We start from the raw sequence: 57545 nt of genomic DNA, 5'->3' as shown, positions 1-57545 counted from the left end.
TCCACGATCGTGTCGACCGGCGCGTCGATGTCGACGACGAAACCCGGTTCGTCGGCGTCCAGCTCTTCGAGCAGGGCGAGCTGGGAGTCGAGCAGCGACGCCGGCATGAAGTGCCCGCTCCGCCCCTCCATCCGTCGGGAGAGCACCTCGTGGGTGCCGTGCAGGTGCACGAATTCGACACCGGGAGCCTCCGCCAGGATCGCCTCGCGGTAGACGCGCTTGAGTGCGGAGCAGGCGATGACGAGGCCGGTCTCCGTCGCCTCGGCGAAGGTGCGGCCGACGGTCTGCAACCACGGCCAGCGGTCGTCGTCGTCGAGGGGCGTGCCAGCCGCCATCTTGGTGACGTTCTCGATCGGGTGCAACGAGTCGGCATCGACGAACGGGATGCCGAGCCGGTCCGCGATGAGCACGCCGATCGTGCTCTTGCCCGAACCGGACACTCCCATCACGACCACGAGCGGTGCGCTCATGTTGACACCTCCATTGGTGAGTGTTCCGGCCTCGTGCCTCATTCGAACGACAACAGGACTTTACCCGATGCGCTCGAGTCGGCGGCCGTCTCGAACGCGCGCACGGCATCGTCGGCCGGGAATTCGTGCGTCACGACGGCGTCTGCGACGAGTGTGCCGTCGGCGAGCGCCGCGATGACCTCGTCGATCTCCTCGACGAAGCGGAACGACCCGCGCAACTCCAGTTCGCGGGTGATCGCGAGCGAGACGAGCGCCGGCTGCTCCCCGGACGGCAGGAGTCCGACCATCACCACGATCCCGCCGCGGGTCGCCCCGCGGACGGCGGAGGCGAGGCCACGATGGCTGCCGGAGGACTCGAAGACGACGTCGGCGTCCACCGCTGCGATCCCATCGGCGTCGGTTGCGTGGATCGTGTGCGTCGCTCCGACGGCGGTGGCGATGCCGAGGGGCGCGTCGAACATGTCGACGGCCGTGATCGATGCTGCTCCGGCCCGCTTCGCGACCGCGACGATGAGCGAGCCGATGGGACCGGCGCCGATCACGAGCACGCGCTTGCCCGAGAGGTCCCCCGCCCGCGCGACGGCATGCCAGGCGACCGAGGCCGGCTCTGCGAGGGCCGCAGTCCGGAACGACAGTCCGTCCGGGAGTTCGCGGAGCATCGTGGCCCGGAGCACGGCGCGGTCCGCGAAGGCGCCGTCGGTGTGCGGGAAGCGTGCCGCGCTGCCGAGGTAGGTGCAGCCGGGTGAGAGGTTCGGCCGGTCGGCCGGATAGCGGGAGCCGTCGCCGGGCCCTGGCGTCGCCGGGTGGACGGCGACGCGAGCACCGACCGTCGGGCCGGAGCCGTCGGCAGCTGCCCGTTCGACGGTGCCGACGACCTCGTGGCCGAGCACCATCGGCGCACGGAGGACCGACTCCCCCGCCGCGCCGTGCTTCCAGTAGTGCAGGTCGGAGCCGCACACCCCGCCGTAGGCGATGCGCACGACCGCCTCGTCGGCTGCGGGTTCTGCGAGCACGATCGGGTCGACCCGGAGGTCGCCGGCCGCATGCGCGACGACGGCCCGCGACCCGATGGGCGCGGACGCGGCCTGCACGGTCGGCACGGTCTGCGCGGCCTGCACGGCCTCCACGGCCTCTCGCTCAGACGACAACGGTCATCCCTCCGTCGACGAAGATCGTCTGCCCGTTGACGTAGTCGGAACCGTCGGACGCGAGCCACACGGCGGGCCCGGCGAGATCCTCGACCGTGCCCCATCTGGCCGCCGGCGTCCGTCCGAGGATCCAGGTGTTGAAGGTCTCGTCGTCGACGAGGTTCTGCGTCATCTCCGTGTGGATGTACCCGGGCGCGATGGCGTTCGCCTGGATCCCCGAGGCCGCCCACTCCGCCGTCATGGCGCGGGTGAGGTTCCGGATGCCGCCCTTCGCAGCCGTGTACGCGGCGATCGTCGGGCGTGCGAGATCGGCCTGCACCGATGCGACGTTGATGATCTTGCCCGCACCGCGCGGGATCATGTGCGCCGCAGCCGCCCGACCGACGAGGAACGCGCTCGTGAGGTCGGTGCGGATGACCCGCTCCCAGTCCTCGACGGCGAGGTCGAGCATCGGCACCCGGTGCTGCACGCCGGCGTTGTTGACCAGGATGCGCAGCGGCCCGACGGTCTCCTCGATCCACGCGATGCCGGCCGTCACCGCGGCGTCGTCCGTCACGTCGAATGCGCGGGCTGCGATGCGGTCCGCACCGTACCTGCCGGCGAATTCCTCGGTGGCAGCGGCCAGCCTGGCCTCGTCGAGGCCGTTGAGGACGATCGTTGCGCCCGCATCGGCGAGCGCGGTCGCGATGGACCTCCCGATGCCACGGCTGGAGCCGGTGACGAGGGCGACGCGCCCCGTGAGATCGAAGACGCCGCTCATACGGTGACCACCTGTTCCTGGTGTGCGGAGGTCGGCCGTACGGCTGCGACGGCCGGGTTCTCGAGTGTGCCGATGCCCGGGATCGTGATCGAGGCGATGTCGCCGGGCACCGCGGGGGCGAACGTCGCCGGTGCGCCGGTGAGCACGACGTCGCCCGGCCCGAGGGTCAGGTGGGACGTCAGGTACACGAGCTGCTCCGTCACGTCGTAGGCGAGGGAGGCGGTGGTCGCATCGGCCACCGTCCGTCTGACGCCGTCTGGTCCCGTGATCTCGACGAGCAGTCGCGCATCGGAGGCGTCGAAATCCGTCTCGATCCACGGCCCGATGGGCGTGTACCCGTCGCCGTTCTTCACCTGGGTGAGCTTGTCGTCGAGCGGGATCTGGTCGGCGGCCGTCACGTCGTTCCCGATCGTGAAGCCGAGGATCGCGTCGGCGACGTCCTCGGCACGGAGATGCCGGCTGGTCCGCCTGATGACAACGGCGAGCTCCCCCTCGATGTTGATCGTCCCGAGCGAGGCGTCGAGTTCGATCCGGTCGCCCGGGCCGACGATCGTGCGGGCCGACTTCTGGAACGCCTGCGGCGGGAGGTCGCGGTCGCCGGGGGCGCCGTTGTGCGCCATCCCGAGGACCACCGTCGGCACGACCGGCGCGAGGAGCGCGGCGCCGGAGATCGGCCAACTCTCCCCCGTGCGGACGGGCTCTGGGGCGAACGGGTCCACAACGCCGTGCCAGTGCTCGCCGTCCGCGACGACGCTGCGGGGCCCTGCCTCGGTTGCGATTCGTGCGATGCGCATCGGCTCAGCCCACCTGCGAGGCGCGCTGACGGCGCGACAGGGTCGGGGTCGGACGCGTGGTGACGTCGATGTGGGAGTCGTCGATGGCGTCGTGCAGCTTGTTGAGGTCGCGGCCGCGCGTCTCAGGCGTGGTGAACGTCGCCCAGAGCGTGATGCCGCCGAGGACGAGCACATAGCAGGCGAGCGGGACCCACGAGTCGGAGAACCAGCCGAGCAGCAGTGCGCCGATGAACGGGGCGATGCCGCCGGCGAGGACCGCGGAGAACTCACGTGAGATGGCGACGCCCGTGTAGCGGTGGCGGTTGCCGAAGAGCTCCGGCAGCGTCGCGCACTGGGCGCCGAGCATGATGTTGACACTCAGCGAGTAGGTGACGGCGAGCACCACGACGACAAGTGCCGGGTTGCCGTTGGCAAGCATCCACCAGGCCGGGACGGCGAGGACGAGCTGCACGATGGCGCCGATCCGGTAGATCTTCATCCGACCGAAGCGGTCGGACAGCGCACCGGCCCACGGGATGACGAGAATGCCGATGAGCGCACCGAGCGCGATGGCGAGCGGCCCTTCCCACGGCTCTGCTCCGGCGAAGTTCGTGATGAACGCGACGGCGAGCGTCTGGTAGATCGCCGAGCCGCCGTTCTCCGCCATCCGCAGTCCGATGCCGCGGAGGATCGTCGGGAAGGACTCTCTGAAAATCTCCTTGAACGGGTTCTTCGAGACCTCCTCCTGCGCTTCGAGCGTGATGAAAGTGGGGCTCTCCTGCATCCGGAGACGGATGAAGAGGGCGACGCCGATGAGGATCACGGAGGCGAGGAACGGGATGCGCCACAGCCAGTCGTGGACGATCTGCTGATCCACGAGGCCGAGCAGGAAGAAGACGACCGACGCGATGACCGTGCCGACCATGATCCCGACGAACGGGAGGGCGGCGAAGAAGCCGCGGCTGCGGACCGGTGCGTACTCGGCCATGAGCGTGGTCGCTCCGGCCTGCTCCGCGCCGGCTCCGAAGCCCTGCAGGACACGCAGGAGGATGAGGAGGATGGGGGCCCAGACGCCGATCTGCTCGCCCGTCGGCAGGACGCCGATGAGGGTCGAGGCGCCGCCCATCAGTCCGATCGTGAGCGTCAGGACGAGCTTGCGGCCGAGGCGGTCGCCGAGGGCTCCGAAGAACAGGCCGCCGAACGGGCGGGCGAAGAAGCCGACCGCGTAGGTGGCGAATCCGGCCGCGATGCCGGCGCCCGGGCCGAGCGCCGGGAAGAACAGCGGCCCGAAGATGAGGGCCGATGCGAGGCCGTAGAGCGCGAAGTCGTAGTACTCGAGGGCACTGCCGACGGAGCTTGCGAGGGTGGCCCTGCGGAGGTTCCGGACGTACTCCGGGTCGTCCGACCCGCGGAGGTCGGTGGGGGCTGCTGAACCCGTTGACATGGTCATCTCCTTTGATAACGGCGCTTGGACGGCGCGAACGCCTGCGATGAAGATAACACTCTGCTGAACAGAGTTCAACACATTGAACAAATGTTGTTGGGTGGGGGCCGTGCGGGAACGAATCTGCGCCTGCCCGGCACCTGCCAGGCGCCCGGCCGGCGCCCGGCGATCAGTCGCCCGACAGGTCCATCGGATTCGACAGCAGCACAACGGCCTCGCCCAGTTCCGCGATGATGCCCTCTCGGACGGCATCCGTCATCGCTGCCCCCATAAGCGACGCGCCGATCGCGAGCGGCTGCGCACCACTGGCCCGCGGCGGGATCCACCTCGCGATCCCGTAGACGCCGGGGTGGACCTCGCCGTCGTCCACCGCGTAACCGCGCTCGCGCACGAGGTCGAGCTTCTCCTGCAGGTGTTCGAGCGACGTCGTGCTGCGCTCCGTGCGCACCGGGAAGTGGTCGCTGTCGGCGAACCGGCGCGCGACCTCCGCGGGATCCAGGTGGGCGAGCAGCGCGTTCCCGACGGCCGTCGGCGCGGCCGGGAACCGATCCCCGATGCCGGCGCTCAGCCGCAGCGGAGCCCGGCCCTCGTGCCTAGCGAGGTAGAGGACGTCCGTGCCGTCGAGCATCGCGATCTGCACGACCTCGTGACTGAGGAACTCCGAGGAGGCGATGAACCGGTAGAACTCGCGCACCTGGTCGAAGGATCGCAGGTACGAGCCGCCCAACTCCACCGTGCGATGACCGAGCGTGAACCCGGAGTCGACGCGCTGGATGAGACCGGAGTCCTCCAGGACGGCGCACAGGTTGGACGTCGACGACTTCGCGGCGCCGATCGCCCGCGCGAGCTCACTGAGCGGCATCGGTCGACCCTGCGCATCGGCCAGGATGCCGAGGATCCTGATCGAGCGCGTGACGGCCGGGGCCGGGTCGCGGTCGGTCTGCGCGGCATCGGTCGTGTCACCGAGGTGTTCGGAGAGGGTCATCGTGGCTCCATTCAGGCGCATGACGGCTGGTCGGCGGAAGGCTGGCCTCCCGCATCGCTCAGGGGAACGCTCAGTAGAACTCGATCGTATCGACGCGGTTCCGGAGTTCGCGGCCATCGAGGAAGCGGGTCGCGTTGTCTGCGAACAGTTCCGCGATGAGTCGCTCCTCTGCACTGTTGAGCGCGGCCGTGTGCGGACTGACGAGGACGTTGGGGAGATCCCAGAGCGGGCTGGCCGCGTCGAGCGGTTCCGTGGCGAAGACGTCGAGGGCCGCGAAGCCGACGCGGCCGTCCTGCAGGGCCGCGATGAGCGCATCCTCGTCGATGACCGTGCCACGGCCGACGTTCACCACCGTGACGCCCGGCTTGACGGCCCGGAAGACCTCCTCGCCGAAGAGCCGCTCGGTCGCGGCAGTGCCGGGGAGGGTCGTGACGATCGCGTCGACCTCGCCCACCACATCGACGATCGTGTCGGGGTGGATGACCCGGTCGACCCCAGGGACGGTGACGTCGTGACGGCTCGTGCCGATCACCGTGGCGCCGAGCGCGGAGAGCTTCGCCGCGACCTCACGACCGATACCGCCGAGCCCGGCCACGAGGACCGTCTGCTCACTCACCTGCGACATCGTCCAACGGCCGGTCCACTCGTGCGCCCGCTGCTGCGCGAGGAGCCTCGGCAGGGTCTTGGCACCGGCGAAGACGCCGAACACCGCGAACTCGGCGAGTGGCCCGCCGTGCACTCCGGCGGAGGTCGTGAACGCGATGCGCTCCAGCTGGCCGTCGTCGAGGCCGGCCGCCTTCACCTGGCCACCGCCACCGGCAGCCATGATCTGCACCCACTGCAGCCCGCCGTTCGCCGCAGCCGTGCGGGCGAGCGCCTTCGGGTCGACGTCTGGGATGCCGTACAGGACGTCGGCGGAGTCGACGAGCGCCTCGAACGCGGCCTGCTGCTCCGGCGTGCGAATGAAGGACGGGTCTCCGGCGAAGTCCGCCGGGTGTCGCATCGGCGGCAGCAGCTCCTGCTCGCGGACGAGGTCGATGCGCGGCTCGAGACGCTCGATGAGGGCGCACAGCTCCTCGGGGAGGGGAGTCGCGACGACGACGCGGAGGCGCTTGGCTGCGTGATTCACGGGATGTCCTGTTCTTCCTGCTGTCGGCCCGTCGTTGGGCCGGTCGGCTTCCGGCAGTCTACCCGGGTATTCATTCCAGTGAACAGTGTTCCACCTGCTGTCCAGTGGGTACACTGTTCCCATGTCGAGCCAGCGCGGGCCACACACGGCCCTTCCCCCGATCGTCGGATTCATCGGACTCGGTGCCATGGGCGCACCGATGGCGAGGAACCTCCTGACCGCTGCGGGCGGGTCGCCCACCCGCGTCATCGTGAACCACCGCTCCAGGGACCGAGCCTCGGCGATCCTCGACGCCGGCGCCGAATGGGCCGGAACGCCACGCGCACTCGGCGCGGCCGACGTCATCGTCCTGATGCTCCCGGACCTTCCCCAGGTGGACGAGGTGCTCGACGGCCCAGACGGCATCCTCGCCGGCATCGACTCCCCCACGGTCCTCGTCATCGGCTCCACCTCCTCAGCCCAGGGCGTCCGCGATCTCGACGAGCGGGTGCGCGCCGCGACCGGCGGACTGGCCGGCGTCATCGACGCGCCCGTGTCCGGCGGAGAGGACGGGGCGATCGCCGGCACCCTCTCGATCATGGTCGGCGGGGCGGACGAACCCGTCGACACCGCCTGGTCCACCCTCGAAACGTTCGGGACCCCCGTCCACCTCGGCCCCCTCGGATCAGGCGAGATCGCCAAGTACTGCAACCAGATCATCGTCGCGTCCACCATCATGGCGCTCGGCGAAGCAGCCGTCCTCGCCGACCGCAGCGGCATCGACCTCGGTGCGATGTTCGACCTGCTGGAGGGCGGATACGCCGGCAGCCGAGTCCTCGCGACCCGAAAGCAGCGCATCGTCGACGAGGACTACAGCCCCTCCGGCCCCGCGAAGTTTATGGTGAAAGACCTCACCTATGCCACGATCGAAGCAGAGCGCACCGGCACCACCGCCCCGCAGCTCCACTCGCTCCTCGACCAGTTCACAAGACTCACCGAGGAAGGCTACGGCGACCAGGACATCTCGGTCACCCGTGCCTACATCGACTCGCTCACACCGCCGCGCACGAGAATCGATTGACACACGCCGCAGCGCATGAGCGCTGCAACGCGTGCACCACCCGCAGGACCAGCACGACCAGCACCTGCATCACCGTCGACCGCCCGACGAACGCTTCCGCTGAACGCGAACATCAGCTGAACAACACTCGGGTGGCACAGCTACGACCACCTTCCAGGGGACCCGCCGAGCCTCCGTCTTGCTACGGTTGCAACATACCCGCTTCCGGGTCGTCTGGAGCCTGCCGCCGCGCTCACGCGGGGCATGGCCCACCACACATCGAAGGAGAACCACATGGCGGACAACGCCCAGGCAACAGCCAACATCGGCGTCGTCGGACTCGCCGTTATGGGAAGCAACCTCGCGCGGAACCTGGCAAGCCGCGAAGGCAACACGGTCGCCGTGTACAACCGCTCCCCAGAACGCACCGAGCTCCTCACCACCGAACACCCAGAAGCCGGCTTCATCGCCTCCCACACGATCGAGGAGTTCGCCGCTTCGCTGCAGAAGCCGCGCACCGCGATCATCATGGTGCAGGCGGGCAAGGGCACCGACGCCGTCATCCAGCAGCTCACCGAGGTCTTCGAGCCGGGCGACATCATCGTCGACGGCGGCAACGCGCTCTTCACCGACACCATCCGTCGCGAGAAGGCCGTCCGCGAGACGGGCATCAACTTCGTCGGCGCCGGCATCTCCGGTGGCGAAGAGGGCGCGCTCAAGGGACCGTCGATCATGCCGGGCGGGTCCGCTGAAGCATGGGAGACCCTCGGCCCGATCCTCAAGTCGATCGCTGCGATCGCCGAGGGAGAGCCCTGCGTCACCCACGTCGGCACCGACGGCGCCGGTCACTTCGTCAAGATGATCCACAACGGCATCGAGTACGCGGATATGCAGCTCATCGCCGAGGCGTACGACCTCATCCGTCGTGGCACGGGCAAGACGCCGGCCGAGATCGCCGACATCTTCGCCGAGTGGAACCGCGGCGAGCTCGAGAGCTACCTCATCGAGATCACCGCTGAGGTCCTCAAGCAGGTCGACGCGAAGACGGGCAAGCCGCTCGTCGACGTCATCCTCGACCAGGCGGGGGCCAAGGGCACCGGCGCATGGACCGTGCAGACGGCCCTCGACCTCGGCATCCCGGTCTCCGGCATCGCCGAAGCCGTGTTCGCCCGCTCGCTGTCCTCGAAGCCCGCGCAGCGCGCTGCAGCCTCCGACCTCCCCGGGCCGTCGGAGGACTGGACCGTCGATGACGCGGACACCTTCATCGAGGACGTCCGCAAGGCGCTCTACGCCTCGAAGATCATCGCGTACTCGCAGGGCTTCGACGAGATCGTCGCCGGCGCAGAGGAGTACGACTGGAACATCAAGAAGGGCGAGATCGCGAAGATCTGGCGCGGCGGCTGCATCATCCGCGCCCAGTTCCTCAACCGCATCACCGAGGCGTACGAGGAGAACCCGGAGCTCGTCGCCCTCGTGACGGCTCCGTACTTCCGCGACGCCGTCGGCGTGGCCCAGGACAGCTGGCGTCGGGTCGTCGCGACGGCCGCGCAGGCCGGCATCCCGTCGCCCGCGTTCTCCTCGTCGCTGTCGTACTACGACGGCCTCCGCGCCGAGCGCCTCCCGGCAGCGCTCGTGCAGGGTCAGCGTGACTTCTTCGGTGCGCACACGTACAAGCGTGTCGACATCGAGGGCACGTTCCACACGCTGTGGTCCGGCGACCGCAGCGAGGTCGAGCAGGAGGGCTCCAGCCACTAGGCACGCCTTCCGCGCTGCCTGGCAGTCGCACCCCTGAGCGGGCGGGATCGACCACGTCGATCCCGCCCGTTCTGCGTCTCCGCGCCCCTGCGCCCCTCCCTCCCGCCTCCTCTCCCTCGCCCGCTCCCCCGAGCTGGGCTTGTTCGCAATTCCGGAATTCATGTGACAGGAGTGACGAAGCAAGCGCTTTCCAGTTGCACCATGCGCATTCCCACCCCGGAGTTCCGGAATTGTGCACACCCGAGGGGTGGGCGGACAGGGCAGAATGGGGCAGCAACGGAAGGGCGATGATGACCTCGGCGACGACGACACCGGTGCAACGCGACCGACCGCGACTCAAACTCGGCGTCGGTGTGCTCATCGCGGCGTCCGGGATCCTGCTCTTCGGGTTCGCGATGCCGTTGGCCGGCTACCCGATGCTCGCCGCAGCGCTCCTCGCGGCCTGGTTCGTCGATCGGGCGATGTTCCGCGACCTGGCACTCATCGCCACGGGGCTCATCGCGCTGAGTCTCGTGCCCATCAACACGAGCATCGACTGGCCGCACATGCTGCAGATGGGTGCTGCGCTCGCGATCGCCGTCCTCACCCCATACCTGCTGTCGCGGTTCGTGTTCCGCGATCACGCCATCCGCTTCCCCGTCGCGACCGGGCATCGCTGGACGAGGCTCGAGTGGGGCTACCTCATCGTGGTCGTCGGCCTCGGGTACGCGATCCTGCCCGTTTATCTGATCCGGTCTGGCGTGTACCAGAACTGGCCGGCGGCGACCACGGGCGACGAGGTGTTCCGGCTGTTCCTCGGCACGAACGCACTCGGGATCTGGGACGAGCTGTTCTTCATCTGCACGTGCTTCGCCCTCCTGCGCCGACACTTGCCGGATTGGCAGGCGAACCTCGTCCAGGCCGCCCTGTTCACCTCATTCCTCTGGGAACTCGGCTTCCGCTCGTACGGGCCGTTCATCATCTTCCCGTTCGCGCTCGTGCAGGGCTGGACGTTCAAGCTCACGAAGTCGCTCAGCTACATCGTGACGGTCCATCTGCTCTTCGACTTCGTGCTGTTCCTCGTCCTCCTCCACTCGCACAACCCGTCGATCCTGCAGATCTTCATCTACTGACCCCCGCGATGCGCTTCCACAATTCAGGAACTTTTGCGCGATTCAGGACGATCGGGGCTGCCAGAGCGTGAAATCGTCCTGAATTCAGTGAATGTTCCTGAATTGTGGAAAGCGAAGAGAGCGACTGCGGGCTGGAGAGGGCGGGGAGGCGGGCGGACGGACGACGAACGCCCCGGCTGGCGAGCCGGGGCGTTCGGGTGACGCGGGTGGGACGGAAGCGGATCAGGCCGCGCCGTCGAACATGGAGGTGACGGAACCGTCATCGAAGACCTCGTGGATGGCCCGGGCGATGAGCGGAGCGATGGACAGCACCGTGAGGCTGTCGAACCGCTGCTCGTCCGTGAGCGGCAGCGTATCCGTGACCACAACGGAGTCGATGGCCTCGTTCTGCAGGAGCTCCGGCGCCGGGTCGGAGAACACCGCGTGGGTGGCCGCGACGACGACACCGATGGCGCCGGCCTTCTTGAGGGCTTCGGCGGCTTTCACGATGGTGCGGCCCGTGTCGATCAGGTCGTCGACGAGGAGGCAGACGCGCCCCTCGACCTGGCCGACGATCTCGTGGACGCTCACCTGGTTGGGGACGAGCGGGTCGCGGCGCTTGTGGATGATGGCGAGCGGCGCACCGAGCTTGTCGCTCCAGATGTCGGCGACGCGCACGCGGCCCATGTCCGGGGAGACGACCGTGAGCGTCGACGGGTCGAGCTTGGCCTTGAAGTGTTCGAGGAGCACCGGCATGGCGAACAGGTGATCGACCGGGCCGTCGAAGAAGCCCTGGATCTGCGCGGCGTGGAGGTCGACCGACATGATGCGGTCGGCTCCGGCCGCCTTGAAGAGGTCGGCGACGAGCCGGGCGGAGATGGGCTCGCGTCCGCGGCCCTTCTTGTCCTGGCGTGCGTAGGGGTAGAACGGTGCGACGACGGTGATGCGCTTGGCGCTGGCCCGCTTGGCCGCGTCCACCATGATGAGCTGCTCCATGAGCCACTCGTTGATGGGAGCCGAGTGCGACTGGATGACGAAGACATCGCTTCCGCGGATGCTGTCGTCGTAGCGGGCGTAGATCTCGCCGTTCGCGAAGGTGCGTGCGTCCGTGGGCACGAGCTCGGAATCGAGCTCCTCCGCGATGGCCTCCGCGAGTCCCGGGTGCGAACGCCCCGTCACCAATACCAGTCGTTTTTTGTTCTCGGTGGTGATGCCTGACACAGCCCCTGCCTTACTGCCGGGATGCCCGGCTTCGCCCACATCGACGTTACCAGTAGCGGCGTGCTCGCCCGACCGGGTGCGTCGTGTGGATGTTACTCCGACGCGTTGGGAAGCGCCGATGATTCTGAACCGGCAGCAGCGGCAGTGGCGGCAGCAGCAGCCTCGGCCGCCGCCGTCCCCGCACGCTTGTCAGCGACCCACCCGGCGACGTTGCGCTGCGGCGCGACGCTCAACGCGAGCGACCCGGCCGGAACGTCCTTGCGGATGACCGCGCCTGCGCCAGAGTACACGCCGTCGCCGATGTTCACGGGCGCGACGAAGGTGTTGTGGGCGCCGGTGCGCACGTGCGACCCGACCGTGGTGCGGTGCTTGTTCACACCGTCGTAGTTGGACGTGATGGTGCCGGCGCCGATGTTGGAGTGCTCGCCGACCACCGTGTCGCCGACGTAGCTGAGGTGCGGGACCTTGCTGCCACGGCCGATCTGCGCGTTCTTCGTCTCGACGAACGCGCCGATCTTGCCGTCGGGGCCGAGGACGGTGCCCGGACGGAGGAAGGAGAACGGGCCGACGGTGGCGCCGGCCTGTATGACGGAGAGGGTCGCATCGGTGCGTCGGACGGTCGCGCCCTCGCCGACCTCGGTGTCGATGATCGTGGTGTCCGGTCCGACGACGGCGCCGGTCTCGACGACGCTCGCGCCGAGGATCTGCGTGCCGGGGAGGAGCGTGACGTCCGGTGCGAGCTTCGCCTTGATGTCGATCCAGGTGGTGCCAGGATCCTGCACGGTCACACCGGCGAGCTGCCAGCCGCGCACGATGAGGGCGTTGAGTTTGGCGGCTGCCGCACTCAGCTGGGCGCGGTCGTTGATGCCCTCGACGAGCCAGGACTCGCCGACCGGCAGGGCCGCGACCTCGGATCCGGCACGGCGCAGGAGGCCGATGACGTCGGTGAGGTACTTCTCGCCCTGCGCGTTGTCGGTGGTGACCTCCGCGAGGGCGTCGCGCAGCTGGTTCACGCCGAACAGGTAGATGCCGGCGTTGATCTCGGTGACCGCGCGCTCCGCATCGGTCGCGTCCTTCTGCTCGACGATGTAGTCGAGTGCGCCGGCCGCGGTGCGGATGATCCGACCGTAGCCCTGCGGGTCCTCGGGGAACGTGGAGAGGATGGTGGCTGCGACCGGACGCTCGCGGTGGCGGGAGATGAGGTCGCTGAGCGTTCCGGCGTCGAGCAGCGGCACGTCGCCGTTGACGACGAGCACGTCGCCCGTGAAGTCGGCCGGGAGGGCGGTGAGCGCCTGCTCGACCGCACGACCGGTGCCTGGCACCTCGTCCTGGTCGACGATCGCAGCGCCCGGCAGCTCGGCGTCGATGACCTCGACGATGCGGTCGCGCTCGTGGCGGACAACGGCGATGACGTGCGCCGCGTCGAGCGCGCGGGCCGTCGCGAGCACGTGTCCGATGATGGGGACGCCGCCGAGGCCGTGCAACAGCTTCGGGGTGGACGACTTCATGCGGGTGCCCTGGCCTGCTGCCAGGATCACGATGGCGAGTGCGCTGTCGGTCACGGGTCCTCTTCTCGAAACGTCGGATGCGGCCGGACCCCCCTGGGCCGTTGCCTGGTCGCTCCGCCACCAGGATTCGAACCTGGACCGAACAGCTCCAAAGGCTGCCGTGCTGCCGTTACACTATGGCGGACCACCGGCCCGCTGGCGGGTCGGCTCCGTCAATTCTGCCAGACGGTTCGCCTGAATCGGGCCGCGAGCACCCAGACTGCGGAATCCGGACACGTTCCCTCGATAATGGGTGGATGTCCGCAAGCACCGTGCCAGAGCGCAACGACGAGGTCGACCGGATCGTCGATGCGTGGAACCGTGAACGCCCAGATCTCGACTTCGCGCCGCTGCAGGTGTTGTCGCGGGTGGCGAGGCTCGCGCGGCAGGTCGATCGGGCGCGCCGCGCAGCGTTCACCAGGTCGAACCTCGAACCGTGGGAGTTCGACGTGCTCGCGGCCCTCCGCCGGGCCGGGACGCCGTACCGGCTGAGCCCGAAGGCGCTCCTCGCGCAGACCCTCGTGTCGAGCGGCACGATGACGAACCGCATCGACCGTCTCGTCGAGCGCCGCCTCGTCGAACGTCAGGGCGACCCGAGCGACGGCCGCGGCATCCTGGTGCAGATGACCGGTTCGGGACTCAACACCGTCGATGCGGCGATCACCCGTCTCGTCGATGCCGAGGCCGACCTGCTCGGCGGGCTCAGCTCCGGCGAGCAGGCGAGGCTCGCGACGCTCCTCCGGAAGCTCAGCCTCGATCTCGACCACGCGGGCGAGCAGCCGGCCTGAGGCGCTGCGACCTCAGCGATCCTCGGCGCCCGCATCGCTCGCAGGAGCGGCAGCGGCACCGGCAGCACCGGCAGCCGCCGCCGCCTCCTCGCGTTCCGTCTCCGCGCCCGCCCGCCGCGTCGCGAACACGCCGGCGACCGACTGCAGCGGGAACAGCGCGATCCAGGACCACATCGCGACACGCGGGTCGACGAGCAGACAGATCACGATCGAGGCGCCGAACACGATCGGCTGCGGCAGCTGGTTGAGGAGCACGTAGCGGTAGGCGGCACGGTCGATCTCCGGCTTCATGAGCCTGCGTCGCCATGCGTGGACCCACAGCAGCGTCTGCGCGAGCGCCGTCGCCGTGAGCACCCCGGCGTAACAGACGACGGCGACCGTGTTCGCCCCGTACTCGCTCAGCATCCGCGTCGGCAGCGGCAGCACGGCGATGAAAAGCAGGAACAGCAGGTTGATCCATTGCAGTCCGGCGTCGTACCCGGCGATCGCCGCGAACTTCCGGTGGTGGAAGATCCAGTTCATCCCGATGATCACGAAGCTCAACAGATACGCCGCGATGGTGTCCCATTCGCGCACGATGGCGGACCACAGCTGATCACCCGGCACCTTCGGGATCTGGATCTCCAGCACGAGGAGGGTCATCGCGATGGCCATCACGGCATCGCTGAAGAACACCGTGCGATCGGTGTTCTCCCCCGTATCGAACAGACGACGGTATTTGCTGCTCACGTCCTCGCTCATGCGTCGAGCATATGACGTGCGCAGACGGGTGCGACAGGCGTCAGCGCCGCAGCACGCGCCTCGCGAGCCAGTTGCCGAAGAACTGCACCGCCTGCACGAGCAGGATGATGATGAGGACGGCCGCCCACGTCACGATCGGCTCGAACTGACGGAATCCCCACTGGATGGCGAACGCGCCCAGACCGCCGCCGCCCACGAACCCGGCAACGGCCGACATGTCCACGAGCACCACGAAGATGAAGGTGTAGCCGAGGATGAGCGGGCCGAGCGCTTCGGGGACGATGATCCGGAAGATGGTCCGCACGCGACTCGCACCGGCGGCCCGCGACGCCTCGATGACGCCTGGCGACACGGTCAACAGGTTCTGCTCGACGATGCGGCTGATTCCGAACGTCGCGGCCAACGAGATGATGAAGATGAACGCCGGATTGCCGATGCCCGTGCCGACGACGAGTCGTGCGAGCGGCTGGGCGGCAGCCAGGAAGATGATGAACGGGATCGGCCGGAACACGTTCACGATCACGTTGAGGACGTTGAACACCCACTTGTTGGACAGGATGTTGCCCGGCCGCGTCGTGTACAGGCCCAGGCCGACGATGAACCCGCCGATGCCGCCGAAGAACAGGCTCAGCACCACGAGGAACAGCGTCTCCCAGCTCGCTTGAGCGAGCTTCGGGAGCAGTGAGATCAGGTGATCCATCAGCGCACCTCCGTCACGGTGACGCGTTCGGCGACGGATGCGATCGCACGATCGATCACCGCGTCGTCCCCCTGCAGCGCGAGCGTCAGATGCCCGAACGCCTTGCCCTGGATGTCATTGATGCCGCCGTAGACGAGTTCGAACGTGATGCCGGCCTCCGCCAGGGTGAGGAAGACGCTGGCCTGCGAGACGTCGCCGTCGCGGAAGGACAGCGTGACGATGCGGCCGGGGTGGCGCTCGCGCAGCACCCCAAGCTCGGCCGGCGATGGAACGCCCTTGATGACCGTGGAGACGAACTTGCGGGATGCGGCGTGCTGCGGATTCGAGAAGACGTCGAAGACGTCGCCCTGCTCGATGACCTTGCCCTGCTCCATCACGGCGACCTTCGTCGCGAGCGTCTGGATGACGTCCATCTCGTGCGTGATGATGACGATCGTGATGCCGAAGTCCTGATTGACCCGCTTGAGGAGGGTCAGGACCTCTTGCGTTGTCTCCGGGTCGAGGGCGCTCGTCGCCTCGTCGGCGAGGAGGATCCGAGGGGAGGTCGCGAGCGCGCGGGCGATGCCGACGCGCTGCTTCTGCCCGCCGGAGAGCTGATCCGGGTACGCGCCGGCCTTGTCCGCGAGCCCGACGAATTCGAGCAGTTCGTCCACACGGGCGCGGATCTCCGCCTTCGGACGCTTCGCGACCTCGAGCGGATACGCGATGTTGCGCCTGACTGTCCGCGAGTTGAAGAGGTTGAACTGCTGGAAGATCATGCCGATGCCGAGCCGCAGCTCCCGCAGACCGCGCTCGCCGAGCCCTGTGACCTCCGTACCGTCCACCACGATGCTGCCGGACGTGGCCGGTTCGAGGGCGTTGATGAGACGCACGAGCGTCGATTTGCCGGCACCCGAGTAGCCGATGATGCCGTAGACGTCACCCGCCTCGATGTCGAGGTCGACGCCGTCGATCGCGGAGATCGGCGGTTCGTCGCGGTTCGGGGACGGGTACCGTTTGGCGACGTCACGGAGGCTGACTAGGGGCACGGGATCCTCAACTGCGTTGGACGGCGAAACGCTCGATGCGTTCTCGCGACAGACCGATAGTTTGCCACGAGAACGCAACGAGCGTTACGCATCGGATGTCGTCTTGCGGCGACTACTTCTTGTTCGCGATGTCCTTCTGGACGGTCGCGAGGGACTTGACGAGGTCCTCGACCGGAGTCTTCAGGATGACCGCGGTGTCGCCGGAGTTCTTGATGACGCCGTCCGTGACCTCCTTGGTGTCCTGGTAGATCTTGACGAGCTTCAGGTACACCGCGTTGTCCTTGTCCTTGGCCTTCGCGGCGAAGATGTTGACGTAGGGCAGCGCGTTCGGGTCGGACGGGTCGTCCTGGGCGATCGCGTCGGAGGCCTTGAGGCCGGCGTCCTTGATGAAGTCGTTGTTGATGATCGCAGCGGCGACGTCGGGCAGCGAGGTCGGCGTGAGCGTCGCTTCGAGGGTCGTGACCTTCACCTTGGACTCGGGGAGCACGTCATCGACGGTCGAGAAGATGTTGCCGCCGTCCTTGAGCTTGACGAGGCCGGCCGACTGGAGGACGAGGAGGCCGCGCGAGAGGTTGCTTTCGTCGTTCGGGATGGCGACGGTGTCGCCCTCCTTGATCTCCTTGACGCTCTTGACCTTGGTGGAGTACAGGCCGAGCGGGTAGATCGCGGTGGAGCCGATGGGCGTCAGGTCCTGCTTCGCGGACTCGTTGTACTGCGCGAGGTAGACGATGTGCTGGAACTGGTTGAGGTCGATCTCGCCCTCGGTCAGTGCCGGGTTCGGCTGCGTGTACTCCGAGAAGTCGACGATGTCGACCGTGATGCCCTCGGCAGCAGCTGCCTTCTTGTAGGTCTCCCAGTACGGGTCGCTCGCGCCGACGACGCCGATCTTGACGGGGTTCTTCTCGGAACCCTTCTCGTCGCCGCCGTCTGCGCCTGCGTTCGTGGCGCAGCCCGCGAGGAGGGCGATGAGCGGCAGGGCGACTGCCGCGGCCAGGAGCTTCTTGCTGAGCTTCATGTGTGGTTCCTCTTTCGTGATGCAGTTGGTGCAGCGTGGTGCTGGTGCGTCCGTGGTGCTGTCCACGGTGGGTACGCGATTCCTCAACGGTAAACGCCTGGTCAGCGCCCCGCCGAATGGCGACGTAACACAAGGACTCCCGCCCGCCGTCTGCCCGCCGTCTGCCCGCGAACTGTCAGTCGTGGCTGGTATCCGACCGGCCTGACCAGCCACAAGTGACAGCTCGCGAGCTGAGGGAGGGAGAACAGGAAGGACGGATGGGCCGGGTCGGGCGGGTACAGGCGGGAAGGAGAGCGGGCGGGGGCTACTCCGTGAGTTCGGAGAGTTCCAGCCAGCGGAGTTCGAGCTCGCCGACCTCGTCCTCGAGGGTGCGCAGCTGGGCGCCGAGCGCGGTGATGCCCTCGTAGTCGGACTGGTCGTGCGTCGCGAGGTCCTCGTGGGCCTTCGCCTTCAGCCCGTCGAGCTTCTGCAAACGACGACCGATCGCGGAGATCTCCTTCTGGACGGCGCGCAGCTCTGCACCGGAGAGCGCACTGCCCTGGGCCGATGCCGCGGCACCGGACGCAGCCGAACCCGGCGCACCGGAGGCGGTCGGCCGGTCGTGCTCCATCGACCGCTGCCCGGCGGTCTGGACGTTGAGCGCGAGGTACTGGTCGACGCCGCCTGGCAGGTGGCGGAACTGCCCTTCGAGGATCGCGTACTGCTGATCGGTGACGCGCTCGAGGAAGTACCGGTCGTGCGAGACGACGAGGAGTGTGCCCGGCCAGGAGTCGAGGAGGTCCTCCATCGCCGCGAGCATGTCGGTGTCGAGGTCGTTGGTCGGTTCGTCGAGGACGAGGACGTTGGGCTCGTCGAGCAGGATGAGCAGGAGCTGCAGACGACGGCGCTGCCCACCGGACAGGTCCTTGACGGGCGTCTGGAGCTGCGCGCTCGTAAAGCCGAGGCGTTCGAGCAGCTGGCCAGGCGTCATCTCCTTGCCGCCGGCGACATAGGTCGTGCGCTTGCGGCCGATGACGTCGCTCACCCGATCCTGCTCGAACTCGGTCAGCTCGTTGAGCTGCTGGGTGAGCGTCGCGACCTGGACGGTCTTGCCGCGCTTCACCCGGCCGGTAGTCGGCTCCACCTCGCCCGTGACGAGCCCCAGCAGTGTGGACTTGCCTGCGCCGTTCACGCCGAGGATGCCCGTGCGCTCCCCCGGTGCGATGCGCCATTCGACGTCCTTCAGGACATGCTTGTCCTCGTAGGACACGGACACGTCGAGGATGTCGACGACGTCCTTGCCGAGGCGCGCGGTGGCCATGCCGGCCAGCTCGACCGTGTTGCGGACGGGCGGCTCGTCGGCGATGAGCGCGTTGGCGGCCTCGATGCGGAACTTCGGCTTGGCCGTGCGGGCCGGGGCGCCGCGACGGAGCCACGCGAGCTCCTTCTTCATGAGGTTCTGGCGCTTCGCCTCGGTGACCGCTGCAGAGCGGTCGCGTTCGACGCGCTGCAGGATGTACGCCGCGTATCCGCCCTCGAACGGTTCCACGATGCGGTCGTGGACCTCCCACGTGGCCGTGCAGATGGCATCGAGGAACCACCGGTCGTGCGTCACGACGAGCAGGCCGCCCGAGTTGCGCGACCAGCGGCGGTTGAGGTGCGCTGCGAGCCAGGTGATGCCCTCGACGTCGAGGTGGTTGGTGGGCTCGTCGAGGAAGAGGATGTCGTGGTCGCCGACGAGGAGTGCCGCGAGCGCGACGCGGCGACGCTGCCCACCGGAGAGGTCGGCGATCGTGGCGTCCCACGGGATGTCGGAGGCGAGGCCGGAGATGACGTCGCGGACCTTCGGGTCACCGGCCCACTCGTGCTCGTCGAAGGTGCCGACGATCGTGTCGGCGACCGTCCGGGTGGGGTCGAGGGTGTCCGACTGGTCGAGCACGCCGACGGTCACGCCGTTGCGCACCGTCACCCGACCGCTGTCCGGCGTCTTCCGTCCGGCGAGGAGCCCGAGGAGGGTCGACTTGCCGTCGCCGTTGCGACCGACGATGCCGATGCGGTCGCCTTCGTTCACGCCGACGGTGACGCCGTCGAAGACGACTTTGGTCGGGTATTCGAGATGGAGGGATTCTGCGCCGAGGAGATGTGCCACTCACCAAGGGTAGGCGCTCGGCGGGGGCTCCCCGACCGCATCGCCTGCGAAAACACAGGCGAACACCCTGGTTTGGGGCCTGATTCCGCCGTACGCTACGGTATGCGTAGCGCTATCAACGACCGGTACCGGTCCCTCACCGGGCGAAGATGGCGTGGAAGGCAGAGACCATGACGGTGGAACGGCGGGCGACGCGCGCTCAGATCATGAGCGACCGGATCCTCGATGCAGCCCTCGAACTCATGCGCGAACGCGGTTCCGTCGCCGTCAACATCGAAGCCGTCGCGGCCAGCACTGGCGTCGCAAAGACCACGATCTACCGCCGCTACAGCAACCGTTCCGAACTCCTGCAGGCCGCCGTCGCACGCGCGATGGACACCTCGGTCGAGATCCCGGACCACCTGAGCACCTACGACACCTTCCGGTGGCTCCTCGGCGAGGCGCGCACGATGATCGAGGACGTCGTCGGCCGCGGCACGATCGCGTCGATCCTCCTGCAGGACGACCCCGAGTTCTCCCATCTGTTGCGGAGCCTCACGCGGGCGCGCGCCAGGACGCTGTCCACCCTCATCGAGGACCGCATCGCAACGGGCGACCTCAAGCCGCACCTGGACCCCATCCTCGTCACCACCCTCCTGCTCGGTGCGGTGCTCGGACAGCTGGTGCGCGGAGCAGATGTCAACGAGGACTGGGCGGATCAGGTGCTCTCGGTCCTCTGGCCGGCACTGGCGGCATGACCATGACGGACGGCGGATCGGGCGGATCGAACCGGTCCGAGTCACTCCGCGCCGCCGTCCTCTACAACCCAGCCCGCGTCAATTTCCCGAAGCTCAAACGGGTCGTCGACCTGGTCGCGGAGGAGTCCGGGTGGCGACGCAGCCTGTGGTTCCCGACCGAGCGCGATGCAGGCGCAGGCGACCTCGTCGCCGCTGCGCTCGCGGCCGGCGCAGATCTGGTGATCGCCGCCGGCGGGGACGGGACGGTCCGTGAGGTGGGAGCCGCGATGCGGGGCGTCGACGCGTCGTTCGCGGTCGTCCCGGTCGGCACGGCGAACCTGTACGCCCGGAACGTCGGGATCCCGCTCTCCGACCTCGCGACGGCCGTCCGCATCGCCTTCACCGGACACGATCACGCGGTCGATGTCGGCCTCCTCGACTACCGTCTGGCCGACGACAGGGCCGGGTCCACGCCGTTCCTCGTGATGACCGGGTTCGGCGTCGACGCCGACATGGTCGCGTACACGGATCCGGAGCTCAAGCGGCGCTTCGGCTGGGTCGCGTACGTCGGGCCGATCGTGCGCGGCCTCCTGAAGCGGGATCGGCCGAAGGTGCGTTCGCGGATCAACGGCGGCGACGAGGAGTCGAGCCGCCTGCACTCCGTGTTCGTCGGCAACTGCGGGACGCTGACGGCCGGGTTCCAGGTGCTGCCGGACGCGCTCATCGACGACGGGGTGCTCGACGTGCTCCTCGTCCGCTCATTGGATCGGACCGATGGGCCGCGCGTCACTCGCTGGCTGCACCGGTTCAACAATCCGGTGGCGCGACTGCGACGCGATTCGCCTGCGGCGCAGACGAGGACGGAGTCGAACGACTCGTTCCGGTACGTCACGGCGACCGATGTGGAACTCCACATCTCCCCGGAGGCCGTGCTGCAGGCGGACGGCGATGAGATCGGTGCGGCCGTGTGGGCGCGCATGCGGATCGACCCTGGTGCGTTGCGGCTGCGACTGCCGCAGCATTCGCGGCGCGCGGCCGGGCGCCAACTCGGCGGGTCGAGGGTCAGCGGTGCGTCCGGCGGCACGCATCCGCGGCATGCGGCGCCGCCGCAATCCGAGCGCTGACGCGGCACCGCCCTGGCCCTTCGACAAGCTCAGGGACCACGCCTTCCAGTCCCCCGGTCACTGAGCCTGTCGAAGTGCAAACAGCAGCACGTTCTGGCACGGACCCTTCGACAAGCTCAGGGACCGCACCTCCCGGTCACTGAGCTTGTCGAAGTGCAGACAGCAACACGCTCTGGCACGGGCCCTTCGACAGGCTCAGGGACCGACGTTCTCCACCCGGTCACTGAGCTTGTCGAAGTGCAGATGGCATCAGGTTGTAGCACGGGCCCTTCGACAAGCTCAGGGACCGCAGGGCCGCTCAGCCGAGCAACACCTTCCCGGGGTTGAAGTTCTCGCCGGGGTCCGCGCTCTCGAACAAGCCCCGCAGGATCGCGACGCCCTCGGCGGAGATGTCGTCCTCCATCCACGGCGCGTGCTCGACGCCGACCGCGTGGTGGTGCGACAGCGTCGCCCCGTGGTCGACGAACGCCTGCTGCACGGCGGACTTCACCTGCTGGTACTCGCCGAGCGGATCATCGCCCGTCACGAACGCGAACGTGAAGTACAGGCACGCGCCCGAATGGTACGAGTGCGACAGGTGGCACATGATCCAGCCGTGCACCCCGAGGTCGGCGTAGGCGCGGTTCGCCGCGGCGATCGCCTCGTCGTACACCTCCTGGAGTCGCGACCACGGCGCGGCCGTCTCCGACACGTCCGCCGCTGCACCGCGGTCGAGGAGGAAGTCGCGGATGTAGGGCGTGTCGAACTTCTTCTGGTCGTAGAGCGCGCCTGGCCCCTTGCCGACGCCGATCCCGCCGTGCCTGCGCACGATCTGCCCAACGAGGTGCTTCTCGTATCGCACGTGCGATGCGGACCCCTCGTACCCGATGAACGACAGGCACAGCGCATCCAGATCCCAGCCGCGGGCCGTCAGCACCCGCATGAGCGCCTTCGTCCCCGCGGCCGTCACGCCCGTGCTGGCCTTGCGCGTCGCAAAGGAGAACCCGCTCTCCCTGGCGTCGGACACGCGGGTGATCGACGGGCTCGCATCGCTCTCCGCGATCTCGCGCATCGCGGCGAGACCGGCCTCCCAGGTGGGGAAGAAGTATCCGATGACGTCGCGGACCGCCGGCACCCGGTGCACCTGCACGGTGACCTCCGTGATGACGCCGAGCCGCCCCTCGCTGCCGAGGATCATCTCGCGGACGCTCGGCCCGGTCGATGTGCTCGGCACCGGACGGAGGTCCACGATGCCGCCCGGCCGGACGAGCCGCAGCCCACGGACGATGTCCGCGATGTCGCCGTACTTGTCCGACTGCATGCCGGAGGACCTGGTCGCCACCCAGCCGCCGAGGGTCGAGTGGGTGAAGCTGTCCGGGAAGTGCCCCATCGTCCACCCGCGTTCGGCGAGCTGCTTCTCGATGTCCGGTCCCTGCGCACCGGCCTGGATGCGGGCGAGCCCCGATCCTTCGTCGATGTCGAGGACGCGGTTCAACCGTCCGACGTCGAGCGACACAACGATGCGCGTCTCCTCCGGTCGTGGTTCGAGGCTGCCGGAGATGTTGGTGCCGCCGCCGAACGGGATGATGACGGCGTCCTGGTTGACGACCGCTTCGACGATCGCCTGGACCTCCCGCTCATCGGCCGGATACAGCACGACGTCGGGGGTGCGCGGGAGCAGGTTCGCGCGGATGCGCAGCAGGTCGCGGATGCTCTTGCCGTAGGTGTGCACGACCCGGTCGTGGTCGTCCGTGACCACGTGACCCTGGCCGATGAGCGTCGAGCACAGCGCGAGGAAGTCGTCGGTCGCGCGAGACGGCGGGACGACGAGGTCCTCGAACGCGATGGGCGACTCCGCCGGGAGGCTCAGGTCCAGTCCGACGGCTTTCTTGACGAACGGTGCGAAGTCCGGCTTGTTGCCGTAGGTGAATGCGACCCCTTCGACGCCCCACCCCCACCACTTCATGTGCGGGACGCTGCTCACGGGAGCGGTGCCGGCTGCCGTGCCGGCTGCCGTGCCGGCTGCGCTCTTCGCTGGGCTCGCTCCTCCAGCACCCGTGTCCGCTGGCCTGCTGCTCGTCGGGACGTTGCTCATCCGGTTTCCTCTCGGCTGGCGCCGTGCAGGACGTCCTGCACGGGTGGTCGTGGTTCGATCGATGCCCGCAGTGCGACGACCTGGGCGACGATGCGGGCGGTGAGTTGCACGGGCGTCTCCCCGGAGAGCGACCGGATCGGAGCGCCGAACACGACGTCGACGCGCGGCCGTCCGGCGACCGGCCAGTTGCGGCCCTTCGGCATCGCGAGGTGGGTTCCGACGACGACGACCGGGACGCACGGGATGTCGTGGGATGCGGCGAGCGCGGCCGCGCCTGGCTTGAAGGCGCCGAGGCGGCCCGTCGCGGATCGGCCACCCTCCGGGAACAGCAGCAGGGGGACGCCGGAGGCGAGGAGGTCCTTCGACATCCCGGCCCGCTTGCGGTCGCCGCTGCGGTCGACGGGGAAGGCGTTGAAGAAGAGCGCCGCGAACCAGCGCCGCCACGGGACGTCGAAGAAGTAGTCCGCGGCGACCCCGGCCGCCAGGTAGCGGGAGAGCTTGCGCGGCATCGCCCCGACCACGAGCGGGGCGTCGAGGTGCGAGGTGTGATTGGCGACGACGATGAAGGTGCCTTCGACGCCCTTCAGCTGTTCACGGCCGTGCACCGTCACACGCGTGAGCGACCAGACCAGCGGTTTCAGGAGCATGCGCTGCGCCACGAACCTGGCGCACGCGTGCGCCGTCGACGTGAATCTGGCCTCCGCGCTCATCCGATCGACTTCCGCCGACTGGACGACAACCGTCCGGAGACTCCCCGCACGAGGGATCGCGGAGCGTGCCTTGCGAACCAGATCAGGGTCTGGAACCGGCGACTCGGGATGGAGACGACGATGCCGCGGCCGGCGTCCCGCAGGCCGTCATCCGCGAGCCGGTCGGCGTCGATCCAGAGCGCTGCCGGGATCGAGGAGGTGTTGATGCCCGCGCGTTCGTGGAACTCGGTGTGGACCCAGCCCGGGCACACGGCGGTGACGGTGACGCCGGTGTCGGCGAGTTCGACCGAGAGCGCTTCGCTGTAGGTCGTGACGAAGGCCTTGAGTGCGGAGTACATGCCCATCGTGATGAAACCGGCCGTGCTGGAGACGTTGATGATCGTGCCCCGGCCGCGCTCGCGCATCGATCTGGCCGCTGCGGCGGAGAGGATGTACACGGATCGACCCATGACCTCGAACGCGCGGTCGAACTCGTCCTGGTCCGGCCCGGTCAGGAGGGCGTGGAGGCCGAAGCCGGCGTTGTTGACGAGGACGCGGATCGGCCGCTCCGGGTCGCTCAGCCGCTCGGCGACGAGCTGGACCTGCGCTCGGTCCGCGAGGTCGGCGCTGAGGGTCTCGACGCTGCGGCCCGTCCGGCGGAGCTCTGCTGCGACCTGCTCAAGACGGTCCTCGTCGCGCGCGACGAGGACGAGGTCGAAGCCTCGGCGAGCGAGTGCTCTCGCGAATGCCGCGCCGATGCCAGAGGTGCCACCCGTCACTAGCGCTGTTGCCATGGGGACAGAATACGCTACGCGTTGCGTATCGTTGCAAGCTAGAGTGGCGATATCGTGACGAATGGGAGACGCGATGGCGGGGAATCACCTGGGGAACGGCGTGCAGAGCCGGCCGGCGAACGACTTCGACGTACGAAGTTTCGCCAAGTCGGCCGTCGGCAGTCGGCGCGCGCTCATCGATGCCGCCGCATTCGACGACCGTCCCCTCGCAGCATCGAGCGTCCGGCTCCTGCACTACCTCGCCGACATCGAGCGGGCCACCATGCAGTACCTGCGCGGCGTCCTCGTGACCCCGACGCACAAGGACGCCAGGGTCACCGCGTTCCTCGTGACCTGGGCGTACGAGAAGTACTGGATCGCCGACACGATCGACACGATCCTCGCGGCGGACGGCCAGCCCGTCGGTGAGACGCCCCAGCAGCGCGGCATCTCCCACACCGTGCGCCGCCTCCGGGAGCGGGTCTCCCCCATCGGCCACGCCGTCACCGCGAACGCGATCGGCGAGGACGTCATCGCCTGGCACATGACGATCGGCACGGTGGACGAGCTGTTCACGCAGGCCGCCTATCGGACCCTCCTCGAACCGGGCGCGCATCCGGCACTCGTCGAGCACGTCGAGGCGATCCTCGCGACGAAGGCGCGGCACCTGGAGTTCTTCGAGGCGCAAGCGCGCGACCGGCTGGCACGGTCCCCCCGCGCGAGGACCATCACCCGGCGCCGCATCCGCTCCGCGGCCTGGCCGACCGGTTCCGCAGCGGCAGGACGCGAGGAGACGGCGTTCTTCGCCCGGACGGTCTTCCCAGGCGGAACCGTCTGGAGCGATCCGGCCGTCCTCTCGATCGACGACCGGATCGATGCGCTCCCCGGGCAGGCCGGGCTGCATCTCGCAGCCGGCGTCGCCCGGCGCGGACCGCGACATGGCGCAACACCGATCGAGGCTGGAGCCGCACGATGAGCGAGTCGATCGAACCCGCAGCAGCGACCGCGGACGCGGACGCTGCGACAGCGACAGCCGCTGACGCTGCCACTGCCACGGACGCAGCCGCCGCCCGCCTCGTGGAGTCGTCGCCGCTCGACGGGGCGCACGTCCTCCTGACCGGCGGCACCGGGTTCCTCGGCCAGGCGATCCTGGAACGTCTGCTCGCCGACCATCCCACCACCCGGGTGAGCCTGCTCATCAGACGCAAGGGCAACGTCGCCGGGCGGGATCGCCTCACCACGCTCTTCCGGAAGCCTGTGTTCCGCTCGTGGCGCGAACGCGTCGGCGAGGCCGAGGCGAACCGCGCCATCGCCGAGCGCGTGCACGTCGTCGACGGCGGGCTCGACCACATCGACTCCCTCGCCGACGATCTCGACATCGTCATCCACAGTGCGTCGACCGTGTCCTTCGATCCGCCCATCGATGAGGCGTTCGCCACGAACGTCGGCGGCGCTCGCGTCCTCTACGACGCCATCGCACGGAGCGGATCGACGCCGCACGTCGTGCACGTGTCGACCGCGTACGTCGGCGGGACCCGCAAGGGCATCCAGCCGGAGCGCAGCCTCGAACACGCCGTCGACTGGCGGGTCGAGGCCGAGGCGGCACGGAGCGCCCGCACCCGTGTGGAGGAGGCTTCGAGACGACCAGATGTGCTCCGCCGGTTGATGGGGACGGCGCGCCGAGCACACGGCAAGGCCGGACCGCAGGCGGTCTCCGCTGCGACGGAGGCTGCGCGCGTCGACTGGGTGACGAAACGCCTCGTCGACTACGGCCGGACGAGGGCGGAGAGCCTCGGCTGGACCGACGTCTACACACTCACAAAAGCCCTCGCGGAGCGCGTCGCAGAAGAGCAGTGGGCCGAGGAGGGCGGCCGGCTGTCCGTCGTGCGGCCCTCGATCATCGAGAGCGCCCTGTCGCACCCGTTCCCCGGCTGGATCGACGGATTTAAGGTCGCCGATCCGCTCATCCTCGCCTACGGCCGCGGCCAACTGCCGGAGTTCCCCGGGCTGCCGGACAGCGTCCTCGATATCATCCCGGTCGACTTCGTGGTGAACGCCGTGCTCGCCGCAGCCCAGCGGCCGCCGGCACCCGCAGCCCCGAGGTACGTGCACATCAGCTCGGGGGCGAGCAATCCGCTGCCGTTCCACCGCATGTACGGCAACGTGCACACCTACTTCACCGAGTCGCCCCTGCCAGCAGACGCAGGCGACATCGCCGTCCCCACCTGGAACTTCCCCGGCGGCCGGGCGATCGAACGCTCCATCAACCGCCGCCAGATCGCCACGGCGGCGGCCGGACGCATCGTCTCGAAACTGCCATCGGGCTCGACCACCAGGCAGTGGCAGGACCGCATCAGGAAGGCCGGGCGCGACCTCGGGTCGCTGCGTGAATTCACCGGACTGTACCGGGCGTACGTGCAGAGCGAGATCGTCTTCGACGACGAGCAGGCCAGGGCGCTGCACCACGAACTCCCGGCCGATGCGCGGCGCGACCGCGGATTCGACGTCACCACGATCGACTGGGACGACTACTTCCAACGCATCCACTTCCCGGCGATCACGACCCTCACGCGCGCCTTCGCGAACCGCTCGAAGCAGACGCCGGGGCAGCAGAAGATCCTGCCGGTGCGCTCCGACGTCGTCGCCGTCTTCGACCTCGAAGGGACCGTGCTCGAATGGAACCTCGTCGAGCAATACCTGTGGTTGCGTCTCGCTGCCACCTCCAAGAGCCGCCTGCCCTACGAACTCGGATCGCTCGCCGTCTCCCTCCCGAAATACCTCGGCGCAGAGCGACGCGACCGCGGCGAGTTCATCCGGACGTTTATGCGACGCTACGAGGGCGTCGACGTCGAACGGCTGCGCGCCATCGTCGACGGCCCCTTCGGCGATGCGGTGCGGGCGAGGCTCCTGCCAGAAGCGCTCGAACAGATCCAGGCCCACCGGGCAGCCGGTCATCGGACCATCCTCGTCACGGGAACGATCGGGGCGATGGCCGCGCCGCTCGAACCGTACTTCGACGAGGTCGTCGCCGGCTCCATGCACGAGGAGCACGGCAGGCTCACCGGATACCTCGCCGCCCCGCCGCTCGTCGACGAAGCCAGAGGCGCGTGGCTGCGGCAGTACGCGGAGCACAACGGGCTCGACCTCGCGCACTCCTACGGCTACGGCGATTCGCACGCCGATCACGCGTGGCTGAGCCTCGTCGGGAACCCCGTCGCCATTAATCCGGACCACGAACTGTACCGCCTCGCCCAGGAGGGGCGCTGGCCGGTGCGGGAGTGGCATCGTTCGCGTACCGCCCAACGGTCGGCACAGCGTTTGGCGCAGCGCGCTGCCGAAACCAGATCCGGACGAACCGGCACCGATCACCGATCCGACAGCACCCGCCGCTCCGAACCCCGCACGACGGCAGCACCCAGCACCCCGATGAGAGGAGAGCGGACGACGGGCGACGAGATCGCCGGACGTCCCACCGCACATGGCGTTTGACATCGATCGGTACACCGAGACATCCGTCCAGGTGAACTGGGAGGACCTCGACTTCGACGAGTTCCGCACGAACCCGCTCCCCGAATCGACCCTGCGCAGCCTGCGCTACATGTGCGACATCGAGTACCACACGGTCTGCTACCTGCGGGACATGCTCATGACGCCTTCCCACGAGGATCGCGACGTGACGGCGTTTATGACGATGTGGAACCGGGAGGAGTTCTGGCACGGCGAGGCGCTCGCCGCGGTGCTCAAGGCCCACGACATCACGGTCGACTTCGATCAGTTGAAGGCGACCAGGTTGAAGCTCGGTTGGAAGGACCACCTGGACCCGATCAAGCAGTCGGTGCTCGGGAACCTCGTCGGCAATGACTTCATCGCCGTGCACATGAGCTGGGGCGCCGCCAACGAGTGGTCGGCGACGGCCGCGTACACGCGCCTCGCGGAGATGGAGCAGCACCCGGTCCTCGCAACGCTCCTGCGGCGCATCGCGAAGCAGGAGACGAGGCACGTCGCGTTCTACGCGAGTCAGGCGAGGACACGTCTGGAGGCGTCGAAGGGCGCCAGGCGGTTGACGAGGTTCGCGCTCAAGTCGTTCTGGGGGCCGGTCGGGTCCGGGGTCATGCCGGAGGCCGAGGTCACCCACGTGATGTCGCACCTGTTCAGCGGTGAGGACGGTCTGGCCGAGGTGCGTCGCATCGACGGCCACATCGCGAAGCTCCCCGGCATGCAGGGCCTCACCATCATCGAGACGGCCCTCCGCGCCCGGGGCATCGCCGCCGCCTGATCCCGCACACCCTTCCAGAATTCAGGAACTTTCGCAGAATTCAGGACGTTTCGGGTTGAAAACAGCCCAAATCGTCCTGAATTCGGCCAGACTTCCTGAATTCTGGAAGCAGGAACGCCGGACTAGGACTGCGCGATGATGCGGGCTCCGTGCACGGGACCGTGGGCACGGATCGCCTGCACACCGGAGGACGCGAGCGCCACCTGCAGTTCGAGCGAGTGGTCTGCGTCCGCCGTCAGGAACGCGATGGTCGGCCCGGACCCAGAGACGAGGCCGGCGAGCGCGCCCTCCATCTCCCCCGTCTCCAGCACCTTCGTGAGTTCCGGCCGCTGGTGCAACGCCGGCGCCTGCAGATCGTTGAACATCACGTCGGCGAGCAGCTCGGCATCGCCGGCCCTGAGCGCCTGCAACACGGTGGAATCGACCGTCGGCTGCGATCCGACCGGCGAGATGTCGAGGATGTGGCGGGTGCGGTGCGCATCCAGTTCCCGATACACCTCCGGCGTCGACATGCCGAAGTCGGCGATCGCGAGCACCCACTCGAAGCGGCCCTTGGCGAGGGCGGCGCTCAGCTGATCGCCTCGTCCAGTGCCGACGGCCGTCCCGCCGAGCAACGCGAACGGCACGTCGGCGCCGAGGCGGGCGGCGAGGGCCAGGAGGTCGTCACGGGAGCGTTCGGTCCCCCACAGGGCGTCGCAGGCGAGGAGCGCGGCCGCGGCATCGGCCGACCCGCCGCCCATACCGCCGGCGACGGGCACGTGCTTCTCGATCTCGAGGCGCACACCGCCGGTGTACCCCGCCCGCCTCGCCAGTGCCTTGGCAGCGCGGATGGCGAGGTTGGAGGAATCGGTCGGGACGCCGGAAACGTCGACCGATCCGGTGAACGAGACACTGAAGTCGTCAGCCGGATACGCGTGCACGTCCTCGTACAGCGAGATGGCCTGGTAGGCCGTGGCGACATCGTGATAGCCGTCATCCATCACTTCGCCCACCTTGAGGAAGACGTTGATCTTCCCGGGGGCTCGAACGTGCACGTGCTCGGAAATGGCCTGGCTGGTCATGGTTCCAACTTATACGAGCCGGATGCCTCGTCCCGACCGTCTGCTGGGAGCGCCGGACCGGAGCGTCACAGACGAGAACGGCACCGGATGCGATGTCTGCATCCGGTGCCGTTCCGATGGGCGTTCCGCGCTGAATCACGCGAGGAACGACCGCGGACGCCCCGAGCGTCCGCAGCGGGTTACTTGTTGGAGGAGTCCGCCCAGATGTTGACGTCCGCGCCCTCTGCGAGCCGGTCGATCTCCTCGAGCTCCTCCGTCGTGAACGCCGGGCCGTCGAGCGCCGCGAGGTTCTCGTCGATCTGCTCCGGACGCGAGGCGCCGATGAGCGCCGAGGTGATGCGCGGGTTGTTGAGGACCCAGGCGATCGCCATCTGCGCGAGCGTCTGGCCGCGCTCCTTCGCGATCTCGTTGAGCGACCGCAGACGTGTCGTCGCCTCATCGGTCAGCTGACGGGCCGGGATCGACGGTCGGTCGGTCGCACGCGTGACCGGGCCGTCGCCGAGGTACTTGTCGGTCAGGAGCCCCTGGGCGAGCGGGACGAACGCGATGCCGCCGAGCCCCGTCTGACCGAGGACGTCCGTCAGACCGTCTTCGATCCACCGGTTCAGGATCGAGTACGACGGCTGGTGGATGACGAGCGGCGTCCCGAGCTCCTGGGCGACGGCGTGCGCCTGCGCCGTGCGCTCGGCGGAGTACGACGAGATGCCGACGTACAGCGCCTTGCCCTGGCGGACGATCGAGTCGAGGGCGCCGATGGTCTCCTCGATGGGGGTGACCTCGTCGACGCGGTGCGAGTAGAAGATGTCCACGTAGTCGATGCTCATCCGCGCGAGCGACTCGTCGAGGCTCGCCGTGACGTACTTCTTCGACCCGAAGTTGCCGTACGGGCCTGGCCAGAAGTCGTAGCCGGCCTTCGAGGAGATGATGAGCTCGTTGCGGTACGCGCCGAAGTCCTCGCGCATCATCCGACCGAAGTTGGTCTCGGCGGAGCCGTAGGGCGGACCGTAGTTGTTGGCGAGATCGAAGTGGGTGATGCCGCGGTCGAACGCGTGACGCAGCAGTGCGCGCTGGCTGTCGAACGGACGGTTGTCGCCGAAGTTGTACCAGAGGCCGAGGGAGATGGGCGGGAGGTACAGACCGGAGGTGCCGACCTGACGGTAGGTGGTGTTGTCGTAGCGCGACGGTGCCGCCACGTACGGGCGGTGGATGTCGGGGACGTTCGCCCCGAATCGAGGATCGTGATTCATGTGATCAGAATATCGGTGCCGGGTGGGGCCCTACGCCCTTCGACAAGCTCAGGGACCGGTGGTCGACGCGCCGGGCGGTGGGGCCCTTCGACAAGCTCAGGGACCGGCGGTCGACGCGCCGGGCGGTGGGCCCTTCGACAAGCTCAGGGACCGGTGGTCGACGCGCCGGGCGGTGGGCCCTTCGACAGGCTCAGGGACCGGTGGGGACGCACGACGAGGGAGCCCGGTCGCTGAGCTTGTCGAAGCGCACCGCCGAAACCCTTACTGCGCCGCCCGAACGATCGCCAGGAAGTCGTGCACCGTCAGCTCTTCGCCGCGGGCGGTCGGGGCGATGCCTGCCCGCTCCATCTGCTCGACCGCCGCCTGCGAGCTGCCGAGGACACCGCCGAGCGCCTGCCGGAGCATCTTGCGTCGCTGCTGGAACGCCGCGTCGACGAGGGCGAACGTCTCCCGACGCTCCGCCTCGGTCCCGATGACGTCCGTGCGGCGTTCGAACGCGACGAGCACGGAGTCCACGTTGGGGATCGGCCAGAACACCTGACGACTGACCTGACCGGCGGTGCGCCAGTCGCCGTACCAGGCGGCCTTGACGCTCGGCGCGCCGTACACCTTGCTGCCGGGCGTTGCCGCGAGACGGTAGCCGACCTCCGCCTGCACCATCACCACACCGGCGAGGAGCGAGTCGAAGTGCTCCAGGAAGTGCAGCAGCACCGGCACGGAGACGTTGTACGGGAGGTTCGCGACGAGGCGGCTCGGGGCGCCAGGGAGGTCCTCGATCTTGAGGGCGTCCTCATGGACCACGGCGAGACGGTCGATCATCCCTGGCGCCATGTCGGCGACCGTGATCGGCAACTGCTTCGCGAGCCGGCCGTCGATCTCGACGGCGATGACGCTCGCATCGGCTTCGAGGAGTCCGAGCGTGAGCGAACCGAGCCCTGGTCCGACCTCGACGACGACGTCCCCGGGTGCGACCTTCGCGACGTTCACGATGCGACGGACCGTGTTGGCGTCGATGACGAAGTTCTGGCCGAGCTTCTTCGTGGGGGTCACGTCGAGGATGGCTGCGAGATCTCTGATCTCGGCTGGGCCGAGGAGGGCGACGGAAGCGGTCATCCCTCAAGTATCCCCTGTCGAGCGCGTGTGGCTCGCCGGTCCCAGAGCTCGGGCTCGGTCCCCCGGTCCCTGAGCCTGTCGAAGGGCCCAACCGCCGAACCCGGTCACTGAGCTTGTCGAAGTGCGCCCTTCGACAAGCTCAGGGACCGGGGGTTGACGGCTAGCGGACGTTGGGCGCGGCTTCCGTACCGGGGTCGGCGAGGGGCGGCTCGTCATCCCAGGAGCCGTAGACGAGCTCGGTGTTCGACGCGATGAGCGCCGACAGGATGCTGACGTCGGTCCCCAGGTGCTCTGCCATCCCGCGGACGGTGTACGGCAGCAGGTACGGCGCATTCGGCCGGCCGCGGTTTGGTGTCGGCGTGAGGTACGGCGCGTCGGTCTCGACGAGCAGCAGCTGACGGGGCACGACCTCCAGCGCGTCACGCAGCGTTGCGGCGTTCTTGAACGTCACCGTGCCGGCGAACGACATGTACCAGCCCTGCTCGGCGCACAGCTCGGCGAGTTCGCGATCGCCGGAGAAGCAGTGGAACACCGTGCGCTCCGGGGCGCCGACCCGCAGGAGCGTCTCCACGACCTCCCGGTGGGCGTCGCGATCGTGGATCTGCAGGGCGAGCCCGTTCTCCTTCGCGATCCGGATGTGCGCCTCGAACGCCTCGAACTGGGCGTCGCGCCCCGACTCGTCCGTGCGGAAGAAGTCGAGTCCGGTCTCCCCCACCGCTCGGACGCGCGGGCGCTTCGCGAGTGCAGCGATCTCGGCGAGCGAGTCGTCGAGCGTCCCGGCGCGCTTCAGCTCCGGTGTGTCGTTCGGGTGGATGGCGACGGCCGCGAGCATCCGCGGCTCCTTCGCGGCCATCTCGGCCGACCAGCGCGACGTCTCGACGTCGGTGCCCACCTGCACCACGCCGCGCACGCCGACGCTCGACGCGCGGTCGAGGTGTTCGAGGTAGCCGATGGGGCTGTCGCCGTCGGCGTATTCGAGGTGGGTGTGGTTGTCGTAGACGGGGACGTCGAGCGGGGTCGGCGGCGCCGGGTAGCTGCGATCGGTCCGGTCTCCGGCCTCGCGTTGCCGCACGTGCACCTCGTCGCCCACCTGGACCCCTTACTCGTTCGTGGCTTCGATGCGCGGGAACAGCGCTTCGAGACCGTTGACGGTCGTTCCGGCCGGCAGCTGACCCCACGTTCCTGCGTCGCGCACGGGTTGAGCCGTGAGCGGGCCGAGGGCGTCGGCGCCGCCGAGGGCGGTCCAGAGCGTCTCGGTGGCCTTCGGCATAAACGGGCTGAGCAGCACGGCGAGCGCACGCAGACCCTCGGCCGCCGTGTACAGCACCGTGCCGAGGCGTTCGCGCTGCTCCTCGTCCTTCGCGAGCACCCACGGCTCCTGGACCGTGATGTAGCCGTTGAGGTCGTCGACGATCCGCCAGATGGACGTGATCGCGTCCTGGATGGCGAGCCGTTCGATCGCGACGTCGGCGTCCGTCGCAGCGGCGGCGACGGCGGCGCGGATCGCGAGATCGGCCTCGGTCGGCTCGCCCTCCGGCGGGACAACCCCCTCGAAGTAGCGCGTGATCATCGCGACGACGCGGGATGCGAGGTTGCCGAAGCCGTTGGCGAGCTCCGCCTGGTAGCGGGCCGAGAGGTCCTCCCAGCTGAACGAGCCGTCCTGCCCGAAGGCGATGGCGCGCATGAAGTAGTAGCGGAACGCGTCGGAGCCGAAGGTATCGGTGATCTCGTTCGGTGCGATGCCCGTGAGCTTCGACTTGGACATCTTCTCGCCGCCGACGAGCAGCCAACCGTGTCCGAAGACGCGCTGCGGCACATCGAGCCCAGCAGCCATGAGCATGGCCGGCCAGATGACGGCGTGGAAGCGGAGGATGTCCTTGCCGACGATCTGCGTGGCGGGCCAGCGCTTCGCGAACGCCTCGTCGTCCGAGCCGTACCCGGCGGCGGTGATGTAGTTGAGCAGTGCGTCGAACCACACGTAGACGACGTGGGTGTCGTCCCACGGGACCTTGATGCCCCAGTCGAAGGTGGAGCGGGAGATCGACAGGTCCTTGAGGCCCTGGCGGACGAACTGGATGACCTCGTTGCGTGCCGACTCCGGCTGCACGAAGTCCGGACGCTCCTCGTAGAGCGCGAGGAGACGGTCCGCGAAGTCGCTCATGCGGAAGAAGTAGTTGCTCTCCTTGAGCAGCTCGACGGGCTTCGAGTGGATGGCGCACACCGGCTGACCGACGTACTCGCCGGTCCCTGTAACGAGGTCGCTCTCCTGCTTGTACTCCTCGCAGCCGACGCAGTAGTAGCCCTCGAACTCGCCCGTGTAGATGAACCCGGCGTCGTAGAGACGCTGCAGGAACAGCTGCACGTTGGTCTCGTGGCGCTCCTCAGTGGTGCGGATGAAGTCGTCGTTGGAGATGTCGATGGTGTCGAGCAGCGGGTACCACGACTCGGAGACGAGCTTGTCGGCCCACTCCTTCGGGCTCACGCCGTTCGCGGTCGCCGTGCGCAGGATCTTCTGCCCGTGCTCGTCGGTTCCCGTGAGGAACCAGGTGGGGTCACCCGCCTGGCGGTGCCAGCGCGCGAGGACGTCCGCGGCCACCTCCGTGTACGCGTGCCCGATGTGGGGAGCGTCATTCACGTAGAAGATGGGCGTGGTGATGTAGAACGAGGTGCCGTCGGCCATGGGGTCAATCCTAGAACGACCACGGGCCGCGCCTGTGCGTGTTACCTCTGTAACGGGCGTCAGTCGCTGCTCAGGGTGCTCCGAATGGCGTTTCCGGAGCCGTTCGCCGTTGTCCCGGCCTGCTTTCCCGGTGCGGCAGGCTTCGCGGCGAGCGCCGCCTGGTAGAGGTCGCGCTTGCTGAGCCCCGTGGCATCGGCGACCTCCGCCGTGGCGTCCTTGAGCCTGGTTCCGGAGGCGACGAGCGCCAACACCTGATCGACGGCGGTCTCCGGGTCGGCCGCTCTGGCCTCTGCACCGGCGATGACGACGCAGATCTCACCCTTGACGCCGGCTGCAGCCCACTCCGCCAACTCGGCGGCCGTCCCGCGTTTGACCTCCTCGAAGAACTTCGTGAGTTCACGGCACACGGCCACCCGGCGGTCGTCGCCGAGGGTCGCCGCGACATCCTGCAGCGATGCGGCGAGCCGGTTGGGCGATTCGAAGAACACCATCGTGCGCTGCTCCTGCGCGAGGGCCCGCAGCGCAGCGCGCCGGTCCCCCGGCTTCCGCGGCAGGAAGCCCTCGAACGTGAACCGGTCCGAGGCGAGACCCGAGACGGCGAGCGCCGTGATGACGGCCGACGGACCGGGGATGGCCGAGACCCGGACGCCGGCCGCGACGGCCGCCTCGACGAGGTGGAAGCCGGGATCGGAGACCGTCGGCATCCCGGCATCGCTCAGCATCAGCACATCAGTGTCGACCGCGAGCGCCACGACCTCCTCGGCCTTCTCCCGCTCGTTGTGATCGTGGAGCGCGATGAGCCGGGGCCGGTTCTCGATACCGAGCGCACGCAGCAGGTGCACGGCCGTGCGGGTGTCCTCCGCCGCGACGATCGTCGCCTCCGAGAGCGCCTCCCGCAGGCGAGGGGACGCATCGCCGAGATTGCCGATGGGGGTCGCCGCGAGGATGATCATGGTCCCAGTCTGACACCCGGGGTCGCCCTGAGGGTCACGGAGCCCGACGCCCGGCCGCGCAACCCGGCCGGGTGAGCAGGCGCCCCACCGCGCCCGATGCGGCATCCTCAGCGCGGATGACTAGCATGGGTCCGTGTCGGACGATCTCCTCGAAGCCCCTGTGACGGGCTCCCGCCTCGATCGCCGGTGGGCACGGTTCCTCAGCGTCGGCCGCAGGCGCACCCTGTGGACGTGGGGCGGCCCCATCGCGGTCACCCTCCTCGCAGCCATCCTGCGCTTCTGGAATCTGGGGCATCCGCACTCCCTCGTCTTCGACGAGACCTTCTATGTGAAGGACGCCTGGTCGCTGTGGAACAACGGCTACGAGAGCACCTGGCCGGACGGCGCCGACAAACTGTTCGCCTCCGGAGACGCCGGCGGATTCTCGACGGTCGCGTCGTACGTCGTCCACCCGCCGCTCGGGAAGTGGCTCATCGGGCTCGGGATGGCGGCCTTCGGCGTCGACAACAGTTTCGGCTGGCGGGTCTCGACCGCGATCGCCGGCACCCTCGCGGTGCTGCTCATCGTCCTCATCGCGAAGCGGTTGTTCGCCTCGACGGCGCTCGCGGTCATCGCCGGGTTCCTGTTCGCGATCGACGGCCACGCCATCGTGATGTCGCGGGTGTCGCTCCTCGACAACTTCCTGATGTTCTTCGTGCTGCTCGGCTTCGGAGCCGTCCTGCTCGACCGGCCCTGGCACGCATCACGGCTCGCGGCGAAGCTCGCCGAAGCGCGGGCCTCCGGACGAGATCCGGCGTGGGGGCCCGTCCTCTGGTTCCGGCCGTGGCTGCTCGCGGCCGGCCTCGCGTTCGGGGCCGCGACGGCCGTGAAGTGGAACGGCCTGTACTTCATCGCCGGGTTCGGACTGTACGTCATCGTCACCGACATGCTCCTGCGCCGGAAGCTCGGACTGACGTTCTGGGGCAGCGCTGCGATCCTCAAGCAGGGGCCTGCGACGTTCCTCAATCTCGTTCCGCCGGCGTTCGTCGTGTACCTCGCGAGCTGGAGCGGGTGGATCTTCACCTCCGGCGGCTACGACCGCCAGTGGGCCAACCAGGAGGGCAACGCCTGGACCGGCGCGTTCTCCTGGGTGCCGCACTGGGTGCAGAGCCTCATCCAGTTCCACCAGAGCGCGTACAGCTTCCACATCGGCCTGCACACGCCGCACCCGTATCAGGCGAATCCGCTGACCTGGCTGTTCATGATCCGGCCGACGAGCATGTACTACGAATCGCCCAAGACGGGCACGGACGGGTGTGTGTGGGACAACTGCTCCTCGGCGATCACCTCGATCGGCAACCCGCTCATCTGGTGGGGCGCCGCCATCGCACTCGGGTACCTGATCTACCGGCTGGTGCGGTATCGCGAGTGGCAGGTCGGCATTATCGTGCTCGGCGTCGCCGCCGGATACCTGCCCTGGATGCTGTACCTGAACCGCACGGTGTTCCAGTTCTACACGATCTCCTTCGAGCCGTTCCTCATCCTCGGCCTCGCCTACGCGCTCGGGAAGATCCTCGGCTCCAGAGACGATCTGGAGGAGCGCCGGGTCGCGGGTGTCGGGGTCGTCGGGGTGTACCTCGTGATCGCAAGTGCGCTGAGCGTGTTCTGGTATCCGCTCTGGACCGCGACGACCGTGCCCTACTGGTACTGGTACCTGCACGCCTGGTTGCCGTCGTGGGTGTGAGTGATCGGGTGCGGCCGTGAACGCGGGCGCACTGCGCCGCACGCTCCCCGGCATCGGGGTCGCCGCCGTCGCAGCCCTCCTCGCCTGGGGACTCCACACGCTCGTACCGGCCGTCCCGCTGCTGACCGCGAGCGTCCTGCTCGGCATGATCGTCGGGCAGATCCCCGCGTTCCAGCGGCTCGCCGGCGGGGTGTTGAAGCCAGGGCTCGGGGTCTCCTCGAAGCGGTTCATGCGCCTCGGGATCGTGCTGCTCGGACTCAAACTCAGCCTCGTCGACATCGCAGGGCTCGGGTGGGTGACGCTCGGGACGACCGTCGCGATCGTCGTCATCACCTTCTTCGTGACCCTCTGGTTCGGGCAGCGGATCGGCCTCACCGGACCACAGCCGCTCCTCATCGCGACGGGATTCTCCATCTGCGGCGCATCGGCGATCGGTGCGATGAGCGGGGTCGTGCGCGCCAAGGACGAGGACCAGGCGACACCGGTCGCGCTCGTGACGCTCTGCGGGACGCTCGCGATCTTCATCCTGCCTGCGCTCCGCGGCCCGCTCGGGTTGAGCGCCGACGAGTTCGGGCACTGGGTCGGCGCGAGTGTGCACGACGTCGGTCAGGTCGTTGCGACCGCGCAGATCGCCGGGACGTCTGCGCTCGCCGTCGCCGTCGTCGTGAAGCTCACGCGGGTGCTCATGCTCGCGCCGATGGTCGCCGTCGCCGCGACGATCGAGCGTCGGCGGCTGGACGCTGTGGCGGCCGAGGCTGCTGCGTCTGCTGCTGCGGCTGCCTCGGCTTCGGCCGACGGCGGGGCAGCTGGGTCGGTCGCCGTCGACGCGCCACCTCGGCCGCCGATCGTGCCACTGTTCGTGGCCGGGTTCATCGCGGCTGTGCTGATCCGGACGTTCGTGCCACTGCCGGAGGCGGTCCTCGATGCGGCGGACACGGTGCAGACCGCGTTCCTCGCGATGGCGCTCTTCGCGCTCGGTGCGGCGATCCGGGTGAAGACGCTCGTGACGACGGGGTGGCGGGCGCTCGTCGTCGGGCTCGTGTCGTGGGTCGTCATCGCGGTGCTGTCACTCGTTGCGGTGCACCTGTCCTGACCTGCGGCCCTTCGACAAGCTCAGGGACCGGCGTCCCCGGTCACTGAGCTTGTCCCCCGGTCACTGAGCTTGTCGAAGTGCCCTCGCACAACCCCGACCCTTCGACAGGCTCAGGGACCGGCGTCCCGGCGCTGAGCCATTCCCCGGTCACTGAGCTTATCCCCGGTCACTGAGCTTGTCGAAGTGCTAGTGCGACACGACCTTCAGCCCGATCACACACCCGACGAGCCCCAGGATGAGGAGCATCTTCACGATCGTGAACGGCTCCCCGCCGAAGGCCATCGCGTACACGACGGTGAGCGATGCGCCGATGCCCACCCACACGGCGTAGGCGGTGCCGGTTGAGATGTCGCGCATCGCGTAGGCGAGCCCGGCCATGCTGAGGGCCAATGCGACGAAGAAAACGACCGACGGCCAGAGCTTCGACAGCCCCTCGGACTTGCCGAGCGCTGTGGCCCAGACGGCCTCGAGGATTCCGGAGACGATGAGAACGATCCATGCCATGACGAACACACTCCTGCGTGGTCAGTCTTGTCGCGTTCCGGGTACTGCGCCCTCGTCCGGCGACCCCGTCGGGGCCGTGGTTCCCACCGTAGCAACCGAGCCTGTGCAGATCCAGTGCAGACCCGGCCTCGGTCGCTGAGCCCGTCGAGGTGCCCCTTCTGCCACGCAACGCCCTGCCCTTCGACAAGCTCAGGGACCGAGCACGCACCGGTCACTGAGCCTGTCGAAGTGCCCTGCCTCGCCGATCCCCAAACCCGGTCACTGAGCTTGTCGAAGTGACCGCATAGCAGCAGGACCGCCCGACGGCACCAATGCGTCCGAATGTTGCAGCGACGGGCAGTCGGGCCGAAGCGGCTCCGGTAGCGTGATCGACATGGCAGATCGTGAGTATGGCTTCCGCACGCGTGCAATCCACGCTGGCAACATCCCCGACCAGGTGACGGGCGCCCGCGCCCTCCCCATCTACCAGTCGAGCGCGTTCGTGTTCGACGACACGGCCGATGCCGCGGCCCGCTTCGCGCTGCAGAAGTACGGCAACATCTACTCCCGCCTCTCCAACCCCACCGTTGCGAGCTTCGAGGAGCGCGTCGCGAGCCTCGAAGGCGGCCTCGGCGCCGTCGCAACGGCATCCGGCCTCGCCGCGCAGTACATCACCTTCGCGTCGCTCGCCGGCCAGGGGGACCACATCGTCGCCTCCGCGAACCTCTACGGCGGTTCGATCACGCAGCTCGACGTCACGCTCCGCCGTTTCGGCATCGAGACGACGTTCGTGCAGTCCTCCGATGCTGCTGACTACGCGGCCGCGATCCAGGAGAACACGAAGCTCGTCTTCGCGGAGACGATCGCGAACCCCTCCGGTGAGATCGCGGACATCGAGGGCCTCGCCGACGTCGCGCACGCGCACGGCATCCCGCTCATCATCGACTCGACGATCGCGACCCCCTACCTCAACCGGCCGATCGAGTGGGGTGCGGACATCGTCACGCACTCCGCGACGAAGTTCCTCGGCGGTCACGGCACGACCCTCGGCGGCGTCGTCGTGGAGAGCGGCCGGTTCGACTGGCACAGCGACAAGTTCCCGCTCTTCGGTCAGCCCGTCCCGAGCTACGGCGGCCTCGAATGGTCCGGCAACTTCGGCGAGTACGCGTTCCTCACGCGGCTGCGTGCTGAGCAGCTCCGCGACATCGGCCCTGCCCTCGCCCCGCACTCCGCGTTCCTCCTCGCTCAGGGCGTCGAGACACTGCCGTTCCGCCTGCAGGCGCACGTCGACAACGCACGCGCCGTCGCGGAATGGCTGGAGGCCGACCCGCGCATCGCCGCCGTCAACTGGGCAGGACTGCCGAACCACCCGCACCACGACCGCGCCAACAAGTACCTGCCGAAGGGCCCTGGCTCGGTGTTCAGCTTCGAGGTGAAGGGCGGCCGTCAGGTCGGGCAGAAGCTCATCGAGTCCGTCGACCTCGCGAGCCACCTCGCGAACATCGGCGACGCGAAGACCCTCATCATCCACCCGGCGTCGACGACGCACGCGCAGCTGACCGACGAACAGCTCATCGCGGGCGGTGTGCTCCCCGGCATCGTCCGGCTGAGCGTCGGCATCGAGGACCCGGACGACATCATCTACGACCTCGACCAGGCGCTGAGCCTCGCGGTGAAGGAGGAATCGGCATGACCACCACTTCGACCACTTCGACAGGCTCAGTGACCGGGGCTGGCGCAGGCACTTCGACAAGCTCAGTGACCGAGGCCGGGGCCGAGACCGAGACGGTCCAGCTGACCAACGGCCTCACCTGCGCGATGCCGGCCGACTCCCCGCTCGCGAAGCTCCTGCGGTCGCAGCGCACCTGGGTCGGTCCGGACGCGAAGGCGCGCCTCAAGCTCCTGCGGGAGGCGAAGTCGATCGCGATCGTCGGCGCATCGCCCAACCCAGCCCGCTCGAGCTACTTCGTGGGCACGTACCTGCAGCAGTCGAGCGACTACCGCGTGTACTTCGTGAACCCGAACGCCACCGAGATCCTCGGCCAGCCGGCGTATCCCGACCTGGCGTCGCTGCCGGAGGTGCCGGACATCGTCGACGTGTTCCGCCGCGCGAGCGACATCCCGGCCGTCATCGACGAGGTCGTCGCGATCGGTGCGCCGACCGTGTGGGTGCAGCTCGGCATCTGGAACCAGGAGGCCGCCGAGTACGGCGAGTCCAAGGGTCTCAACGTTGTGATGGACCGCTGCATCAAGATCGAGCACGCGCGCTTCCACGGCGGTCTGCACCTGCTCGGTTTCGACACCGGCCAGATCACCGCCCGCAAAACCCTCCGCTGACGGCCTCCCTCCGTGCCCGCGAACTGGCAGTCGTGGCTGGTTCGGACGCCCCAGAACCGCCACTGCTGCCAGCTCGCGAGCTGGCAGTTGTGGCTGGAATGGACGGTGTCTGAGCAGCCACTGCTGACAGCTCGCGGGCTGGAGGCGGTCAGGGTCCGAGGTGATCGTTACACTCGGTGAGTGGTCACCAAGCCGAATCCGCACCACCGGACTGCCGCATCGCAGACCGGTGGGACCGCGCCGAACCACGAGGGCGCGATCGTGCGGGTGGGTGTGCTCGGACCGGTCGTCGCCGCAGGCCGGGACGGCACCCTGCTGGAGCCGACGGGACGCCTCGCGCAGGCGCTCATCATCGCGCTCGCCCTCGCCGGACCGCACGGACGATCGACCTCACAGCTCATCGACGAACTGTGGGAGGAAGATCCGCCGGCCGGCGCCCGCGCTGCCCTGCAGACCCTCGTCTCCCGGGTCCGCGCTGCCCTCGAACCCGGCCTCCTGACCTCGACCGTCTCGGGCTACGCGCTGTCCACCGCTCCGGATGAGATCGATCTGGGGATCGCGACCGGCGTCGCAGAGCACGCCGCATCGGCGCTCCGCACGGGCGATGCCAGGACCGCGGTCGATGCTGCGAGCCACGCCCTCGGCCTGTGGCGTTCCGAGCCGGGCGCCGACCTCGATTCAGAACTCGGCAGACACCTCGCGAACCGGGCCGCCGTCCTCCACCGCGACCTCACCCGCATCGTCGTCCAGGGCCGTCTCGACCTCGGCGAAGGAGCCGCCGTCGTCACGGAGCTCGAACTCCTCGCGGCCGACGCACCGCTCGACGACGCCATCCAGCTCATGCTCTTCAACGCCTACGCCCAGTCCGGGCGCCGCACCGAGGCGATGCAGCTCTTCGCCGCCTACCGGACCCGGCTGCGCGATGAGCTGGGCGCGGACCCCTCCGGCGGACTCCTCGCCGCGCACACGGCACTGCTGCGGTCGGCGGACGACGCTGAGACAGCCACCGATGCGAGAGCCGATGCGGCAGCCCGTGCGAGGACCGATGCGGACGCCGACGCCGGCATCACCGGCCCGCAGACCCCCAGAGACATCCCACAGTCGGCTCAGACCGATCACACCCCCGCCGCGCTCACAACACACGCGCCCATCCGCATCGGCATCCGCACCGCGCCGAACGAACTCATCGGACGCGATGACGACCTCGTCGCGATCGAATCGCTCATCGCCGCAGCCCGCGTCACCACGATCCTCGGGCCGGGCGGCCTCGGCAAGACCCGCGTCGCGCAGGAGATCGGTCGACGGGCCGGTGCCGACACCTCGGCGGTGATCTTCGTCGGGCTGGCCAGCGTCCAGAACGCCGAGGACATCCCGCTCGCGGTCGCGACGACCCTCGGCATCCGCGAAGTGTCCGCACGGCGCATCGGCGACTCGCTCAGCGCCGGCGTCGACGTCCTCGACCTGCGGGCCCGGATCCTCGCAAAACTGTCCGAACAGCGGACCCTGCTCATCGTCGACAACTGCGAACACCTCGTCGATGCCGCAGCAAGGTGGATCGCCGACGTCCTCGACTGGACCACCGACGTCCGCATCCTCACCACGAGCCGTGCACCGCTCACGATCGCCGCCGAGTACGTGTATCAACTCGACTCGCTCGCATCGACCGGCGCGACGACGACGGAGCCTGTCGCTTCGCCGGCCGCGGGCGCACAACCCACTCTCGAGACCGCTGGCCCCGCCGTCCGCCTGTTCGTCGAACGCGCGCGGGCCGCGCGCCCATCGGCAGCCGTCCCGCTCGATGTGATCACAAGGCTCTGCGACCGTCTGGACGGGCTGCCCCTCGCGATCGAACTCGCCGCAGCCCGCATCCGCACGATGTCGGTGGAGGAGATCGAGCGCCGCCTCGGCAACCGATTCGCCCTGCTGTCCCGCGGGGAACGGACCGCCCCTGAGCGCCACCGCACCCTCCTCGCCGTCATCGACTGGAGCTGGAACCTGCTCGGCGAGCAGGAGCGGATCGTGCTGCGTCGGGCGTCGCGGTTCCCGGACGGGTTCGGGGTGGAGGCGGCGGACATCGTGTCGAACGGTGGCGGGGATGGCCCTTCGACAGGCTCAGGGACCGGGGGTGCGGTGGATGGCCCTTCGACAGGCTCAGGGACCGGGGGTGCGGTGGATGGCCCTTCGACAGGCTCAGGGACCGGGGGCTCGGGGACCAGGGCGGAGGCGGACGTGGCGGATGCACTCGACGCGCTCGTCGGACAATCGCTCGTCATCGTCCGCGACGACACCCGCACCGGCCTCGTCCGGTTCCGCATGCTCGAGACCGTCCGGGAGTTCGGTGCGATGATGCTCGCCGAAGCCGGCGAGGACGCGCTCGTCCAGGAACGCTTCGCCCAGTGGGCCGTGCAGTTCTCCAAGCGGGAGCTGCCGGAGACGCAGGGTCCGGACCAGATCGCGGCACTCGCCAGGACGCGCCTGGAACAGGACAACCTCGTGAGCGTCCTGCGCTGGGGCATCGACGCCGGGCGTCCCGACATCGTCGCCCCCGTCTTCGCCCTGCTCAGCTACTCCTGGTCCGTCCGCAGCGCGCACTCCGAGGTCCTGGCGTTCGGCGAGGCCGTGCTCGACGCGGTCCGTGGAACGGTTCCGGACCCGGACGACGTCGACAGCTACTCCGTGTGCCTCGCGATGATCGCGGCGACATTCGTGTTCACCCGCCGGCGCACGGCCGCCCGTGCTCTCGGCGCCCTCCGCGCGATCAACCGCACCCATCCGACATCCGATGCCCGCGTCCAAGCGCTCATCACCCTGCTCCTCGCCTCCGGTCGGCCGGATCGCGGTCGATCCCTGCTCCGCTCCTACCAGGCGTCGGATGATCCGCGGGTGGCCGGCATCGCGAACCTCCTCGTGTCGCAATTCGCCGAGAACGATGGCGACCCGGACACCTCCCAGAGTTCCGCCGAGCGCGCCTGGGAACTCGCGGAGCGCATCGGCGATGTCTGGGGCGCCGGGATGGCCTCCCACATGCTCGCGCAGCTGAACAGTCAGAACGCCAGGCCAGAAGCGGCCCTGCTCTGGGCCGAGCGGGCCGATTCCCGGCTCCGCGCGCTCGACGCGGAGGAAGACCTCCGCCAACTCGAGTGGGTGGTCGCCCTCAGCAACATCGCACGCGGTGAATACGATGCCGCGGTCGACGTCTTCACGAGATTCCTCCGCGACGATGTGCCCGTCTCCGACTTCGCCCCCATCAGGGAGCGTCGCTCCATCGGCTACTCCGGCCTCGCGGAGGTCGCTCGTGCCCGCGGAGAGGGTGAGCGCGCGCAGGAGCTGTACGACCTCGCCGTGGACACCTTCGGCGTCTCGCGGGACCGGCGTTCGCCCTGGCTGCTGATGGTGGCAGGGGCAGCCATCGTTGCGGGCATCACCGACGGAACGGGCGACCCGATGGCGCGAGCCGCCCGGGTGCACGAGTTGCGGGTGCGGGTGGTCGCGACCTCACGCGTCTCGCCGTCGTTCATCGACAAGCCCGTGCTCGGCGCCGCCGGCTTCGGCATCGGCGTGTGGGCGGTGCGATCCGCGGACCCCGCCGTCGCGCGGATCGGGCTGGAGCTCATGGCCCTCGCCGAGCGGTTGAACTCACGTCAGGATCCGCCGGCGCTGCACCGCGACGCCCAATGGGACGGTGCGCGGTCGGTCCTCGGCGCCCCGACGGTCGCGGCGATGCGCGAGCGGGTCGGCGGTCTCAGCGGAGACGAGAGCGCCGCCAGGACGCTCGAACTGCTGGGCAGTCGGGTCCTGGCGGCGCGGTAGGGGTCTCGGGCGGGACGCTGTCGCGTCTCGGTGGCGTCGCTGCCTGGTCAGCCGATCACGCGCGGCGCATGTACGCGCGCACCGTGAGCGGTGCGAACACCAGCACGATGACCGCGGCACCGAGGAGCGCGAGCCACGCGTCGACACCGAAAGTGCCGGTGTTCGCGAGGTCGCGGACGGCGGTCACGAGGTGCGAGACCGGGTTCACATCGGCGAACGCGCGCAGCCAGTCCGGCATCGTCTTCGTCGGGACGAACGCGTTCGAGAGGAACGTCAACGGGAACAGGATGATGAACGAGATGCCCTGCACCGAGCTCGCGCTGCGGGCGACGACGCCGAAGAAGGCGAAGATCCAGCTGATCGCCCACGCCGACACGATCACGAGCAGCCCCGCGAGCACCACGTAACCGAAACCGCCGGCCGGCCGGTAACCCATGATGTAGCCCATCACGAAGGTGAGGGTCGTGGCGATCGTGTACCGGACGGTGTCGGCCAGGAGCGCTCCGGCGAGCGGGGCGATGCGGGCGATCGGCAGGGACTTGAACCGGTCGAACACGCCCTTGTCCATGTCCTCGCGCAACTGCACACCGGTCACGACCGAGGTGGTGATGACGGTCTGCACGAGGATGCCGGGGATGATGATCGGCAGGTAGTTCGCGACGTCGCCGGCGATCGCGCCGCCGAAGATGTACGTGAACATGACGGTGAAGAGGATCGGCTGCACCGTCACATCGATGAGCTGCTCCGGCGTGCGCTTGATCTTGAGCAGCCCGCGGTACGCCATCGTGAGCGAGTTGCGGACGCTCTGACCGAGGCTCACGTGGTTGCGCAGGTTGCGCTCGGACGGCGGGGTGATGCGGACGGGCGCAGGTGCCTGACCTGGGGTGAGGGTGACGGCGCTCATGCGCTGATCCTTTCGGGGGTGGTTGCTGCTGCGGTGTCGATGCCGGCAGCCGCGGCTGCGGCTGCGTCCGGCGAGTCGTCGGTGTCGGCGCCCTCCGCCTCGACCCCGTGACCGGTGAGCGTGAGGAACACCTCGTCGAGTGTCGGCTTCTGCACCGACATCTCGCTCAGTCGGATGCCGGACTCCCGGAGGGAGATGAACAGGTCGGTGACGGCGTCCGGGTTCCGCATCGGCGCCGTGATGCGCGTCGCCTCCGGAGAGACGATCGTGTCGACGCCCAGGACATCGGAGATGACACGACGCGCGTCCTCCAGGTCGGCCGGGTTCTCGATGCGCAGCTGCAGGGACGACTCCCCCACCGAGGCCTTCAGCTCGTCGGAAGTGCCCTCCGCGACGACCTGGCCGCGATCGATGACGGCGATGCGGTCGGCCAGCTGGTCGGCTTCGTCGAGGTACTGCGTGGTGAGGAGGACCGTCGAACCGGTTGCGACCAGCCGGCGGATCGTGTCCCACATCTGGGCACGCGTCCGCGGGTCGAGACCAGTGGTCGGCTCGTCGAGGAAGATGAGCGGCGGCTGGGCGATGAGGCTCGCCGCGAGGTCCAGACGACGGCGCATGCCGCCGGAGAACTTCTTGAGCGGTCGTTTGGCCGCATCGCTCAGGCCGAACTCCTCCAGGAGCTCTGCGCTCTTGCGCTTCGCCTCCGCGCGGGTCAGGCCGAGGAGACGGGAGAAGATGATGAGGTTCTCGGTGGCCGACAGGTTCTCGTCGACCGACGCGAACTGCGCCGTCACCCCGATGAGCTGACGCACGACCTGCGACTCGCGCTGGATGTCGTGGCCGAAGATCGTCGCCGAGCCGGCGTCCGGCTTCAGGAGGGTGGCGAGCATGCTGATGGTGGTGGTCTTGCCGGCGCCGTTCGGGCCGAGGACGCCGTAGACGGTGCCGGTGCGGACGGACAGGTCGACGCCGTCGACCGCGCGGTTGTCGCCGAAGGTCTTGACGAGACCGTGGGCCTCGACGGCCCAGTCGGAGCTGCGGGAGCTGCGGGAGCTGCTGCTCATTGCGATGCCTTTCCAGTGGGAAGTTGGTGACACCAGCATCCGACCGGCCGCTCACATCGCGCTCACGCGTCGCTGACATGGGCTGACATGGGCTGACATGGGCTGAGAAAGGTCGAGAGAGGGGCCGATGTGAGCCGACGCGGATGCTGCCGCCGGTGCTTGCGCCGACGCTGCTCGTTACCGCGTGTTGCTCGCACCGTAGCCGTGGAACCGCGTGTCACCTACCGTGGGGCCATGACGCCCGACCGCTCATCGCCAGCCCTCGTGGACGCCGTCGTGTCCACCCAGTGGCTCGCCGACCATCTCGGCAGCGAACGACTCGTGGTCCTCGACGCGTCGGTCATCGTGCTCGGGGAGAACCCGGACGGCGGGGCGTCACCCGGCGGCGATGCAGCGGGTGCAGGCGGTGCCGATGGTGTCGGCGGCGCACCACACGGCAAGACCCGCTACCTGAGCGGCTATGACCAGTACCTGTTCGACGGGCACATCCCCGGGGCGTTCTTCGCGGATCTGGTCGAGTCGTTCTCGGCGCAGGACGGCCCGTATCCGTTCACGAAGCCGGATGCCGAGGCGTTCACCGAGGCGGCCAGGGCCGCCGGGGTCACGGCGGACAGCACGATCGTCGTCTACGACACGGCGTACGGGCAGTTCGCCGCACGTCTGTGGTGGTTGCTGCGGGCTTTCGGCCACACGCGGGTTGCGGTGCTCGACGGCGGGTTCGTGCGATGGCGCGCGGAAGACCGCCCGACGGAGGACGGTCATCTCGAACCGGATCGGGGTTCGTTCACGGCGGTCGAGGATCCGGCGCGCTGGGTCGACAAGGCGTTCATCGAGGGTGTGCTCGACGGCTCGGAGGCCGGGGTGCTCGTGTGCGGTGTGCCACCGCGCGAGTTCGCCGGTGAGACGGGCGGACGGGTGAGGCCCGGCCACATCCCCGGCAGTTTCAACGTACCGGCTGGACGGCTCGTCGATCGCAGCACCAACCGATCGCTGCCCCTTGCCGATCTCCGCTCCCGCTTCGAACCGGTGATCGCGTCGGCGCGGGCGCTGACGGCACAGGCGACGCGGGCGGCCACGGCACAGACGACCGCGGCACGGCGATCCGTTCAGCCCTCCCGGGCGACGATCGTCACCTACTGTGCCGGCGGTGTCGCATCGGCTGCGGATGCGCTCGCACTCGTCCGTCTCGGAGTCGAGGGCGTCGCGGTCTATGACGGTTCACTCGCCGAGTGGGCGGCCGACCCCGACGCACCGCTCCACACCGGCCCCTGACTTCTGCTCCCACCCGTCGGTCCCTGAGCTTGTCGAAGCACCCACGTCCAGCACCAACGCTTCGACAAGCTCAGCGACCGGCGATGCGCCGGTCCCTGAGCCTGTCGAAGGGCCCACCGCCAGCACCCACGCTTCGACAAGCTCAGCGACCCGCAACTAAGCTCAGCGACCCGCAATGCGCCGGTCCCTGAGCCTGTCGAAGGGTCCACGTCCTGAGCCCGCGCTTCGAAAAGCTCAGCGACCGGGGATCTCAGCGACCCGGGACAGGGTCAACCGGGCAGACCGGCGGGGTCCGTCACCGGAAGCCGACAGACGAAGTCCCTGCACACGTACGCCGTCGGCAGCCCATCGCGAGCCGACCGTCCCTCGAACAACTCGAACCCGGCCGCGACCCACCGGCCGGCCTGCTCCTCCGTCACCACGGCAACCACGTCGTCACCCCGCGTCCGCACCACATCGACCAGCACTCGATCGGCGCCGTCGTCGTCCGGCGTCACCACCACGAGCTGCGTCGGCTCTGCGGCGAGCCTCGCCGCCAAGGCGAGCGTCGACCCGAAGGCCGTCGGCTGTGCGACCGCACCCTCCGCGACCGACCCGACAACCCCGGCGGCCACCTCCCGATACGACCGCTCGGCCGTCAGGAGGAACAACCGGTACGCCGCCGTCGCGAGCGAACCGCGCCCGGACGGGTACGCGCCCTCCGACGGGTCGGCATCGAGTCGCAGCCCACGCGCCGCGAGCACCGGGTCTCCTCCGCCGGGCACCGTGAACACACCGTCGACGAGGCACACGTCCACGAGCGACCTGCCCACCTCCGCGTACCGCGGCTCCCCCGTGGCCACGGCGAGCGACAACAGCCCGTTCGCGAGCATCCCGTAGTCCTCCAACGCGGCCGACGCCTCCGACGTCTCCTCGCCGAGCGATGCCCGAACCAGCGTCCCGTCGGTGAGCAGATGCGTCCCGACGACCGTGTCCGCTACCCAGCGCGCCGCCTCGATCCAGGCCGGCCGATCGAAGACGAACCCGGCCCGCGCGAGCGCACCGATCGCAAGACCGTTCCACCCCGTGAGCACCTTGCGGTCGGTCGCCGGCGGCGTCTGCCCGACCCTGGCATCGCGATCGAGCCGGTAGTACCCGCCCTCCGTCCGCTGCCCGTCGACCGTGCTCTCGGAATCCTGCGCCGACGCGAACCCGCCGGACGGCTGCTGCAGCACGCCCGTCAGGAAGTCGACGATCCCCTCCGCCACGAGCGAGGACCATTGCTCGGGCTTGCTCGCCCACGCCGAGGTGTATGCGTCGAGCAGTAACGCGTTGTCGTACAGCATCCGCTCGTAGTGCGGCTCGGCCCAGTCCTGTTGCACGCTGTAGCGGAAGAACCCGCCCTCAACGGGGTCACGCAGTGCCGATGCGCCCATGGTGCGGAGCGTCCGGAGTGCGAGTTCCCGCGCGATGGCTGCCACCGGCTGGTCTCCGGCGTGACGCGCGTCCCCGGTCCCGCCCATCGTGAACAGGAGCTCGAAGACGGGCGCGAGCGGGAACTTCGGCGCGGTGCCGAATCCACCGAACGTGGGGTCCTCAGCGCGTTCGAGCGCGGCGACGGCCGACGCCAGATCTGCCCTGCTCGGCAGCTCTGACGGGCTGCCCTGTGACACCTGCGCGAGCGCGGAGGCCAACCAGTCCGCGCTCTCCAAGACGTCCTCGCGACGGTCCGACCACGCCGATGAGACGGCGTCAAGCACCTGTCGGAACGAGGGGTGGTCCGGCATGGCGACCGGCGGCGAGTACGTCCCGGCGTGGAACGGCTTGCCGTCCGGCGTGGTGAAGACGTTGAGCGGCCAGCCGAGGTTGCTCGTGAACGCTCCGGCGGCGGCGAGGTAGCTCGCGTCGACCTCCGGATGCTCCTCCCGGTCCACCTTCACGGCCACGAACCCGGCGTTCAGGACGCTCGCGAGCTCGGGGTCGGAGAACGACTCCCGCGCCATGACGTGACACCAGTGGCACGTGGAGTAGCCGATCGACACGAGCACGGGCACACCTCGCCTCGCAGCCTCCGCGAACGCCTCCTCACCCCAGGGGTACCAGTCGACGGGGTTGTCGGCGTGCGAGCGGAGGTACGGGCTGACGGCCGTGCCGAGCCGGTTGACCACGACGGCGGCCGATCAGCTCGCGAGGACCGGGAAGCGCTCGCCGACCGGGATCTGTGTGGTGAAGCGGTTGTTGGCGGCCGGCAACGGGCACACGTAGTGGTCGCTGAACGCGCACGGGGGCACATACAGGCGGTTGAAGTCGACGACGACGCGTCCATCCGCAGCAGGCGCCGGCATGCTGAGGAAGCGGAACCGGTACGTGCCGTGCTCGTCCTTCGCGCCGCTCGTGCCGTCCGCGATGACTGCCCACAGTCCGCTGGGGCCGCCCGTGACGTCGAACGCGATCTGCTCGCCGTCGAGGTCGAGCTGCACCGTGCCGACAGGAGTGTCCTCCGAGACGTGGCCGTCGATCGACGTGGTCTCGACCGTGCCGCCTGAGGACGGGACGAACCGCGCCTCGCGAACCCACGCCGGGTCTGGGCTGAACGCCGCGATGTCCTGGAGGGCGACCCGACCGGGCGTCTGCGGGTCGAGCACACGCAACGCGAAGGCGCCGTCGCGCTCCATCCCGCGCAGCAGGATCTCACCGAACCGCAGTTCGTCCCCGTGCAGGAGTTCGACACGGTCGCTCAGCACCTCGGCGCCGTCGAGCGTCGTGAGGCCAGACCCGGCGAGTCCCTCGCCGACGATGCCCGTGTCGTCGGCCTTCCAGATGCCAGGCGCGCCCTCATAGGCGGTCGCCTCATCGGTGAGCCAGTGTGTGAACCGCAACGATGCGAGCCCGTGCGGTGCACCGACGACCCGCAGCCGTGCCTCGTGCCAGGTGTTCCAAGCTGCACCGAAGGCAGCGGCCTGCTGGGCCTGCTCAGCCGCCAGCGGTGCTGCCGATGCGGCGTCCGACTGGTGCTGGACGGCTGGGTTCTCGTCGTTTGTGCTCACGCTCACGACGGTATCAACAACGGCCGGCACCCGGGGCATTCCCCGGATACCGGCCGTTCGCTGTGAATCGTTCAGCGCCTGTGGAATACTCCGGTCGGCTACTTCACTTCGAGCGGGTGTCCGCCGACACGACCGCCGCGTTCGAGCGCCGTGATGGCCTGGACCTCGGCGTCGCTCAGCTCGAAGTCGAACACGTCGATGTTCTCGGCGATGCGCTCACGGCTGTTCGACTTCGGGAAGACGATCGTGCCCTGCTGCAGATGCCAGCGGAGGACGACCTGCGCTGCGGACTTGCCGTGCTTGGAGGCGGCAGCCGTGATGATCGGCTCCTCCAGCAGCGGGTACTTGCCCTGGCCGAGCGGACCCCATGCCTCGGTGAGGATGCCGTTCGCCTGGCCGAAGTCGGTCACCTCACGCTGCTGGTAGGCGGGGTGCAGCTCGATCTGGTTGACCGCGGGGACCGTGCTGCTGCCGTCGATGACGCGCTGCAGGTGGTCGACGAGGAAGTTCGAGACACCGATCGAACGAGCCTTGCCAGAGGCCTTGATCTGCTCGAGGGCGAGCCAGCTCTCGAGGTACTTGTCCTGAGCGGGCACCGGCCAGTGGATGAGGTACAGGTCGACGTAGTCGAGGCCGAGCTTCTCGAGGCTCGTGTCGATCGCGGCGTGTGCGGACTCGGTGCCCTGGTCGCCGTTCCACAGCTTCGTGGTGATGAACAGTTCCTCGCGGGGGATGCCGGACTTCGCGATGGCGCGGCCGACGCCCTCCTCGTTCCGGTAGATCGCTGCGGTATCGATGTGGCGGTAGCCGAGTTCGAGTGCATCCGTGACGATGCGCTCCGTCTCCTGCGGGTCGACGAGGAAGACGCCGAAGCCGAGCTGCGGGATGGTGTGGCCGTCGTTGAGGGTGAGGTTCGGAACCTGTGGAGTCGTCATGCTCCAACGCTACGGAAATCCGTCAGCTGTGGCACCCGTTTTCGTCATCTGCGAACACACAGCTCCCGTTCACCTGTCTGTCTGTCTGTCTGTGTGCCTGCCTGCGCGTCTGCTTGCTTTCCTGCCTGTCCGTCTACCTACCTACCTACCTACCTACCTACCTATCTACCTACCTACCTGCCCCGGCGGCATCGAGCATAACTCCTTCGATTTGGCCGGCAGATTCTGCCGATCCCCGGAAATCCGCGGATCCGATCCGGACGACGTCGAAATTGAAGGAGTTATGCGCGATGGAACGGACGGACGAACTGTCGGGAACGGACCCGGGACGGAGGGAACGGGCCCGGGACGGAGGGAACGGGCCCGGGACGGACGGACGAGCCCGGGACGCAGGGAGGAGCCGCCGGGAACGGACGAGGGCCCGACTCGACGACGTCGAATCGGGCCCGGACGGCTCTCGCGAGCTGCCGCCTACTTCGTGAAGAGGTTCTTCTCCTTCAGCCAGTCGGCCGCGAGGGTCGCCGGAGCGGCCTTCTCGTCGCCCTGGTTGCGGGAGTTGAGGGAGATCAGGTCGTCCGTCGTCAGCGCGCCGGAGACCTTGTTCAGGACCTCCTTGACCTTGTCGGACGCCTTCGCCGTGTTGATGAGCGGCAGGACGTTCTGCGGGAGGATCAGGTTCTTCGGGTCCTCCAGCGTGACGAAGCCGTTGTCCTTGATGGACGGGCTCGTCGAGAAGATGTCGGCCAGCTGCACCGTGCCGTCGAGCAGCGCTGCGGTGGTCTGTGCGCCGCCGCCATCGCTGATCGGGACGAAGCTCAGCTTGTCGGCCGGAACGCCGTACGTCGCCGTCAGACCCTTGGGGCCGTAGGGACGCTCTGCGAGCTCCGGCTGGCCGCCGATCGCCAACGGGATGCTGAGCGCTGCGAGGTCGGACAGGCTCTTGACGTTGTTCTTCTCGCTGAACTCCTTCGTGACGTTGTAGGAGTCCTTGTCCTCAGCCTTCGACTGGTCGAGGACCGAGAAGCCCTTCGGCACGGCGTCGCCGAGGGCCTTGAAGACCTCGTCGCTCGATGCGGCCGTCGACTTGGCGTCGAAGAACTGCAACAGGTTGCCGCTGTACTCGGGAACGAGGTCGATCGATCCGTCCTTGAGCGCCGCGATGTAGACGTCGCGAGCACCGATGTTGAGGCTGCTCTTGACCTTGACGTCGTTGGCCTCGAGAGCCTGGATGTAGATCTGCGCGACGATCTCGGACTCGGCGAAAGCTGCTGAGCCGACGGTGATGGTGTCGGATGCGCTCGTGGATCCCGCGGTGGGGTCGCTCGACGAGCAAGCGCTCAGCGCGAGTGCAACGGCTGCCGAAGCTGCGATGCCGACGGCGAGTCGGCGTCCTCGTGATGCAGTGAACATGGTGTGTCCTTTTCTCTGGGCTGTACTGCTTGGCTGTGTGGTGCTGGGTGTTGAGTGTGTGGTTCCCGGACGGGATGCGGTCCGGTTGGATGCGGCCCGGGACGGTTCGGAGCCGACCGCGAATCGGGTTGGAACTCCCCGAAGCGATGTCGGACGCCGCCGCTCAGGGCTCGCCGATGCTGCTCAGTCTGTGCGAACCGCCTTGATCTCGATCATGACCGCCGCCTCCGCTTCTGCCTGTTCCGTGGTGGCGCCGACGCCGCCGGATGAACGACGGGAGGACTTCGTCTCGTCGATGGTGGTGTGGGTCGCCGCGACCCCACGAGGGACGACGGCGCGCTGGATGAGCGCGAAGATCCCTTCGAGGATGAGGGCGAGCGCGACGATCAGGATCGAGCCGGCGAGCATCTTCGCGTAGTCGCGGACGGGCAGGCCGTCGAGGATGTACCGCCCGAGACCCGGACCGTTGATGAGGAACGCCGCAACCGTCGCCGTCGCAATAGTCTGCAGCACCGCGGACCGGATGCCGCCGATGATGAGCGGCAGCGCGAGCGGGATCTCGACCCGCCCGAGGATCTGCCATTCGTTCATGCCGACGGCCCGTGCAGCATCGACCGTCTGTTTGTCGATCGATTCCACACCGCCGTACGCTCCGGCGAGGATGGGCGGGATCGCCAGCACCACGAGCGCGGTGATGGCCGGCACGAGACTGGTGCTCGCGAAGCCCCATCCGAGCGTGATGAGGGCCAGCAGGGACAGCAGGCCGAGGGTCGGCAGGGCACGCAGGGCGCCCGTGATGGACACGGCGACCTCTCTCCCCTTGCCGGTGTGCCCGATGAGCAGGCCGAGCGGGATGGCGATGACGCACGCGATGAGGACGGTCAGCCCGGTGACACCGAGGTGTTCCGCGACCCGGACGGGGATGCCGTTCGGGCCGCTCCAGTGGGCCGGGTCGAAGATCCAGGCGAACGCGCCGATGAAGTTGTTCATGCCATCGCCGCCTCACGCCGGCGACGGATCGCCCGCTTCGACGAGATGCGCGTCCACGGCATGACCACCCGCCCGAGCACCACGAGGATGATGTCGAACACGATCGCGATGAGGACCGTGCCGACGATGCCCGTGATGATCTCCGTGGGGAACTGCCGGGCGTAGCCGTCGGTGAAGAGGTAGCCGAGATTCGTGACGCCGACGAGGGCGCCGACGCTCAGGAGGCTGATGGTGCTGGCGGAGACGACGCGGACGCCCGCGAGCATCAGGGGCCCTGCGAGCGGGAACTCGACCCGCCAGAACCGCTGCCACGGTGAGAACCCGACGGCCTGCGCGGACTGCCTGGTGCCGGCGTCGACGGCGTCGAGTGCATCGGCGATCGTCCGCACGAGCAGCGCGATGGCGTAGATCGTGAGGGCGACGACGACGTTCGCCGGATCCAGGATCTGCGTCCCGATGATCGACGGCATGATGACGAAGAGCGGCAGCGACGGGATGGCGTACAGGATGCCGCTGATGGTGAGCAGCGCCCCGCGCGTCAGCCGGTACCGGTGCGCCAACCAGCCGAGCGGCAGCGAGATCGCGAAGCCGAGGATGATGGGCGGGATGCTGAGGCCGATGTGCGTGAGCGTGAGGCCCCAGATCATCGACCAGTTGTCGATGACCCAGTTCACGGGGCGCTCCCGGGATCCGTCGCCGGTGCAGCCGTGTCCGTCGCCGGTGCCGCGTGTCCTGCCGTCCGCGCAGCACGATCAGCGGACAGCACGCCCGCCGGCCGACCGGCCTCGTCGACGATGACGTCGCGACCGTCGACGCGCTCGACGTGGAGCGTGCGCTGTCCGCGGTCTGCGCCGATGAACTGCGCCACGAAGTCGTCCGCCGGGTTGGCGACGATCTCCGCCGGCGAACCGACCTGCGCGATGTGGCCGCCCTTCTGCAGGATGACCACCTGATCGCCGAGCAGGAACGCCTCGTCGATGTCGTGGGTGACGAACACGATCGTCTTCGCGATGGTGTGCTGGAGGCGGATGAGCTCGCGCTGCAGTTCAGCTCGCACGAGCGGGTCGACGGCGCCGAACGGCTCGTCCATCAGCAGGATGTTGGGGTCGACCGCGAGCCCGCGGGCCACACCGACGCGCTGCTGCTGGCCGCCGGAGAGCTGGCTGGGGTACCGGTTGGCGAGCGAGCGGTCGAGACCGACCGTGTCGAGCAGGTCGAGCGCATCCGCCCTGGCCTGCTTCTTCTTGACGCCCGTGAGCATGGGCACCGTCGCCACGTTGTCGATGACGGTCCGGTGCGGCAGGAGGCCGGAGTTCTGCATGACGTAGCCGATGCGGCGGCGCAGCTTCACGGGTTCGAGACCGGCCACGTCCTCGTCGTCGATCACGATGCGGCCGTCGGAGGGGTCCACCATCCGGTTGATCATCCGCAGGAGCGTCGTCTTGCCGCACCCGGAGGAGCCGACGAAGACCGTCGTCGAGCGTGAGGGGATCTGCAGGGAGAAGTCGTTGACGGCGAGCGTGCCGTCATCGAACCGCTTGCTGACGTGTTCGAAGGAGATCATGCCTGACCGGAGCCTCTTCTCTTGCGAAAACGCCTGAGTCGTCGTTTCCGCTGTTGCGGATCCGGCGCAACGGTGCCGCATGCACGGCTCGTTGAACGTCTCGTCATCGGTTTTCAGACGCTACCGCAGCCCACTGACATCCGGCACCCCCCTCGACACAGAACGCAACACCCGTGTATGCAGCGCCGACCGAGCGGTACGGTGCTGCGCCGCTCCTGCCCACCGGCTGCGGCGATCCCGGAGGCGCGTCCCGGACCGTCTTCGCTCTCGGCGAACAGCTGTCCGGCGTCGGCGCGTCGGCGTATCACTTCCGGACCCTCGGTCGGCGAAGCGGCGCCTCAGCCGGCGAGCGCCGCCGCAGCAGCATCGATGAAGGCCTGGCCGCGCACGCCCGTATCGATGACGGCCTGCACCCGCTCGCGGATGGGCTGCGCGGCGGGGCCGAGCGTCCTGCGTTCCGCGCCGG

At 68.7% G+C, this 57545-nt stretch carries 49 protein-coding genes, 1 tRNA gene and 1 riboswitch (2 of these 51 running past the window's edge); of the genes, 15 read left to right on the top strand and 35 right to left on the bottom strand.

Annotated features, from left to right (window positions below; translation table 11 throughout):
- The 7 genes from ACL9RL_RS06030 to ACL9RL_RS06000 form a co-directional block, all read right to left on the bottom strand.
- Window positions 1–470, bottom strand: the 5' portion of a protein-coding gene (locus ACL9RL_RS06030; protein ID WP_422779314.1) for a gluconokinase. 55 nt of this gene lie to the left of the window's left edge; the window shows 470 of its 525 coding nt (coding positions 1–470); it begins with the start codon at window positions 468–470; the stop codon falls past the left edge of the window.
- A 38-nt stretch (window positions 471–508) separates the two neighbouring features.
- On the bottom strand, window positions 509–1561 hold the full coding sequence (locus ACL9RL_RS06025; protein ID WP_422779566.1) for an L-idonate 5-dehydrogenase: 1053 nt from the start codon (window positions 1559–1561) through the stop codon (window positions 509–511).
- A 46-nt stretch (window positions 1562–1607) separates the two neighbouring features.
- Complete coding sequence (locus ACL9RL_RS06020) at window positions 1608–2378, bottom strand: SDR family oxidoreductase (RefSeq protein ID WP_422779313.1); 771 nt, start codon at window positions 2376–2378, stop codon at window positions 1608–1610.
- The gene (locus ACL9RL_RS06015) at window positions 2375–3172 is read right to left on the bottom strand and encodes a fumarylacetoacetate hydrolase family protein (protein ID WP_422779312.1); all 798 of its coding nucleotides are present in this window, start codon (window positions 3170–3172) and stop codon (window positions 2375–2377) included. The genes ACL9RL_RS06020 and ACL9RL_RS06015 overlap by 4 nt, the downstream gene beginning before the upstream one ends.
- 4 nt (window positions 3173–3176) lie before the next feature.
- Complete coding sequence (locus tag ACL9RL_RS06010; protein ID WP_422779311.1) at window positions 3177–4595, bottom strand: MFS transporter; 1419 nt, start codon at window positions 4593–4595, stop codon at window positions 3177–3179.
- 169 nt (window positions 4596–4764) lie between these two features.
- The gene (locus tag ACL9RL_RS06005; RefSeq protein WP_422779310.1) at window positions 4765–5580 is read right to left on the bottom strand and encodes an IclR family transcriptional regulator; all 816 of its coding nucleotides are present in this window, start codon (window positions 5578–5580) and stop codon (window positions 4765–4767) included.
- A gap of 70 nt (window positions 5581–5650) precedes the next feature.
- The gene (locus tag ACL9RL_RS06000; protein ID WP_422779309.1) at window positions 5651–6709 is read right to left on the bottom strand and encodes a D-2-hydroxyacid dehydrogenase; all 1059 of its coding nucleotides are present in this window, start codon (window positions 6707–6709) and stop codon (window positions 5651–5653) included.
- Window positions 6710–6830: 121 nt separating this feature from the next.
- Between ACL9RL_RS06000 and ACL9RL_RS05995 the strand changes: the two genes are divergently transcribed.
- From ACL9RL_RS05995 to ACL9RL_RS05985, 3 genes are all read left to right on the top strand, one after another.
- Complete coding sequence (locus tag ACL9RL_RS05995) at window positions 6831–7769, top strand: NAD(P)-dependent oxidoreductase (protein WP_422779308.1); 939 nt, start codon at window positions 6831–6833, stop codon at window positions 7767–7769.
- Between the two features lie 273 nt (window positions 7770–8042).
- A complete protein-coding gene (gene gndA, locus ACL9RL_RS05990) occupies window positions 8043–9503 on the top strand; it encodes an NADP-dependent phosphogluconate dehydrogenase (RefSeq protein WP_422779307.1) in 1461 nt (486 codons plus the stop codon).
- A 290-nt stretch (window positions 9504–9793) separates the two neighbouring features.
- Complete coding sequence (locus tag ACL9RL_RS05985) at window positions 9794–10615, top strand: type II CAAX prenyl endopeptidase Rce1 family protein (protein WP_422779565.1); 822 nt, start codon at window positions 9794–9796, stop codon at window positions 10613–10615.
- Between the two features lie 222 nt (window positions 10616–10837).
- Here the strand turns inward: ACL9RL_RS05985 and ACL9RL_RS05980 are convergent, their stop codons facing one another.
- From ACL9RL_RS05980 to ACL9RL_RS05970, 3 genes are all read right to left on the bottom strand, one after another.
- Window positions 10838–11815, bottom strand: coding sequence for a ribose-phosphate diphosphokinase (locus tag ACL9RL_RS05980; protein ID WP_422779306.1), 978 nt, complete (start codon window positions 11813–11815; stop codon window positions 10838–10840).
- Between the two features lie 92 nt (window positions 11816–11907).
- Entirely contained in the window at window positions 11908–13377 is a 1470-nt protein-coding gene (glmU, locus tag ACL9RL_RS05975) for a bifunctional UDP-N-acetylglucosamine diphosphorylase/glucosamine-1-phosphate N-acetyltransferase GlmU (RefSeq protein WP_422779305.1), read from the bottom strand.
- 58 nt (window positions 13378–13435) lie between these two features.
- Window positions 13436–13507, bottom strand: a tRNA-Gln gene (locus tag ACL9RL_RS05970).
- 112 nt (window positions 13508–13619) lie between these two features.
- Between ACL9RL_RS05970 and ACL9RL_RS05965 the strand changes: the two genes are divergently transcribed.
- Complete coding sequence (locus ACL9RL_RS05965; protein WP_422779304.1) at window positions 13620–14150, top strand: MarR family winged helix-turn-helix transcriptional regulator; 531 nt, start codon at window positions 13620–13622, stop codon at window positions 14148–14150.
- Window positions 14151–14162: 12 nt separating this feature from the next.
- Here the strand turns inward: ACL9RL_RS05965 and ACL9RL_RS05960 are convergent, their stop codons facing one another.
- The 5 genes from ACL9RL_RS05960 to ACL9RL_RS05940 form a co-directional block, all read right to left on the bottom strand.
- Complete coding sequence (locus ACL9RL_RS05960) at window positions 14163–14891, bottom strand: TMEM175 family protein (protein WP_422779303.1); 729 nt, start codon at window positions 14889–14891, stop codon at window positions 14163–14165.
- Window positions 14892–14931: 40 nt separating this feature from the next.
- Window positions 14932–15591 (bottom strand): methionine ABC transporter permease, encoded by a 660-nt coding sequence (locus ACL9RL_RS05955; protein ID WP_422779302.1) that lies wholly within the window; start codon window positions 15589–15591, stop codon window positions 14932–14934.
- Window positions 15591–16619 carry a methionine ABC transporter ATP-binding protein gene (locus ACL9RL_RS05950; RefSeq protein ID WP_422779301.1) on the bottom strand — a complete coding sequence of 343 codons (1029 nt, stop codon included), beginning with the start codon at window positions 16617–16619 and terminating at the stop codon, window positions 15591–15593. The genes ACL9RL_RS05955 and ACL9RL_RS05950 overlap by 1 nt, the downstream gene beginning before the upstream one ends.
- Window positions 16620–16731: 112 nt before the next feature.
- A complete protein-coding gene (locus ACL9RL_RS05945; protein WP_422779300.1) occupies window positions 16732–17634 on the bottom strand; it encodes a MetQ/NlpA family ABC transporter substrate-binding protein in 903 nt (300 codons plus the stop codon).
- Between the two features lie 304 nt (window positions 17635–17938).
- On the bottom strand, window positions 17939–19762 hold the full coding sequence (locus tag ACL9RL_RS05940; RefSeq protein ID WP_422779299.1) for an ABC-F family ATP-binding cassette domain-containing protein: 1824 nt from the start codon (window positions 19760–19762) through the stop codon (window positions 17939–17941).
- Window positions 19763–19932: 170 nt separating this feature from the next.
- Between ACL9RL_RS05940 and ACL9RL_RS05935 the strand changes: the two genes are divergently transcribed.
- Window positions 19933–20499: a TetR/AcrR family transcriptional regulator gene (locus ACL9RL_RS05935; RefSeq protein WP_422779298.1), complete on the top strand. Its 567-nt coding sequence runs from the start codon at window positions 19933–19935 to the stop codon at window positions 20497–20499.
- The gene (locus ACL9RL_RS05930; protein ID WP_422779297.1) at window positions 20496–21602 is read left to right on the top strand and encodes a diacylglycerol/lipid kinase family protein; all 1107 of its coding nucleotides are present in this window, start codon (window positions 20496–20498) and stop codon (window positions 21600–21602) included. Before ACL9RL_RS05935 ends, ACL9RL_RS05930 begins: the two co-directional genes overlap by 4 nt.
- Window positions 21603–21900: 298 nt before the next feature.
- On the opposite strand, the gene ACL9RL_RS05925 is transcribed toward ACL9RL_RS05930, so the two are convergent.
- Genes ACL9RL_RS05925 through ACL9RL_RS05915 form a run of 3 tightly spaced genes read right to left on the bottom strand, consistent with a single transcriptional unit; the run spans window position 21901 to window position 25159 of the window.
- Complete coding sequence (locus tag ACL9RL_RS05925) at window positions 21901–23676, bottom strand: FAD-binding oxidoreductase (protein ID WP_422779296.1); 1776 nt, start codon at window positions 23674–23676, stop codon at window positions 21901–21903.
- Window positions 23673–24386, bottom strand: a complete 714-nt coding sequence (locus tag ACL9RL_RS05920; protein WP_422779295.1) for a lysophospholipid acyltransferase family protein — start codon at window positions 24384–24386, stop codon at window positions 23673–23675. The genes ACL9RL_RS05925 and ACL9RL_RS05920 overlap by 4 nt, the downstream gene beginning before the upstream one ends.
- A complete protein-coding gene (locus ACL9RL_RS05915; RefSeq protein ID WP_422779294.1) occupies window positions 24383–25159 on the bottom strand; it encodes an SDR family NAD(P)-dependent oxidoreductase in 777 nt (258 codons plus the stop codon). Before ACL9RL_RS05915 ends, ACL9RL_RS05920 begins: the two co-directional genes overlap by 4 nt.
- A gap of 73 nt (window positions 25160–25232) precedes the next feature.
- On the opposite strand from ACL9RL_RS05915, the gene ACL9RL_RS05910 reads away from it, so the two are divergent.
- Genes ACL9RL_RS05910 through ACL9RL_RS05900 form a run of 3 tightly spaced genes read left to right on the top strand, consistent with a single transcriptional unit; the run spans window position 25233 to window position 29414 of the window.
- Complete coding sequence (locus ACL9RL_RS05910; RefSeq protein WP_422779293.1) at window positions 25233–26114, top strand: hypothetical protein; 882 nt, start codon at window positions 25233–25235, stop codon at window positions 26112–26114.
- Entirely contained in the window at window positions 26111–28627 is a 2517-nt protein-coding gene (locus ACL9RL_RS05905) for an SDR family oxidoreductase (RefSeq protein WP_422779292.1), read from the top strand. The genes ACL9RL_RS05910 and ACL9RL_RS05905 overlap by 4 nt, the downstream gene beginning before the upstream one ends.
- A complete protein-coding gene (locus ACL9RL_RS05900) occupies window positions 28617–29414 on the top strand; it encodes a ferritin-like domain-containing protein (protein ID WP_422779291.1) in 798 nt (265 codons plus the stop codon). Before ACL9RL_RS05905 ends, ACL9RL_RS05900 begins: the two co-directional genes overlap by 11 nt.
- A 122-nt stretch (window positions 29415–29536) precedes the next feature.
- Here the strand turns inward: ACL9RL_RS05900 and ACL9RL_RS05895 are convergent, their stop codons facing one another.
- The 6 genes from ACL9RL_RS05895 to rsmI all read right to left on the bottom strand — a co-directional run bounded on the left by ACL9RL_RS05895 (window position 29537) and on the right by rsmI (window position 36468).
- Window positions 29537–30475, bottom strand: coding sequence for a 4-(cytidine 5'-diphospho)-2-C-methyl-D-erythritol kinase (locus tag ACL9RL_RS05895; RefSeq protein ID WP_422779290.1), 939 nt, complete (start codon window positions 30473–30475; stop codon window positions 29537–29539).
- Window positions 30476–30654: 179 nt separating this feature from the next.
- On the bottom strand, window positions 30655–31722 hold the full coding sequence (gene mgrA, locus ACL9RL_RS05890) for an L-glyceraldehyde 3-phosphate reductase (RefSeq protein WP_422779289.1): 1068 nt from the start codon (window positions 31720–31722) through the stop codon (window positions 30655–30657).
- 261 nt (window positions 31723–31983) lie between these two features.
- A complete protein-coding gene (gene rsmA / locus ACL9RL_RS05885; protein WP_422779288.1) occupies window positions 31984–32835 on the bottom strand; it encodes a 16S rRNA (adenine(1518)-N(6)/adenine(1519)-N(6))-dimethyltransferase RsmA in 852 nt (283 codons plus the stop codon).
- 160 nt (window positions 32836–32995) lie between these two features.
- Window positions 32996–33925 carry a TatD family hydrolase gene (locus ACL9RL_RS05880; protein WP_422779287.1) on the bottom strand — a complete coding sequence of 310 codons (930 nt, stop codon included), beginning with the start codon at window positions 33923–33925 and terminating at the stop codon, window positions 32996–32998.
- A 9-nt stretch (window positions 33926–33934) separates the two neighbouring features.
- Complete coding sequence (gene metG, locus ACL9RL_RS05875; protein WP_422779286.1) at window positions 33935–35515, bottom strand: methionine--tRNA ligase; 1581 nt, start codon at window positions 35513–35515, stop codon at window positions 33935–33937.
- Between the two features lie 59 nt (window positions 35516–35574).
- Entirely contained in the window at window positions 35575–36468 is an 894-nt protein-coding gene (gene rsmI / locus ACL9RL_RS05870; protein ID WP_422779285.1) for a 16S rRNA (cytidine(1402)-2'-O)-methyltransferase, read from the bottom strand.
- Window positions 36469–36601: 133 nt separating this feature from the next.
- Here rsmI and ACL9RL_RS05865 point away from each other — a divergent pair, with 133 nt between their 5' ends.
- On the top strand, window positions 36602–38191 hold the full coding sequence (locus tag ACL9RL_RS05865; RefSeq protein WP_422779284.1) for a dolichyl-phosphate-mannose--protein mannosyltransferase: 1590 nt from the start codon (window positions 36602–36604) through the stop codon (window positions 38189–38191).
- 16 nt (window positions 38192–38207) lie between these two features.
- Window positions 38208–39284, top strand: coding sequence for a YeiH family protein (locus tag ACL9RL_RS05860; RefSeq protein WP_422779283.1), 1077 nt, complete (start codon window positions 38208–38210; stop codon window positions 39282–39284).
- 186 nt (window positions 39285–39470) lie between these two features.
- On the opposite strand, the gene ACL9RL_RS05855 is transcribed toward ACL9RL_RS05860, so the two are convergent.
- Entirely contained in the window at window positions 39471–39788 is a 318-nt protein-coding gene (locus ACL9RL_RS05855) for a DMT family transporter (protein ID WP_422779282.1), read from the bottom strand.
- A gap of 17 nt (window positions 39789–39805) precedes the next feature.
- A riboswitch (guanidine-III (ykkC-III) riboswitch) is annotated at window positions 39806–39869 on the bottom strand.
- Between the two features lie 292 nt (window positions 39870–40161).
- Between ACL9RL_RS05855 and ACL9RL_RS05850 the strand changes: the two genes are divergently transcribed.
- The 3 genes from ACL9RL_RS05850 to ACL9RL_RS05840 all read left to right on the top strand — a co-directional run bounded on the left by ACL9RL_RS05850 (window position 40162) and on the right by ACL9RL_RS05840 (window position 45914).
- Entirely contained in the window at window positions 40162–41460 is a 1299-nt protein-coding gene (locus ACL9RL_RS05850) for an O-acetylhomoserine aminocarboxypropyltransferase/cysteine synthase family protein (RefSeq protein WP_422779281.1), read from the top strand.
- Window positions 41461–41585: 125 nt separating this feature from the next.
- The gene (locus ACL9RL_RS05845) at window positions 41586–42104 is read left to right on the top strand and encodes a CoA-binding protein (RefSeq protein WP_422779564.1); all 519 of its coding nucleotides are present in this window, start codon (window positions 41586–41588) and stop codon (window positions 42102–42104) included.
- 180 nt (window positions 42105–42284) lie between these two features.
- Window positions 42285–45914: an AfsR/SARP family transcriptional regulator gene (locus tag ACL9RL_RS05840; protein ID WP_422779280.1), complete on the top strand. Its 3630-nt coding sequence runs from the start codon at window positions 42285–42287 to the stop codon at window positions 45912–45914.
- Window positions 45915–45969: 55 nt separating this feature from the next.
- Here the strand turns inward: ACL9RL_RS05840 and ACL9RL_RS05835 are convergent, their stop codons facing one another.
- Entirely contained in the window at window positions 45970–46818 is an 849-nt protein-coding gene (locus tag ACL9RL_RS05835) for an ABC transporter permease (protein ID WP_422779279.1), read from the bottom strand.
- A complete protein-coding gene (locus ACL9RL_RS05830) occupies window positions 46815–47882 on the bottom strand; it encodes an ATP-binding cassette domain-containing protein (protein ID WP_422779278.1) in 1068 nt (355 codons plus the stop codon). Before ACL9RL_RS05830 ends, ACL9RL_RS05835 begins: the two co-directional genes overlap by 4 nt.
- A 234-nt stretch (window positions 47883–48116) precedes the next feature.
- Between ACL9RL_RS05830 and ACL9RL_RS05825 the strand changes: the two genes are divergently transcribed.
- A complete protein-coding gene (locus ACL9RL_RS05825) occupies window positions 48117–49154 on the top strand; it encodes a sulfurtransferase (protein ID WP_422779277.1) in 1038 nt (345 codons plus the stop codon).
- Between the two features lie 269 nt (window positions 49155–49423).
- On the opposite strand, the gene ACL9RL_RS05820 is transcribed toward ACL9RL_RS05825, so the two are convergent.
- The 8 genes from ACL9RL_RS05820 to ACL9RL_RS05785 all read right to left on the bottom strand — a co-directional run.
- A complete protein-coding gene (locus ACL9RL_RS05820; RefSeq protein WP_422779276.1) occupies window positions 49424–51301 on the bottom strand; it encodes a thioredoxin domain-containing protein in 1878 nt (625 codons plus the stop codon).
- A 12-nt stretch (window positions 51302–51313) separates the two neighbouring features.
- On the bottom strand, window positions 51314–52180 hold the full coding sequence (locus ACL9RL_RS05815; protein WP_422779275.1) for a DUF1684 domain-containing protein: 867 nt from the start codon (window positions 52178–52180) through the stop codon (window positions 51314–51316).
- Window positions 52181–52278: 98 nt separating this feature from the next.
- On the bottom strand, window positions 52279–53115 hold the full coding sequence (locus tag ACL9RL_RS05810; RefSeq protein WP_422779274.1) for an aldo/keto reductase: 837 nt from the start codon (window positions 53113–53115) through the stop codon (window positions 52279–52281).
- A 471-nt stretch (window positions 53116–53586) separates the two neighbouring features.
- A complete protein-coding gene (locus tag ACL9RL_RS05805; protein ID WP_422779273.1) occupies window positions 53587–54525 on the bottom strand; it encodes an ABC transporter substrate-binding protein in 939 nt (312 codons plus the stop codon).
- Between the two features lie 183 nt (window positions 54526–54708).
- Window positions 54709–55515, bottom strand: a complete 807-nt coding sequence (locus tag ACL9RL_RS05800; protein WP_422779272.1) for an ABC transporter permease — start codon at window positions 55513–55515, stop codon at window positions 54709–54711.
- On the bottom strand, window positions 55512–56189 hold the full coding sequence (locus tag ACL9RL_RS05795) for an ABC transporter permease (RefSeq protein WP_422779271.1): 678 nt from the start codon (window positions 56187–56189) through the stop codon (window positions 55512–55514). Before ACL9RL_RS05795 ends, ACL9RL_RS05800 begins: the two co-directional genes overlap by 4 nt.
- Window positions 56186–57079 carry an ABC transporter ATP-binding protein gene (locus ACL9RL_RS05790; protein WP_422779270.1) on the bottom strand — a complete coding sequence of 298 codons (894 nt, stop codon included), beginning with the start codon at window positions 57077–57079 and terminating at the stop codon, window positions 56186–56188. Before ACL9RL_RS05790 ends, ACL9RL_RS05795 begins: the two co-directional genes overlap by 4 nt.
- Before the next feature lie 338 nt (window positions 57080–57417).
- A protein-coding gene (locus tag ACL9RL_RS05785; protein ID WP_422779269.1) for an aromatic amino acid lyase crosses the window boundary here: on the bottom strand, window positions 57418–57545 show its end. The gene runs 1477 nt beyond the window's last position; the window shows 128 of its 1605 coding nt (coding positions 1478–1605); its start codon lies off the right edge, out of view — the gene reads right to left on this strand; it ends in the stop codon at window positions 57418–57420.

This window comes from Plantibacter sp. Mn2098, assembly GCF_049319745.1.
Taxonomy (GTDB): domain Bacteria; phylum Actinomycetota; class Actinomycetes; order Actinomycetales; family Microbacteriaceae; genus Plantibacter.
Note: the sequence above shows the minus strand (reverse complement) of the source record. Positions and strands in the feature narration are given on the sequence as shown.

Excerpts from the sequence above, each read along its gene's own strand:
- ACL9RL_RS06020 (WP_422779313.1), bottom strand. The coding sequence starts at position 2,378 with ATGAGCGGCGTCTTCGATCTCACGGGGCGCGTCGCCCTCGTCACCGGC.
- ACL9RL_RS06015 (WP_422779312.1), bottom strand. The coding sequence starts at position 3,172 with ATGCGCATCGCACGAATCGCAACCGAGGCAGGGCCCCGCAGCGTCGTC.
- ACL9RL_RS06010 (WP_422779311.1), bottom strand. The coding sequence starts at position 4,595 with ATGTCAACGGGTTCAGCAGCCCCCACCGACCTCCGCGGGTCGGACGAC.
- ACL9RL_RS06005 (WP_422779310.1), bottom strand. The coding sequence starts at position 5,580 with ATGACCCTCTCCGAACACCTCGGTGACACGACCGATGCCGCGCAGACC.
- ACL9RL_RS05995 (WP_422779308.1), top strand. The coding sequence starts at position 6,831 with ATGTCGAGCCAGCGCGGGCCACACACGGCCCTTCCCCCGATCGTCGGA.
- gndA (WP_422779307.1), top strand. The coding sequence starts at position 8,043 with ATGGCGGACAACGCCCAGGCAACAGCCAACATCGGCGTCGTCGGACTC.
- ACL9RL_RS05985 (WP_422779565.1), top strand. The coding sequence starts at position 9,794 with ATGACCTCGGCGACGACGACACCGGTGCAACGCGACCGACCGCGACTC.
- ACL9RL_RS05965 (WP_422779304.1), top strand. The coding sequence starts at position 13,620 with ATGTCCGCAAGCACCGTGCCAGAGCGCAACGACGAGGTCGACCGGATC.
- ACL9RL_RS05960 (WP_422779303.1), bottom strand. The coding sequence starts at position 14,891 with ATGAGCGAGGACGTGAGCAGCAAATACCGTCGTCTGTTCGATACGGGG.
- ACL9RL_RS05955 (WP_422779302.1), bottom strand. The coding sequence starts at position 15,591 with ATGGATCACCTGATCTCACTGCTCCCGAAGCTCGCTCAAGCGAGCTGG.
- ACL9RL_RS05945 (WP_422779300.1), bottom strand. The coding sequence starts at position 17,634 with ATGAAGCTCAGCAAGAAGCTCCTGGCCGCGGCAGTCGCCCTGCCGCTC.
- ACL9RL_RS05935 (WP_422779298.1), top strand. The coding sequence starts at position 19,933 with ATGACGGTGGAACGGCGGGCGACGCGCGCTCAGATCATGAGCGACCGG.
- ACL9RL_RS05930 (WP_422779297.1), top strand. The coding sequence starts at position 20,496 with ATGACCATGACGGACGGCGGATCGGGCGGATCGAACCGGTCCGAGTCA.
- ACL9RL_RS05925 (WP_422779296.1), bottom strand. The coding sequence starts at position 23,676 with ATGAGCAACGTCCCGACGAGCAGCAGGCCAGCGGACACGGGTGCTGGA.
- ACL9RL_RS05920 (WP_422779295.1), bottom strand. The coding sequence starts at position 24,386 with ATGAGCGCGGAGGCCAGATTCACGTCGACGGCGCACGCGTGCGCCAGG.
- ACL9RL_RS05915 (WP_422779294.1), bottom strand. The coding sequence starts at position 25,159 with ATGGCAACAGCGCTAGTGACGGGTGGCACCTCTGGCATCGGCGCGGCA.
- ACL9RL_RS05910 (WP_422779293.1), top strand. The coding sequence starts at position 25,233 with ATGGCGGGGAATCACCTGGGGAACGGCGTGCAGAGCCGGCCGGCGAAC.
- ACL9RL_RS05905 (WP_422779292.1), top strand. The coding sequence starts at position 26,111 with ATGAGCGAGTCGATCGAACCCGCAGCAGCGACCGCGGACGCGGACGCT.
- ACL9RL_RS05900 (WP_422779291.1), top strand. The coding sequence starts at position 28,617 with ATGGCGTTTGACATCGATCGGTACACCGAGACATCCGTCCAGGTGAAC.
- ACL9RL_RS05895 (WP_422779290.1), bottom strand. The coding sequence starts at position 30,475 with ATGACCAGCCAGGCCATTTCCGAGCACGTGCACGTTCGAGCCCCCGGG.
- mgrA (WP_422779289.1), bottom strand. The coding sequence starts at position 31,722 with ATGAATCACGATCCTCGATTCGGGGCGAACGTCCCCGACATCCACCGC.
- rsmA (WP_422779288.1), bottom strand. The coding sequence starts at position 32,835 with ATGACCGCTTCCGTCGCCCTCCTCGGCCCAGCCGAGATCAGAGATCTC.
- metG (WP_422779286.1), bottom strand. The coding sequence starts at position 35,515 with ATGGCCGACGGCACCTCGTTCTACATCACCACGCCCATCTTCTACGTG.
- rsmI (WP_422779285.1), bottom strand. The coding sequence starts at position 36,468 with ATGATCATCCTCGCGGCGACCCCCATCGGCAATCTCGGCGATGCGTCC.
- ACL9RL_RS05855 (WP_422779282.1), bottom strand. The coding sequence starts at position 39,788 with ATGGCATGGATCGTTCTCATCGTCTCCGGAATCCTCGAGGCCGTCTGG.
- ACL9RL_RS05850 (WP_422779281.1), top strand. The coding sequence starts at position 40,162 with ATGGCAGATCGTGAGTATGGCTTCCGCACGCGTGCAATCCACGCTGGC.
- ACL9RL_RS05845 (WP_422779564.1), top strand. The coding sequence starts at position 41,586 with ATGCCGGCCGACTCCCCGCTCGCGAAGCTCCTGCGGTCGCAGCGCACC.
- ACL9RL_RS05835 (WP_422779279.1), bottom strand. The coding sequence starts at position 46,818 with ATGAGCGCCGTCACCCTCACCCCAGGTCAGGCACCTGCGCCCGTCCGC.
- ACL9RL_RS05830 (WP_422779278.1), bottom strand. The coding sequence starts at position 47,882 with ATGAGCAGCAGCTCCCGCAGCTCCCGCAGCTCCGACTGGGCCGTCGAG.
- ACL9RL_RS05825 (WP_422779277.1), top strand. The coding sequence starts at position 48,117 with ATGACGCCCGACCGCTCATCGCCAGCCCTCGTGGACGCCGTCGTGTCC.
- ACL9RL_RS05810 (WP_422779274.1), bottom strand. The coding sequence starts at position 53,115 with ATGACGACTCCACAGGTTCCGAACCTCACCCTCAACGACGGCCACACC.
- ACL9RL_RS05805 (WP_422779273.1), bottom strand. The coding sequence starts at position 54,525 with ATGTTCACTGCATCACGAGGACGCCGACTCGCCGTCGGCATCGCAGCT.
- ACL9RL_RS05800 (WP_422779272.1), bottom strand. The coding sequence starts at position 55,515 with ATGAACAACTTCATCGGCGCGTTCGCCTGGATCTTCGACCCGGCCCAC.
- ACL9RL_RS05790 (WP_422779270.1), bottom strand. The coding sequence starts at position 57,079 with ATGATCTCCTTCGAACACGTCAGCAAGCGGTTCGATGACGGCACGCTC.